Annotated in this window: 49 protein-coding genes (2 of these 49 running past the window's edge); 9 read left to right on the top strand and 40 right to left on the bottom strand. The window is 45.2% G+C overall.

The genetic code is table 11. The features are described from left to right. A protein-coding gene (locus tag MKX75_RS17280; protein ID WP_339166176.1) for a TetR/AcrR family transcriptional regulator crosses the window boundary here: on the bottom strand, positions 1–228 show its 5' end (the start). Its footprint begins 354 nt before the window's first position; the window shows 228 of its 582 coding nt (coding positions 1–228); it begins with the start codon at positions 226–228; the stop codon falls past the left edge of the window. 224 nt (positions 229–452) lie between these two features. Here MKX75_RS17280 and MKX75_RS17285 point away from each other — a divergent pair, with 224 nt between their 5' ends. The 3 genes from MKX75_RS17285 (at position 453) to MKX75_RS17295 (ending at position 3,572) form a co-directional block, all read left to right on the top strand. Further along, positions 453–1,568 (top strand): NADH:flavin oxidoreductase, encoded by a 1,116-nt coding sequence (locus MKX75_RS17285; protein ID WP_339166177.1) that lies wholly within the window; start codon positions 453–455, stop codon positions 1,566–1,568. Positions 1,569–1,794: 226 nt separating this feature from the next. Further along, positions 1,795–2,646: an AraC family transcriptional regulator gene (locus MKX75_RS17290; RefSeq protein ID WP_339166178.1), complete on the top strand. Its 852-nt coding sequence runs from the start codon at positions 1,795–1,797 to the stop codon at positions 2,644–2,646. Then, positions 2,643–3,572, top strand: coding sequence for a DMT family transporter (locus tag MKX75_RS17295; RefSeq protein WP_339166179.1), 930 nt, complete (start codon positions 2,643–2,645; stop codon positions 3,570–3,572). The genes MKX75_RS17290 and MKX75_RS17295 overlap by 4 nt, the downstream gene beginning before the upstream one ends. A 19-nt stretch (positions 3,573–3,591) precedes the next feature. Here MKX75_RS17295 and MKX75_RS17300 read toward each other — a convergent pair whose 3' ends face one another. Then, entirely contained in the window at positions 3,592–4,293 is a 702-nt protein-coding gene (locus MKX75_RS17300) for a pseudouridine synthase (RefSeq protein WP_339166181.1), read from the bottom strand. A 260-nt stretch (positions 4,294–4,553) separates the two neighbouring features. Here MKX75_RS17300 and MKX75_RS17305 point away from each other — a divergent pair, with 260 nt between their 5' ends. Next, positions 4,554–5,186 carry a DUF1963 domain-containing protein gene (locus tag MKX75_RS17305; protein ID WP_339166182.1) on the top strand — a complete coding sequence of 211 codons (633 nt, stop codon included), beginning with the start codon at positions 4,554–4,556 and terminating at the stop codon, positions 5,184–5,186. Between the two features lie 115 nt (positions 5,187–5,301). Here the strand turns inward: MKX75_RS17305 and MKX75_RS17310 are convergent, their stop codons facing one another. The 3 genes from MKX75_RS17310 to MKX75_RS17320 form a co-directional block, all read right to left on the bottom strand. After that, on the bottom strand, positions 5,302–5,484 hold the full coding sequence (locus tag MKX75_RS17310; RefSeq protein WP_062835025.1) for a YjfB family protein: 183 nt from the start codon (positions 5,482–5,484) through the stop codon (positions 5,302–5,304). Between the two features lie 508 nt (positions 5,485–5,992). Beyond that, positions 5,993–6,853, bottom strand: coding sequence for a Cof-type HAD-IIB family hydrolase (locus tag MKX75_RS17315; protein WP_062835027.1), 861 nt, complete (start codon positions 6,851–6,853; stop codon positions 5,993–5,995). 217 nt (positions 6,854–7,070) lie between these two features. After that, positions 7,071–7,592, bottom strand: a complete 522-nt coding sequence (locus MKX75_RS17320; RefSeq protein WP_339166183.1) for a GNAT family N-acetyltransferase — start codon at positions 7,590–7,592, stop codon at positions 7,071–7,073. A gap of 219 nt (positions 7,593–7,811) precedes the next feature. Between MKX75_RS17320 and MKX75_RS17325 the strand changes: the two genes are divergently transcribed. Beyond that, on the top strand, positions 7,812–8,972 hold the full coding sequence (locus tag MKX75_RS17325; protein ID WP_339166184.1) for a S8 family peptidase: 1,161 nt from the start codon (positions 7,812–7,814) through the stop codon (positions 8,970–8,972). 116 nt (positions 8,973–9,088) lie between these two features. Here the strand turns inward: MKX75_RS17325 and MKX75_RS17330 are convergent, their stop codons facing one another. From MKX75_RS17330 to MKX75_RS17385, 12 genes are all read right to left on the bottom strand, one after another. Beyond that, positions 9,089–9,487: a RidA family protein gene (locus tag MKX75_RS17330; RefSeq protein ID WP_145148613.1), complete on the bottom strand. Its 399-nt coding sequence runs from the start codon at positions 9,485–9,487 to the stop codon at positions 9,089–9,091. 313 nt (positions 9,488–9,800) lie between these two features. Beyond that, positions 9,801–11,243 (bottom strand): 6-phospho-beta-glucosidase, encoded by a 1,443-nt coding sequence (locus MKX75_RS17335; protein WP_076331513.1) that lies wholly within the window; start codon positions 11,241–11,243, stop codon positions 9,801–9,803. 34 nt (positions 11,244–11,277) lie between these two features. Next, complete coding sequence (locus MKX75_RS17340) at positions 11,278–13,191, bottom strand: beta-glucoside-specific PTS transporter subunit IIABC (protein WP_145148615.1); 1,914 nt, start codon at positions 13,189–13,191, stop codon at positions 11,278–11,280. Between the two features lie 440 nt (positions 13,192–13,631). Continuing rightward, positions 13,632–15,572 carry a beta-glucoside-specific PTS transporter subunit IIABC gene (locus MKX75_RS17345; RefSeq protein WP_339166188.1) on the bottom strand — a complete coding sequence of 647 codons (1,941 nt, stop codon included), beginning with the start codon at positions 15,570–15,572 and terminating at the stop codon, positions 13,632–13,634. A 169-nt stretch (positions 15,573–15,741) separates the two neighbouring features. Then, positions 15,742–16,584, bottom strand: coding sequence for a PRD domain-containing protein (locus MKX75_RS17350; RefSeq protein WP_017687870.1), 843 nt, complete (start codon positions 16,582–16,584; stop codon positions 15,742–15,744). Between the two features lie 224 nt (positions 16,585–16,808). Further along, entirely contained in the window at positions 16,809–17,114 is a 306-nt protein-coding gene (locus tag MKX75_RS17355; RefSeq protein ID WP_076331510.1) for a hypothetical protein, read from the bottom strand. 56 nt (positions 17,115–17,170) lie between these two features. Further along, on the bottom strand, positions 17,171–17,731 hold the full coding sequence (locus tag MKX75_RS17360) for an AAA family ATPase (protein ID WP_339166189.1): 561 nt from the start codon (positions 17,729–17,731) through the stop codon (positions 17,171–17,173). Next, a complete protein-coding gene (locus tag MKX75_RS17365) occupies positions 17,728–18,405 on the bottom strand; it encodes a hypothetical protein (RefSeq protein ID WP_339166190.1) in 678 nt (225 codons plus the stop codon). Before MKX75_RS17365 ends, MKX75_RS17360 begins: the two co-directional genes overlap by 4 nt. Positions 18,406–18,562: 157 nt before the next feature. Continuing rightward, positions 18,563–19,651 carry an acyltransferase gene (locus MKX75_RS17370; RefSeq protein WP_339166191.1) on the bottom strand — a complete coding sequence of 363 codons (1,089 nt, stop codon included), beginning with the start codon at positions 19,649–19,651 and terminating at the stop codon, positions 18,563–18,565. Positions 19,652–19,790: 139 nt separating this feature from the next. After that, the gene (locus MKX75_RS17375) at positions 19,791–20,330 is read right to left on the bottom strand and encodes a GNAT family N-acetyltransferase (protein WP_339166193.1); all 540 of its coding nucleotides are present in this window, start codon (positions 20,328–20,330) and stop codon (positions 19,791–19,793) included. Beyond that, complete coding sequence (locus tag MKX75_RS17380) at positions 20,305–20,784, bottom strand: putative immunity protein (RefSeq protein WP_339166194.1); 480 nt, start codon at positions 20,782–20,784, stop codon at positions 20,305–20,307. Before MKX75_RS17380 ends, MKX75_RS17375 begins: the two co-directional genes overlap by 26 nt. A 109-nt stretch (positions 20,785–20,893) precedes the next feature. Next, complete coding sequence (locus tag MKX75_RS17385) at positions 20,894–23,626, bottom strand: family 78 glycoside hydrolase catalytic domain (RefSeq protein ID WP_339166195.1); 2,733 nt, start codon at positions 23,624–23,626, stop codon at positions 20,894–20,896. A 134-nt stretch (positions 23,627–23,760) separates the two neighbouring features. On the opposite strand from MKX75_RS17385, the gene MKX75_RS17390 reads away from it, so the two are divergent. Further along, positions 23,761–24,645, top strand: coding sequence for an AraC family transcriptional regulator (locus MKX75_RS17390; RefSeq protein WP_339166196.1), 885 nt, complete (start codon positions 23,761–23,763; stop codon positions 24,643–24,645). A gap of 9 nt (positions 24,646–24,654) precedes the next feature. On the opposite strand, the gene MKX75_RS17395 is transcribed toward MKX75_RS17390, so the two are convergent. From MKX75_RS17395 to zwf, 8 genes are all read right to left on the bottom strand, one after another. Continuing rightward, positions 24,655–25,221 (bottom strand): hypothetical protein, encoded by a 567-nt coding sequence (locus MKX75_RS17395; RefSeq protein ID WP_339170507.1) that lies wholly within the window; start codon positions 25,219–25,221, stop codon positions 24,655–24,657. Positions 25,222–25,386: 165 nt separating this feature from the next. Next, positions 25,387–26,850, bottom strand: coding sequence for a 6-phospho-beta-glucosidase (gene ascB / locus MKX75_RS17400; protein ID WP_339166197.1), 1,464 nt, complete (start codon positions 26,848–26,850; stop codon positions 25,387–25,389). 49 nt (positions 26,851–26,899) lie between these two features. Then, on the bottom strand, positions 26,900–28,819 hold the full coding sequence (locus tag MKX75_RS17405; protein WP_076331502.1) for a beta-glucoside-specific PTS transporter subunit IIABC: 1,920 nt from the start codon (positions 28,817–28,819) through the stop codon (positions 26,900–26,902). Between the two features lie 146 nt (positions 28,820–28,965). Beyond that, positions 28,966–29,808, bottom strand: coding sequence for a PRD domain-containing protein (locus MKX75_RS17410; RefSeq protein WP_076331501.1), 843 nt, complete (start codon positions 29,806–29,808; stop codon positions 28,966–28,968). Positions 29,809–30,134: 326 nt separating this feature from the next. Then, positions 30,135–31,238, bottom strand: a complete 1,104-nt coding sequence (locus MKX75_RS17415) for a metallophosphoesterase (RefSeq protein ID WP_076331500.1) — start codon at positions 31,236–31,238, stop codon at positions 30,135–30,137. A gap of 243 nt (positions 31,239–31,481) precedes the next feature. Then, entirely contained in the window at positions 31,482–32,900 is a 1,419-nt protein-coding gene (gene gndA, locus MKX75_RS17420; RefSeq protein ID WP_062835042.1) for an NADP-dependent phosphogluconate dehydrogenase, read from the bottom strand. A gap of 68 nt (positions 32,901–32,968) precedes the next feature. Beyond that, the gene (gene fsa, locus MKX75_RS17425; protein WP_062835043.1) at positions 32,969–33,634 is read right to left on the bottom strand and encodes a fructose-6-phosphate aldolase; all 666 of its coding nucleotides are present in this window, start codon (positions 33,632–33,634) and stop codon (positions 32,969–32,971) included. 33 nt (positions 33,635–33,667) lie between these two features. Further along, the gene (zwf, locus tag MKX75_RS17430) at positions 33,668–35,191 is read right to left on the bottom strand and encodes a glucose-6-phosphate dehydrogenase (protein ID WP_339166200.1); all 1,524 of its coding nucleotides are present in this window, start codon (positions 35,189–35,191) and stop codon (positions 33,668–33,670) included. Positions 35,192–35,303: 112 nt separating this feature from the next. On the opposite strand from zwf, the gene MKX75_RS17435 reads away from it, so the two are divergent. Then, positions 35,304–36,188: a LysR family transcriptional regulator gene (locus MKX75_RS17435; RefSeq protein WP_062835045.1), complete on the top strand. Its 885-nt coding sequence runs from the start codon at positions 35,304–35,306 to the stop codon at positions 36,186–36,188. A 92-nt stretch (positions 36,189–36,280) separates the two neighbouring features. Here MKX75_RS17435 and MKX75_RS17440 read toward each other — a convergent pair whose 3' ends face one another. From MKX75_RS17440 to MKX75_RS17460, 5 genes are all read right to left on the bottom strand, one after another. Next, complete coding sequence (locus MKX75_RS17440) at positions 36,281–38,296, bottom strand: chemotaxis protein CheA (RefSeq protein WP_339166203.1); 2,016 nt, start codon at positions 38,294–38,296, stop codon at positions 36,281–36,283. 14 nt (positions 38,297–38,310) lie between these two features. Next, positions 38,311–38,736: a chemotaxis protein CheW gene (locus MKX75_RS17445; protein WP_169481112.1), complete on the bottom strand. Its 426-nt coding sequence runs from the start codon at positions 38,734–38,736 to the stop codon at positions 38,311–38,313. 24 nt (positions 38,737–38,760) lie between these two features. After that, a complete protein-coding gene (locus MKX75_RS17450) occupies positions 38,761–40,350 on the bottom strand; it encodes a methyl-accepting chemotaxis protein (protein WP_339166205.1) in 1,590 nt (529 codons plus the stop codon). Positions 40,351–40,890: 540 nt separating this feature from the next. Continuing rightward, a complete protein-coding gene (locus MKX75_RS17455; protein ID WP_339166206.1) occupies positions 40,891–41,571 on the bottom strand; it encodes a hypothetical protein in 681 nt (226 codons plus the stop codon). Positions 41,572–41,712: 141 nt separating this feature from the next. Continuing rightward, positions 41,713–42,306, bottom strand: a complete 594-nt coding sequence (locus MKX75_RS17460) for a cupin domain-containing protein (protein WP_062835050.1) — start codon at positions 42,304–42,306, stop codon at positions 41,713–41,715. A gap of 269 nt (positions 42,307–42,575) precedes the next feature. Here MKX75_RS17460 and MKX75_RS17465 point away from each other — a divergent pair, with 269 nt between their 5' ends. Beyond that, positions 42,576–44,072 carry a hypothetical protein gene (locus tag MKX75_RS17465; protein WP_339166208.1) on the top strand — a complete coding sequence of 499 codons (1,497 nt, stop codon included), beginning with the start codon at positions 42,576–42,578 and terminating at the stop codon, positions 44,070–44,072. Between the two features lie 87 nt (positions 44,073–44,159). On the opposite strand, the gene MKX75_RS17470 is transcribed toward MKX75_RS17465, so the two are convergent. From MKX75_RS17470 to MKX75_RS17490, 5 genes are read right to left on the bottom strand one after another with little or no spacing between them, the layout of a single operon-like run. After that, positions 44,160–44,882 (bottom strand): GntR family transcriptional regulator, encoded by a 723-nt coding sequence (locus tag MKX75_RS17470; protein ID WP_076331493.1) that lies wholly within the window; start codon positions 44,880–44,882, stop codon positions 44,160–44,162. 10 nt (positions 44,883–44,892) lie between these two features. Further along, positions 44,893–45,906 carry a sugar kinase gene (locus tag MKX75_RS17475; RefSeq protein ID WP_076331492.1) on the bottom strand — a complete coding sequence of 338 codons (1,014 nt, stop codon included), beginning with the start codon at positions 45,904–45,906 and terminating at the stop codon, positions 44,893–44,895. Continuing rightward, positions 45,899–46,654, bottom strand: coding sequence for a KDGP aldolase (locus MKX75_RS17480; RefSeq protein WP_076331491.1), 756 nt, complete (start codon positions 46,652–46,654; stop codon positions 45,899–45,901). Before MKX75_RS17480 ends, MKX75_RS17475 begins: the two co-directional genes overlap by 8 nt. Then, positions 46,651–47,760 carry a DgaE family pyridoxal phosphate-dependent ammonia lyase gene (locus MKX75_RS17485; RefSeq protein WP_076331490.1) on the bottom strand — a complete coding sequence of 370 codons (1,110 nt, stop codon included), beginning with the start codon at positions 47,758–47,760 and terminating at the stop codon, positions 46,651–46,653. The genes MKX75_RS17480 and MKX75_RS17485 overlap by 4 nt, the downstream gene beginning before the upstream one ends. Beyond that, positions 47,738–48,787, bottom strand: a complete 1,050-nt coding sequence (locus MKX75_RS17490; RefSeq protein WP_076331771.1) for an amidohydrolase/deacetylase family metallohydrolase — start codon at positions 48,785–48,787, stop codon at positions 47,738–47,740. Before MKX75_RS17490 ends, MKX75_RS17485 begins: the two co-directional genes overlap by 23 nt. A 280-nt stretch (positions 48,788–49,067) precedes the next feature. Between MKX75_RS17490 and MKX75_RS17495 the strand changes: the two genes are divergently transcribed. Then, positions 49,068–51,398 (top strand): helix-turn-helix domain-containing protein, encoded by a 2,331-nt coding sequence (locus MKX75_RS17495; protein ID WP_339166209.1) that lies wholly within the window; start codon positions 49,068–49,070, stop codon positions 51,396–51,398. Between the two features lie 60 nt (positions 51,399–51,458). Here MKX75_RS17495 and MKX75_RS17500 read toward each other — a convergent pair whose 3' ends face one another. The 5 genes from MKX75_RS17500 to MKX75_RS17520 all read right to left on the bottom strand — a co-directional run. Further along, positions 51,459–52,490 carry a glycosidase gene (locus tag MKX75_RS17500; RefSeq protein WP_339166210.1) on the bottom strand — a complete coding sequence of 344 codons (1,032 nt, stop codon included), beginning with the start codon at positions 52,488–52,490 and terminating at the stop codon, positions 51,459–51,461. An 85-nt stretch (positions 52,491–52,575) separates the two neighbouring features. Next, the gene (locus tag MKX75_RS17505) at positions 52,576–54,186 is read right to left on the bottom strand and encodes an extracellular solute-binding protein (RefSeq protein ID WP_339166211.1); all 1,611 of its coding nucleotides are present in this window, start codon (positions 54,184–54,186) and stop codon (positions 52,576–52,578) included. Positions 54,187–54,224: 38 nt separating this feature from the next. Beyond that, positions 54,225–55,136 carry a carbohydrate ABC transporter permease gene (locus MKX75_RS17510; protein ID WP_062835059.1) on the bottom strand — a complete coding sequence of 304 codons (912 nt, stop codon included), beginning with the start codon at positions 55,134–55,136 and terminating at the stop codon, positions 54,225–54,227. A 16-nt stretch (positions 55,137–55,152) separates the two neighbouring features. Then, the gene (locus MKX75_RS17515) at positions 55,153–56,103 is read right to left on the bottom strand and encodes an ABC transporter permease subunit (RefSeq protein WP_339166212.1); all 951 of its coding nucleotides are present in this window, start codon (positions 56,101–56,103) and stop codon (positions 55,153–55,155) included. A gap of 385 nt (positions 56,104–56,488) precedes the next feature. Further along, positions 56,489–57,671, bottom strand: the 3' portion of a protein-coding gene (locus MKX75_RS17520; RefSeq protein WP_339166213.1) for a glucoamylase family protein. 101 nt of this gene lie beyond the right edge of the window; 1,183 of the gene's 1,284 nt are visible here — the last part of the coding sequence; its start codon lies off the right edge, out of view — the gene reads right to left on this strand; its stop codon occupies positions 56,489–56,491.

A 57,671-nucleotide genomic window follows, 5' to 3' on the forward strand; every position in this document is an offset into this window, starting at 1 on the left:
TACATATTCCATAAAAGCATCCGATAACAAGGCTTCAAGCAGTGCATATTTATCCTGAAAATGGGCGTAGAAAGTAGCTCTGTTAATTGTGGCTTGTTCCGTAATGTTTTGAATCGTAATGCTGTTGAAATTTTTAAGATTCAATTGGTTTAAAAACGCATCAAGAATTAATTGACGCGTGCGAATCACACGCGGATCATTCGAGTTTGGAGACAATACACCAGACATGTACCAATCCTCCTTAGTATACAAAAATATTTGGTTAGACTTCTTCATTATAGATAAGTGTTATTTGTTCAACAAGTGAAAGTAAGTACAAAGACACCATACAATAATCAGCGTCTTTCGCTTAAGCAACAAAATGCTCCGATTGTTGGTTGAGCATGCCTATAGACCTTGTTAAGATTGCACTCGTACCCGCTTGAAGGTGCATAATAATGGAGGTGCTTAGTTTGAATAATCAACAACATAACGTTATTTCTACGGAGTTTCTGTTTCAACCATACACTGTTAAAAAATTAACCCTGTCCTCGCGCATCATCATGTCCCCCATGGCTCGTGCCTTCTCCCCGGATGGTGTCCCAGGCCCCGATGTAGCTGCATACTATCGTCGGCGTGCCGAGCATGGTGTTGGACTCATTATTACCGAAGGTGCGACCATTGAGCATCCATCTGCATCAAGTGAGCCTAAAATCCCTCATATGTATGGGGAAGCAGCTCTTCAAGGGTGGGCTGAAGTGGTCAAACAAGTCCACGAAGCTGGCGGAAAAATTTTCCCGCAAATTCTACATATGGGAATCGTTCGTCCTTCCGGATCTCAACCTCACCCGGAAGCCGCTTCGCTTAGTCCATCAGGAATTGATATGGAAGGTACTCAAGTAGGTGCGCCTATGACGGAGGCAGAGATCGCAACAGTGATTCAAGCTTATGCCGATGCAGCGGCCAATGCGCAAAGCATTGGTTTTGACGGGATTGAGCTTCACGGTGCGCACGGTTTTCTGATCGATCAGTTTTTCTGGAAAACAACGAATAACAGAACAGACCGCTACGGTGGCGACCTTGAGAAACGAACTCAATTCGCGGTTGAACTTGTTAAGGCAGTCCGTGCGGCGGTAGGCCCTGATTTCCCTATTGCCATGCGAATTTCTCAATGGAAGATGAATGATTATCAAGCCAGACTGTTCGACACACCCGAACAACTGGAACAATTCCTTCGTTTACTGGTTGACGCTGGTGTAGACATCTTCCACTGCTCCACACGACGCTTCTGGGAGCCCGAGTTCGAAGGATCTGAGCTTGGATTTGCAGGTTGGGTGCGGAAGCTGAGTGGTCAAACCACCATTACCGTCGGTTCTGTGGGGATGCCCGATGAGCCTGAAGCAGGAGCAGATAAAGCAACACATCCAGGTATGAGCGAACTTATGAAGCGATATGAGCAACAGGAATTTGATCTGGTGGCTGTGGGACGTGCGCTTCTCGGTGACCCGGCATGGGCTGCCAAAATGCGCGAAGGACGCGTATCTGAGATTAAGCCTTTTACACCTGAAGCACTGGCTACATTAAATTAAGAACAATTAATTATTGTTCCGGACATTTTTTTGCCCCATATATATAGGTTTGAACTCATGAATCAACTATACTAAGCAAAGGGCTCGCTTTCTCTTCGGGATTGCGGGTATTTTGTTTTGGAGTAACCCTGTCCGATCAGACACTTCGAGCAATAGCAATATCGTTCAAGAAAAAGCCTTCTTTACATCCTATACTGACGTTAACATACAAGAAAGAAGGTGCATCATGACTCGGGAAGTTCGGACTGTGGTATTTGATACCGATCTACAGCTAGAAGCTTATCAATTTGAAGGCATCATGCAGAAATTCCCCAATCATTTTCATGACTATTATGTCATTGGATTTATTGAGCAAGGCAAGCGACACCTCGTCTGCAACAACGAAGAATATATTTTGAATAGTGGAGATATTATAGTCTTTAATCCACAAGACCCTCATGCCTGCGAACAGATCGACGGAAGCACCTTCGACTATCGCTGTATTAACGTCCAGCCTGATGTTATGCGAGAGTATGTGAGAGAAATTACCGGACAAGCTTACTTGCCCCGGTTTACATCCCCTGTTCTCTACCAGAGTGAACTTGTTGGTTCCCTGCATGAGCTGCATCAGATGATTCTAGAGGAGCAATCGGATTTCTATAAGGAAGAATTATTACTGTTTTTGCTGGATCAATTACTGCGAGATTATTCGGATGTGGAACCACCTGTTTCCACACAGGACGTCACTACAGAGATCAGGCGCATATGTGATTACATAGAATCTCATTATATGGAGAGCATCTCGTTGAACGAGTTAGCCAACTTGACGGAGATGAGCAAGTATCACCTGCTGCGTTTATTCACTCGCCAAAAAGGGATATCCCCCTACCGTTATCTGGAGACGATTCGCATTAATCAAGCCAAACGACTGTTGGAACAAGGCCAGCTTCCGATTGAAGTGGCAGCACAGACAGGGTTTAGCGATCAAAGCCACTTTACGAATTTTTTCAAAAAACTGATTGGCCTGACGCCCAAGCAATACCGACGTATCTTCAATCATGATGCAGAGCCGAAACGAACCACCAATCATATCGTATGACAAGTCATCATAATACCAAGGTTTCTACCGGACATTTGCTCGCCCTGTTTACCATCTTGATCTGGGGAACTACTTTTGTCTCGACGAAGGTTCTGTTGATTGACTTTACTCCAGTGGAAATTCTATTTTTCCGCTTTCTGATCGGGTATTTGATACTGTTGCTGATCTATCCACGTTCACTGCGGATCGCCTCATTCAGGGAAGAATGGCTATTTATCGGAGCAGGTCTATGTGGGGTGACTCTATATTTTCTCATTGAAAATGTAGCACTGGTCTACACAACGGCTTCCAATGTGGGTGTTATTGTCTCCATTGCCCCATTCTTCACTGCCGTGCTCGCACATTTCTTCCTGGATGGTGAGAAGTTAACGCGCCGCTTTATCATCGGATTCGGGATTGCCTTGAGCGGTATCATACTCATCGCCCTGAACGGCAGTTTCGTTCTGCAACTGAATCCGGTAGGTGATCTGCTTGCTTGCATCGCACCTGCGGTATGGGCGATATACTCTGTATTGATGCGAAAAATTGGCGAGCTTCCCTATCACACCATCGGTGCTACACGCAAAGTGTTCTTTTATGGCTTAGTCTTGATGCTACCAGCTCTGCTCCTGTCTGACTTTCATTTGGAGCTTGGCCGTTTTAAGAACATGACTAATCTCTCCAATTTCCTCTACCTCGGACTGGGTGCCTCTGCGTTGTGTTTCGTAACCTGGAACCGGACCGTGAGTCTTCTTGGAGCTATTAAAGCAAGTGTGTATATCTATCTGGTACCTGTCATTACTGTTGTGTCATCTGCGATCATTCTTCGGGAACAGATAACCTGGGTCATCCTGCTCGGGGCGTTCTTAACCTTATTCGGTTCTTACATTTCAGAGCGAACAGCAAATAAGCTCAACAACAAAAACACTATTCCGCGTAGCGGTTAGTGTTTGCTTCATTTCTTATTCATTTAATCTCATTTAATTGAGACAGCAGCATCCCCAACTCCTCTTGCTCCAGATGACGCCATTGCCCACGCTCTAGTTGATCCAGCGTAATATTCATAATCCGCACGCGCTCCAGCTTTAACACTCGGTACCCCAAGGCTTTGCACATTCTGCGAATCTGCAGGTTGAGACCTTGTGTCAAAATAATACGAAATACGTCTTCACTTTGCCTATACACTTCGCAGGGCTTGGTCACCACGTCCAGAATTTCAACCCCTTCGGACATCGACTTTATAAATTCGTCTGTTAAGGGTTTGTCTACGGTCACTACATATTCTTTATCATGGTTGTGCTCCGAACGCATCATCTTGTTCACAATTCCCCCGTCATTCGTAAGCAAAATCAACCCTTCAGATGCCTTATCCAGCCTGCCTATCGCAAATATGCGAGAAGGATAATTTATATATTGAATGATGTTCCTCTCCACATTTGGTGCTGCTGTGCAGACAATACCGATGGGTTTATTCAGAGCAATATAGACAGGTTCGCTGTCATCACGAGGTATCTCCTTGCCATCAATGAGGACCACGTCGTGAGGCTCAACTTCGGCCCCTTTTTCACATACCCTGCCATTGATCGTTATGTGTCCAGCTGCAATTAATCGGCTCGTTTCCCTGCGGGAGCAGAATCCCGTTTCACTTATGTATTTGTTAATTAACATGTGTCACCGCTTCTCATCTATAGTATTGCCACTAGTTCTTTGAGTGCTGGTACGTTCATTCACTTCGTCTAGTGAGTTAGTACCTTGTACTGATTTTCATTCCACATCATCTCACTTATAATGTAACGAAGCAATGGATTGTTATCCAAAAGTACATCCATAAGCCAAAAAGATATTGAGCAACCCCAAAAAAGTACGTTCTACACTCTATTGTTACTATGACACGAAGCGCGACATTACGAGAAAAGAAGGAGTTTTCCATGTACAACGTGACTCAAATTACAGTGGATCCTGATCATCCGAACCAAAACGCTGGTATGTGGATTGGCGGAGAACAGGCATACATTCAAGAATGGCCCCTCAATCCGGAAGGAGAGCCCTTGTTACATCTATTCTCCATTGATTGCAAGAAACTCTTGCAGCATGTTCATATCCCTTCTTTGCCAGCAGACATGTTCATCTCGGTCTTCTCTACGTATTCGGCTACAGAATACTTTCTGGATCAGGTGACATACACAGGAGATGAGCTGGAATGGAACGAAAATATACTGGCCGGATGTACCTCTGTATCGGTAACTTCACAACCGCACACTACTGTAGGTCCCGCAGAGTGCATCCCTTTAAGTGGAGTGCGTTTCTCTGAAACGTCATTAGCGGAGCAGGATTTCCCTGCCTTTTCGTTCTTCACCTCGACTTTACCCAACGGAATCAATGGAATCGATCATCTATTAGCTCATTATCAACTAGTATGCCAGGTTTATTCCGCAGATTTTCCCGAGCCCTACCAGGACATATTGGGACTCTCTGATGCCAACGGTTATTTATTTTTGCGAAAAGGTCCTGCCTCTGCTGAAGCACCATTAGATGGACTATTTTTCGTACAGGCTACTTAGGATCTGCTCCGAATTGAAAAATAAACAACCCAAACGGGCTCAATTCGTTAGAATTGGAGCTGTTTGGGCTTTGCTTGCTGCAATGTTTTCACAAGAATGCATCCTTCTAATCTGCCTATACTGAAATATCCAGACTGCTACCCAGATTAGGGTGAGGAGCAGGTACTGACTTCAACATTTCCGCCATCTGCTGACCTTGCTGTTGCGCCATGTCTTTCGTAATCGACATCACTTGCAAGCTTGCCGATTGTACTGCTGAAGCTTGGCTCATTGCCATTGATAATGCTGCAATATCCATGTTCTGCACTCCTTTCGCTGTCTGATCACATAGATGTACTTATTATATATCGGATAGTGAGGAGTAAATGTTGAAGGAATTACACAACTCTGCTAATTTGTACGCAAACTTCATTGATTCAAGTTGATATGTTAAAATCATTTGGGAGAGATGATCATGAACAGACAACTTTCCATCTGGAAGTTGCCTGTTTCATTTCACTTTATATATAAGTCTCAACCCAGATATTCCAGTACGCCATTCGATTCCTTGGCTCTCAGAGTCACTTTGGCTAATAACTGCTCCGGTTGCTCAAAATCTTTTTTGACCTCCGTCATCATATCTTTCACCAATTCTTCGATCTACTCCAATGTTGTCTCTTTGGGTAATGTGCGAGTTCTTACTATCTCGTGTCTACGAAACGAATCATTATATGCTTGAACTGTTTCTTGACCTAATGCACTAACTTCCAATTCTACTTTAATTCCTTCAGACATATGAGCACCTCTCTTCCTACTGTTTGAGTATACTACCCCTCAATCAACCCATACTTCACAAAACTGTGATACAATCCATCTTCCTCAACTGTTCCAGTAATATCATCTGCAATGACTTTCAGACCCGGCTTCGCATTGCCCATGGCAATTCCGACATTACAAAATTCCAGCATCTCAGCATCATTCATGCCATCGCCGATGGCGAATGTATCTTGCTGTGACATGCCCAGATGCTCCAGCAGATCAGCGATCGCAATTGCTTTGTGAATACCAGGGATCATCAGCTCACCACTTCCTTCACCAAAGATTGGCACGGTGCACTGAATGACTTCGAATTTGCCTTCAAACTCCTGCTTGATTCGTTCAAACGGGATCACCGAGCTCTCCAGAAAACACACCTTGTTCACGTCGTCTTTATACAGATCCGCTTCTCCATACGTCAATCCGGCAATAAACGGGTGCGGTTTCAGCTCCTTCTTCTCTCTGGCTACTGGGTCGTTCTCCACATCACCATAGATACGGCGTTCCAGGTGAGGTTGAAGATTGCTACTTGCATAGAGAGCCGAATTCGATTCAAGGTAGAAGTCAATGCCGTGTTCATTGAAGAAATCGACCATGTGTCGAACATCTTCCGCTGTCACCCTTTTGTGATAAAGCACGTCCTTGCCAAATTCCACATAGCCCCCACCTGCACCAATCAGACCGTCGAATCCAACATCCCAGATGGAATCATAGATTTCCGCTTTGGATCGGCCAGTACATAAATAGAGCAGATGCCCATTCTCACGAGCCTGTTTGCAAGCCTTCTGGGCTGACAACGGAATACTTCCGTCATCGTCAACCAATGTGCCATCAATATCAATAAAAACAATTTTTCGCTTCGTTTCGTTCATCTGTGTAGCCCCCATCTTGTGTGTTGTCTATGTCTAATCGAGCGAGTGTCGACAGGCATTTTCCTTATACAAAATTACCTATTCCGTGGTGTTCGCTGATCAATCAATTTCTCCAAAAATCCTGCAAAAGAATCCGCGTATCAAAGTAGTAATATTCATCCTCGTCGGGTATAAACAGTTCCATTACAATGTTATTTTCCTTCAATCATACCCATGGTCACCTACCTACCAACTTGTCCATATGTACGGTTTGCCAGTCATCCTCCTGTTCAACAATAACCGTAAACCCTTGACGTTTCCAGAAATCTACGGCTCCTGGCAAGAAGCGATGTGTATGCAGATACAGTGTCGTATAGTGCATATCCTTTACTGCATTCTCCAGTTCCTTTACCAGCATCGAACCAATGCCATATCTGCGATATGCAGGGTCCACATAACATTTCACAATTTCGGTTGCGGACTGAGCTGCATATCTACCTTTCACGGCTTCAATACGTCCATCATATGGCAAAATTCCAATAGTGCCGACGATGTTCCCATCCCCCATCTTCGCAACCAGAAAGATCGCATCATCTGAGTCCAGATAGTGTTCTCTGAACTGCTCGAAGTCCACAGGCAATCTTGTATGATCCATCATGGGAAACACTTCTCTGCGTACACGCATGGCAAAATCAATGGCATCCTCAATCTGGTGTGCCTGAACTGGTGTTACTGTCGGTATATTCTGAAGTTGTGTCAATAAATCCACATTCCTTATCCTCTGTATTAGGAGCTACCTCTGGCCCTTCCTTGAATCTTATTCATGCCAGATCCGCTCTCTTCATTTCATCTTACCGAATTTATCCCGCCCTATCAATCTATCTACACTACTAACCAAATTGAAAAAGTGCCCACGCAGTCTGATAGAGTTCGCATACGATAAGGCGTGTCACAATCCATATTGGAGGGAGAAACGCTCATGTGGTTATGGTTAGGTGTTTTTGGTTTCATTTTGCTAGCAATAATCGTGTTCGTGTATCGTTATCTGGACCAACGTGCCGAGAGCAAGTTTCATCCTCATGCTCCCAAGCAGCTCTTAGTTAAATTCAAGGAAGGTACGACACCAGATGACATGCACACCCTTCACCAAAAAAGAAAATGTAAGGTCGCCGAAACTTATGAGGATTTAGGATGGTACCGTCTGGAATCTCGCAAAAAAATGCACCGGATGATTAAACATTACAAAGATCATGAGCTGATTGAACATGCTGAGCCGAATTACCTTGTTGAGGCATCCTTCACCCCTAACGATCCGTTCTTTCCTTACCAGTATAACTTGCCAAAAATCAATGCACCCGCTGCATGGGATACTACTCAGAGCAACAGCTCTGTCAAAATCGCCATTATCGATACCGGTGTACAGCTGAATCACCCAGAATTGGCCTCCAAGCTTCTCCCCGGTTATGATTATGTTGATTATGATAACATCCCTGAGGACGGGAACGGTCACGGCACCCATGTAGCCGGGATCGCTGCCTCCGTTACCAACAATGGTGTGGGTATCGCAGGCGCTGCACCACTCGCATCCATCGTTCCGCTCCGGGTACTGGATAACAACGGACAAGGAACGGTAGGTAATGTCGGTAACGGGCTTGTCTATGCGGCCAATAACGGTGTACAGGTTGTTAACCTGAGCCTCGGTGGTCCGATGGGGGATGCTTTCCTTCAAGCTGCGGTACAGTATGCTTGGGATCGGGGAGCTGTGATTATTGCTGCAGCCGGTAACGACAACACTTCATTCCCGATTGTACCTGCATCGTACCCCAACGTGATTGCTGTCGCTTCAACCAACCCCTCTGATCTCAAATCCAATTTCTCCAACTATGGTTCCTGGGTTGATATGGCTGCCCCGGGTGATACCATTTTATCCACATACCTGGGTGGTTCCTATGCCTATCTTAGCGGAACATCCATGGCTGCTCCTCATGTGGCTGGAGTGGCTGCCCTTCTTGCTGCACGTGGGAAAACAAATGCCCAGATCCGTGATGCGCTGTGTTTCGCTTCCGATCCGGTATCAGGTTCCGGGATCTATTGGACGTATGGTCGACTGAATGCCTATCAGAGCTTGCAGGTGCCATAATACACCTACTATCGCTCATGATTGCTCAAGGCATTTCCTTTCCATTTTCACCAATAAAAAAAGAAGGGGCATCTGTAAGTGAGATGCTCCTTCTTTTGGTTAGAAAGTATTCCTTGTTAAACTTTTGCTGCCCAAAGCTCTATTTCAATTTTAATTTCTGGTAGACCTAACTCCGTAATATATCCAATCGTCATTGCAGGATAATCCGTACTAAATAATTGTCCCCACTCGGCATATAAGAAATCCCAATCGATTTTCTCGGTTGCCCATACGTTCACTTTGATAATATGTTCAGCATCTAAATGCTCCGATTCGAGCACTGTTTTAATATTATTAAATGTATTAGTGACTTGCTCATTCAGACTCTCTGGAAAAAGTCCACTACGATCTGCTCCAATTTGACCCGAAGTCACAAATAACTCTGCATTCTTCGGGATTCTTGTAATATGCGTGTACTGACCTACAGGAGCTGGCATATTGGCTGGATTTTTTCTGGTGATTTTGTCAATATTCATTTGGATTACCTCGTCATTCCTAAGATTTTTCTGCATTATCTCCTAGTTTTCTTCCGATTTTGGGCAGACCTCACCCTTGGAATAGATTCTAGAAAAAGACAGCAGTGGAGTATCCATATCCCGAAGATATAAACGCAAGTGATTTTTTCTTCATGAGTGGATGCTCCTCCCTTCTTAAGTGACAAGATTCTCTTGATATTTTTATTATATCTAAAGGTCATATCATGGGTCAAATTCATCCCTCATAAACAAAGAGCAATCCCGTAATAACGAGACTGCTCTTTGTTTATTCTATAGCGTCGAACACCTTGTATCAGAAATATTGTGCACCATTACTCGCAATAACATCTTTGTACCAGTGAAAACTCTTCTTCTTCACTCTGCGAAGTGTGCCCGTGCCATCATTATTTCTATCTACATAGATATAGCCATAACGTTTCTTCATCTCTCCGGTACCCGCACTGACCAGGTCGATCGGTCCCCAGCTCGTGTAACCCAGAAGTTCTACCCCATCTTGAATCGCTTCAGCCATCTCGGCAAAATGACTATTCAAATACTCGATGCGATAGTCATCTTCAACAGAGTCATTGTCTAGCAGCACATCGGTTGCCCCAAGTCCATTTTCTACGATAAACAAAGGTTTGCCATAGCGATCATGTAGCTGATTACATGTAATTCGGAGGCCCTTAGGATCAATGGTCCATCCCCACTCGGATGCTTGCAGATACGGGTTTTTCACCGAACCAAATACATTGCCCTCTGTCGAATCTTTCAAAATCTCAGGGTCCGTACTTGTACACCGGCTCGCATAGTAGCTAAAACCGATATAGTCGACCGTATTCTGCATTAAAATATCTGCATCTTCCGGTTGCATTTCAATCCGAATATCATTTTCCCTGAAAAATCTTTTCGTATATCCCGGATATGCTCCCTTCGACTGCACGTCGATGAAGAAGAATGACTCTCGATCCTTCTCCATGGCTTTCCACACGTCATCCGGGTTGGAGCTGTATGGATAGACCATTCCAGCGGCTAACATACACCCGATCTGCGCACTAGGAATAATCTCATGACAAGCCTTAACAGCAAGTGCACTCGCTACCAATTCATGATGTGCTGCCTGATACAGAACCTGTTCTTTGTCTTCACCATCCTGCAGAACAATTCCCGCTCCGATGTAAGGAAGATGCAGCAACATATTAATTTCATTAAACGTCATCCAATACTTCACTTTATCCTTGTAACGATTGAATAACGTCGTCGCATACTTCTCAAAGAAACCGATCATCTTGCGATTCTTCCACCCGCCGTATGTCTCGACCAGATGCACAGGTACATCGAAATGACAGATCGTCACCACAGGTTCAATGTTGTATTTCAATAACTCATCGAAGACATCATCATAAAATTGCAAGCCCGCTTCGTTCGGCTCCGCTTCATCGCCATTAGGGAAAATCCGTGCCCAGGCAATGGAAAGCCTGAGACACTTGAATCCCATTTCTGCAAATAACGCAATATCCTCCTTATAGCGATGATAGAAGTCAATGGCTTCATGGGAAGGATAGAATTCTCCTGCTTTGGGTTCATACGAATCCAGGTTACCCAGAGCAATATTCCATCGATTGGCACCAATCGGAATCAGATCTACGGTTGTTAAACCTTTGCCACCTTCCAGATAAGCGCCTTCCAATTGATTCGCTGCGGTTGCTCCTCCCCAGAGAAAATTCTCCGGGAAGGCTGTAAACTTTTCATTCATTGAGGAGTTCCTCCTAAGCCATCTGTAATTTTAATTAGCTTAATACCGTGATCAATTTATCTTTCTCATGAACGGATGCATCTTTGGTTCCTACAACGTCCAGATATTTTGAAGTATTAGTAACAATGATCGGTGTAACCGTTTCATACCCTGCATCCTTAATCGCTTGCAGATCAAACTCAACAATCAGGTCACCTGCGTTAACGCGGTCTCCGTCTTTCACATGTGTTGTAAAATGTTGACCTTTCAGTTTTACCGTATCCTGTCCAATATGGATCAGCATCTCTACTCCATCATCGCTTACAAGACCAATGGCATGTTTAGTGCGATATACGGTTTGAACGACACCTGTGATTGGAGATACCACTCTGCCGCTGGTTGGACGAATCGCAATCCCTTTACCCATGTGCTCTCCTGCAAATGTTACGTCATTAATTTCTTTCAGTGCAACGACTTCACCAGCCATTGGGCTTACGATTTCGTATCTGCTGTTCGGATTTGGATCAAGTACAGGTGCTGGAGCTGGTGTAGCTTCTACTTTGTCTTTAAATCCAAACACGTACGTCAAGACAAAACCAACGATGAATGCTACCAATACTGCAACGATGGACATATAGAATCCGGAATCAGGACCTGCTTCTTTGTTGATAAAGCTTGGAATACCGAAGATACCCAGTCCACCAAAGACGTAAAGCTTTGAGCCTGCCCATCCTAAAATACCACCACCGACAGCACCACCAATACAACTCATGATAAACGGCTTTTTCAACGGAAGAGTTACACCATAGATTGCCGGCTCAGTTACACCGAATATACCGGAAATAAACGCTGGAATGCTTAATGATTTCAACTTGGAATTTTTTGTTTTGAGCAACACTGCAAGTACTGCACCTGTTTGAGCAAAGGAAGCGCCGAAGGACATTGCAAGAACTGGATCAGCCCCCGATGTACTTAGGTTAAGAAGCATAACCGGTACAAGTCCCCAGTGAAGTCCAAACAGTACTAGCACTTGCCAGAATCCGCCGAGAACCAAACCTGTAATAATTGGACTCAATTCATAGATACTTGTTGTACCTGCACCAACCAATTGACCAGCCCAAGTGGCAATTGGACCAATTACAATGAAAGTTACCGGAACAATCACGAGCAATGTAAAGAATGGAACCAAGAATGTGCTAACCACTTTAGGAATGATGTTTTTGAAGAATTTTTCAATCTTCACAGCGAAGAACGTAGCAATAATGATCGGAATAACCGATGTTGAATACGTCATCAATATAACCGGGATACCTAAGAACGTAATGTGAATTGGTGATTCAAACAATGTACCTGTGAACAAAGTGTATAGTGGATCTCCTGCAGTCAAACCGGACAGCGTAGGATACACTAACGAAGCACCTATCGCCATACCCAGGAACGGTGAACCCCCAAATTTCTTGATTGCCGTGTATCCAAGGAAGATCGGGAAGAAGTAGAACAGTGAATCACCAAGTGCATTCAGCAAATGGTACGTCCCTGATGTATTTTCGATCCATCCAAATGCTACAAACATGGCTGTGAAACCTTTGATCATACCTGTTGCAGCAAGCAAACCGAGCAGTGGTGTGAACACACCAGAGATCATGTCGATAAATCGACTGAACAATCCAACTTTCTTGCCTGAGTTGTCTGCTTCCTCTTCAAACTGACCTTCGCTCGGGAAATTACCCGCTTTAACGACTGCTTTATATACATCCGGCACTTCATTGCCGATAACGACTTGATATTGTCCACCACTTTGCATAACGGTAATAACACCTGGCAGATTTTTAAGTTCTTCTGTTTTGGCTACGCTTTCATTTTTCAGTTTAAACCGCAGTCTTGTTACACAATGGAATACACTGTTTACATTCTCACGACCACCTACACGTGTCAGAATATCCTTAGCCAATTGATCGTAGTTGCTCATTGTAATTCTCCCTCTCTAAGTAAACTCCCCATGCTTTTGAAACAAAGAAAACCTGAACTACTGAACATACACAACGTACCGGAACATCCGGAAATCAGTCGTGTTATTCAGCAATTCAGGTTTTGCCCTTAACGGTTGCAACCCTGTAAGGCTGTACACATTGGTATTCAGTTACTTCATTAACTAAAGTAAGTTGCAATCAATCTTGAGACCATGGTGGTCGGAATTGCCTGATTGAACAGTTACAACCCGATTGATGTATGCGCTTACTTCTTGAACTCATCATAGTACATCTGAACTACATTTGCAACACTTATTTTTATGATATTACAAAATAAATTCAAGCTGTCGAAAACGAGAAAAAGGACAACTTCAAAAGCATCGAAGTTGTCCCTGTATTACATTCTATTCTCATATATAACTACGCACTGAAAGTAGAATTAACCGATAACCGTAATCAATTTATCCTTCTCTTGCACAGTACGATCTGTCGTACCAACCACGTCCAAATAATCAGCCGTGTTCGTTACAATAATCGGTGTTACCGTCTCATATCCCGCGTCAATAATGGCCTGCAGATCGAATTCAACGATCAGATCGCCAACATTCACACGATCCCCGTCCTTCACATGTGCAGTGAAATGCTGACCTTTAAGCTGTACCGTATCCTGACCGATATGGATCAGAATCTCTACACCTTGATCATCTACAAGACCAATCGCATGCTTGGTACGGTAAATCGTCTGTACAACACCATTAATCGGGGATACAACTCTCCCACTGGTTGGGCGAATAGCAATACCTTTACCCATATGTTCACCAGCGAATGTAGCATCATTAATTTCTTGCAAAGGAACCACATCACCCGTCATCGGACTGGAAATTTCATAACGATTATTTGGATTAGGCTCAAATGCAGCCTTTTCTTCTTTTACTGGCTCCGGAGTCTGTTTGGCAGTTTCCGGATTAGCAGGATCTTTGAATCCTACGAAATAAACGAGAACAAAACTGAGTACAAAAGCAATAACTGTGGCAATCATAGCCATCCAGAATTCATAGTTAATGCCTGCTGTCGGACTAATCAGCGCTGGAACACCGAAGATGCCTGAAGCGAAAACAAACATTTTGGAACCTGCGAATCCAATAATACCACCAGCTACTGCAGAAGAAATACAACTCATAATAAATGGTTTTTTCAGTGGCAAAGTAAGACCATAGATAGCAGGCTCAGTTACACCGAAAATCCCGGACACAAAGGCAGGAACACCCAGTGATTTGAGTTTGGTATTTTTCGTTTTAAGCATGACACCAAGAACAGCACCAATCTGAGCAAAGGAAGCAGCAAACATCATCGCCAGAATCGGATCTGCTTTCAGTGTGGACAGATTGAGCAGCATGATTGGTACGATACCCCAGTGTAACCCGAAGATAACCAATACTTGCCACAATCCACCAACAACAATACCTGTTACCAACGGACTCAAGTCATAGATGCCGGATACGCCCGCACCGATCAGCTGACTTGCCCATGTTGCGATTGGACCAATCAAGAGGAATGTTACAGGAACAACAATTAGAATCGTAAAGAATGGCGTGAGGAACGTTCTTACAACAGATGGAATGATCTTTTTGAAGAACGCTTCTACTTTTGCTCCAAAATAAGCAGCAATAATAATCGGAATTACAGATGAGGAATAACTCATCAAGATAACGGGAATGCCCAGGAACGTGATATGAATCGGTGATTCAAACAATGTGCCTGTAAATAGCGTATACAACGGTTCTCCACCGCTAAGACCGGATAAGGTCGGATATACAAGTGATGCTCCGATGGCCATCCCGAGGAATGGAGATCCACCGAATTTTTTCATTGCTGTGTAACCCAGGAAGATTGGGAAGAAGTAGAACAGACAGTCACCTGCCGCATTCAACAATTGATATGTTCCTGAAGCCGGGTCCAGCCATTCGAGAGAAGTAAACATGGACAGGAAACCTTTGATCATCCCTGTTGCAGCTAGCAAGCCGAGAATTGGTGTAAATACACCTGAGATCAAGTCGATAAATCGACCTAGGAGACTTTCTTTTTTACCGGAAGATTCAGCATCATCGTCACTTGAGATCGGTTCATCCGCATTCATATTACCAACCTGTAGCAAGGCTTTATACACATCAGACACTTCGTTACCTACAACAACCTGATATTGCCCCCCGCTTTGCATTACCGTTATGACTCCAGGCAGATTTTTGAGATCATCTGTTTTGGCATTACCGTCATTTTTTAATTTGAAACGAAGTCTGGTCGCACAGTGCACCACACTGTTAATGTTCTGTTTGCCACCAACGCCAGACAGAATGTCTTTAGCTAATTGTTCGTGTTTCATGAAGTTGTTTTCTTCCTTTCTGATTAAACACGGATTCGAAGCCTATTGGAGAGAATAAAAAAAACCTGAACATCTGAATGGAAGAAACATCCGGTTAACGGTATGTTCTATCATTCAATCGTTCAGGTTTTGCCCTAGTGGTTGCAACCCTGCAAGCTGATCTATGGGATTATTCAGAAGTTGCATTCACAACTCTCTCAATATGAATCGTTAAGTACATCATTTCTTCGTCAGTTAGTTGATACGTGTAGTTGCTTTCAATGAATTTCTTGATTTTCTCCGAGCACTTGTGCGCTGCCGGATATTTCTTCTGAATCATCAGGAACAATTCATCATCGTTGTTGCTCTTGTAATGTTTTCCCTTCACCAAACGTTGAGCGAAAAACTTCAAATGCGTCACAAAGCGATAGAATGTCAGTGAGTTCTCATCAAAATCAATCTTGAAATGATACTTGATGATCGTCAAGATTTCCTGCATGACCTGCGTCATACTCTTGATGTTGGGCATTTCCTCGTTCAAAGCTGCATTTACAAAGTGAAGTGCCATAAAACCGGCTTCGTCCTCAGGCAAGATCACACCAAACTGATCACAGATCATATTGAGCGCTTCCATTCCGACTTCGTATTCCTCTTTGTATAACTGCTTTGTCTCCCAGATTAGACCATTACGTATGGGCAGATTCTTGCGATACCGCTCAATGGCAAAGTGAATATGATCTGTGAGATGCAAGTAGATGCTCTCATTCAGTTTTTTGCCAAGTTTTAATTTGGCGTAAGCGATGATTTCCTCAGATACTTTCATGTATTCCAGCGGAATGCTTGAGATTAATGCCTTGAAGTTTTCCTGAATATCTTCATTCTGTAAAGTAAATATCTTGTCGATATGCTGCTCGGAAACCATATCACCCGCCCGCTTCTGATAAGCAATCCCCCGGCCAATGATAATAACTTCCTGTTGTTCGTCATTCATTGCAACTACAGCATTATTGTTCAGCACCTTCTCGATTTTCACTTTATCACTCCAATATACAGAAAAAGACAAACCAATCCCTTTTCTCAAGGTATACGGCTTTGCCTGATTCAACAGTTACAACCCGATATGTTGTACGCGCTTCCCTCATAATATTACAAAATTCTACACAGTGCAACAAAAAGTTAATATCGAATTAGCATGACTCCCGATCTAGGTAAATATACTCACAGGAGTGATCAAAACAAGAATTATTTTACAGATATTCACGTTTTATTGTTTTTGCTGTCTTTTTCCAGTTCTGCTTCAACTCTTCGATTAATCATGTCCATTTGTTCTGAATCCAAACGATCGACATCTTTAAATTGCTTATCCATCTCGTACTCATTCGCCTCACCTTTGTTCATTAACCCCAGATGATGCTTGATGTCTCGGATATCTTCACGCATATGCATCGTCTGACGGTAATGATCTATCACAAGTGCGAAAACAATGCCCCCAGCCAAAATCGGACCGAATGGGATCAGATAACATAGAACAAGTCCTATGAGCAAAAATATAATAAAATACATGTGCAGTGCCCCTTTCATATAAAGTAACTAATCTGCTAAGTTAGACTTTTCTCCAATTATAAATTAAAGCGTTCCTTGATTAACTGTGCCACTTCATCCGGGCTCTTGTGCGTGTTATCAATCCTTATGTAGTGCTCATGCGTGATTTCTCCTGGTTCCGAGTTCAATCGATATTTCTTCATCGTATCAAGTAAATCTCGCTCAGACCACGCGATGTCACGCTTGGTTGGCTTATGTAACAGGCGATGCGGACTTTTATTGCGCTCTAGTCTTTCTGATGCATCAGCCTCCAGTTCCACATAACAGACCTGACCTCCATGAGATGCAAACAATTCGCTGATTTGACGAATGTACTCTCCGTCTTGCTTCAGGTCAAAAGCCCATACAAATGTGAAAATCAGACCCGGCAGGTCACTCTTCGCGACTTCTTCAAAAATCTCCTGACGGAACAGATTCACCAGTCTTTTGCCTTGTGGTGTACCATAACTGAAATAAGGAGTCACCAGTTCAATGGTCATATGGTTATGAAATAATTTTAGCTTCGTTATCTTCTCCAGTTCTTGCCCAACCGTCATTTTGCCCACAGCCTGCGGACCAAAAATAATCACAAATTTCATTCGATCACTCCTGACTTCGCCATTATTTGTTCAGGAAGCATATCCACTGCAAACCATGGGCCTACATTGTAATCAGTTGACTCACCCCAAGCCACATTAAAATGGATCTGTAGCTGCTCTCCCACTTGTATCCTCGGAATTTCAACTTGTAAACCATCCTCAAGATATTGAATTAAATGAAAAGCTTCTAGATCGGCTATGCTTTTTGTCATCCAATGATTCTGTTTTGCTCTGCGGACCAGGGTCTCCCCATCTTCCGTACCTACCGTGAGGACATAAGAATCATCGTAGAAACTAATGGCGTCGAGGTTCTCCCCACTATCGGGTGCGCTTTGAGTCCAATTGAAAGGTATTTCCCATTTTAGCATAAAGAGGATTTGCTCCAAAGATTTCTTAGCCTGGCACCGCCACATCAACGAACGACAATCGTCAATTGTAGCTCCATCCGGCAGGTTTGGCTCAGGTTTTGTAACCAGTAGCTCTGCTGTGATATCCCGTGTCTCGTACAGGATAATATATGAATCGGTCTTCAACAATCTTGTATTTACAGCAAATTCCTGGATATTCTCTTGCCTCCATTGAATGTTTGTTATTAACTGACCAAGTGGTGTCTGGATTTTCGGAACGACAGACTCACTTAATTTATGACTATTAACTGTTCGAAATAAGTGCATCCGATGCCTCCTTTATTACATTCCATTAATTCAATTTTATGGACATTAAACTCTATGATACCTTCTTTAGGGCAAATAAAAAAGAGATTTCAAGTGATTCCCTCAACGCGTGAGGGCTTGAAATCTCTTATCTTAAATTACATATGCTTATTTATACTTACCGTCCGATCAGTACCCATCCCCACTTCATCCGGCGCAATCCCATCGCGCAGATCCATGAGATCAGAAGCGCCACAACATAAGATAGAATGATGCCCACGCTGAAGTGCCGAGCCAGGTCATCTGTGAATTCACGTCTCCAGAAGAGCAGTACGAGTGGATGCATTAAAAATACACCGAACGCCACTGTACCCAAAGAGTCCAGAACACGTGTAGCTTTACGAACCTCGGTATGTTGTCCAGTGCCGATTCGTTCACTAAAGATCAGCAGGAGCAAGCAGGCAGACAGCGTAAACAGATTTCGGAACAGGAACAGCACGGTATAGGTAACCACCGGGTATGCAGCGAAAGCGGTCTTGATATAAGCATTACCATAGATAAAAATGGCACCTCCGCTCAACAATGCAGCTATAAGCACATAACGGTGTGTATACAGTTTCTTCAATGCCCACTCAAAGTTCAACCCAATCCATGCACCAAATCCGATCACGATTAGATAACTCGTTAGCAAACTGCCTGTTCGTTCGAAGTGAAACTGTAAATGCAACGCATAGAATATGGCCTGGGCAGCAATAAAGAATAATGGCAAGTACCGTTTAAACAGACGATGGCGTGCAAGCGACAGAAGCCATGGAAACACGATATAGAACTGAAGAATAATCAGAAAAAAGTACAAGTGCGTATGAGCAGTTCCCATTACTAATTGTTTGGCAAATTGAACACCATGAGTCAAAGGTTCTTTGCCCGCAAGCAGCTGTTTAATGGCAAAATAGATGAGGGACCATACTACATAGGGTACAAATACATTAAATAAACGCTTCTTATAAAAAGCGAGCATCCAACCCTTCTCATTCATCTTGGAACTGTAGTTGTAGAATAAGACCAGGGATGACAGAAAGAGAAACGCTGGAACAGCAAATTGTAAAAACGTGTTCCAGAAGTAATACACATCATGATCTAGTGTATGCTTGGGGTAATGCGCAACTGCTGTTGAAGTAGCGTGGATAGCTACAACCGCCATGATCGCAAAAGCACGATAGAGATCCAGATACTCAATACGCCGGGGCCGATTAACCGGTTGATTCATAAAGATAACCTCACTTGTGCCTGATATGGGATGATAGTTTCCGGCCGCAATCCAGATTCTAGCTTCATTTTAATCAGCACGCGAGGGTAATACAATCATAATCTATATTATTTTCGTTAAATTACATCATTATTCTGCATTATTCGACATTCTCTATCCAGAATCGTTCAACAACGTTACCATTGGACTCGACATAGTCTTCATCCTGGATGCCACCATTACGAAGGATAACCCTTCTGGAAGGCTCATTAATCGCGTCGCATACGACTAATACTTTGGTGATTCCGAGTTCTCTCGTTTTCTCCAAAGACAACCTGAGAATTTCAGAACCATAGCCATTATGCCGCTCCCCCGGACGAATACCGTAACCGATATGCCCTCCGCTGTTCAATAATTTGTCGTTAAGCTCATGCCTTATATTCACGGCGCCCACGATTTGTTGACTCTCCGTAACCAGCCAGTATGTACTGTCTTTGACCCAGCCTTCCGGGATGTCGACGCCTTGTTCATTACGCTCCAAAAATGCCAACATCTCGTCAAACGCATAGGGTTCTTTGGAAATGACCCAAGGTACCATCAATTCTCCACTTCTGACCCAGTCTTCATAAAATGCCAAATACGCATCCTTATATGTTCGTGATGGTTTAATTAATCTAACGTGTTCTTTCCCCATGATCATTACAACCTCCCAACAGATATTGATATTGCCACGTTCTCTCTTCTAGGACACGACGTTCTTGCTCTTCCATTAGAGTGTCATAAAAGATAGCTTTCACTGCATACGTTGCGGCATGCACCGCATGGTCTTTCACATGGGCCGTTGCAGCTGCGTGTCCCGCCGCACGAGATGCAGCAGAAGCAGCGGCATGATCGGCTTCCCGTGCAGCAGCATGAGCTACAAAAGCCGCCTTTCGAGCATCAACCATGGCAATCTCTCCACGGATCCAACCTCTCCCTGCATCAATGGCATCACGGGCGCGGAGATCCCCCGTCTTCTTCTCAAATATATACAAGACACGTGCCGCACACTCCGCAGCCCAACAGGCCAATGCATGGTGATCCTGTTGCTTAGCCATTTCCTCTATTTCACTACGTAAAGGTGCATCTTTGAATGCAGGTTTTGCCATGGTCATGCTCCTTTCATCGTTCAAGTACTACAAATTCACTCTCAGACAAGTTCGAAAAAGGATCTGCGTGTGTGCAGATCCTCTTTAAGTGTACCTTTTACCGCTTATTCTATCATTATACGGACTCTGTCAATGCAGTCTCCTGAACATCCCGATCCTTTTTCGCATCCTTGTCTTTGTACGTAAATTGGTAACTTCCAGATCCAAGTGTGACTTCAACATCGTCTCCAATGTTTTGAATATCTTGAACTCCACTTATCTGATCCAGCTGATCCAACGGTTTCCCTTGCTCCAGAACGATCTGTGCACCTGCTCCAGGAAGACGTACCGTACCTCTCGTGTTGGCGGGAATATGCACCCGAATCTCCATTTCACCCTCCACCAGCCGATGCCAGCTTGAAGCAACTTGACCATACATCGTCTCCAAACTCGCTTCTACCCAGTCCAGTCCTGGTCCAGGTTGCGGCTCGATATGCACCAATCGGAATCCTGGCTGATGTTCATCGGACCGAATGCCAGCAACATAACGATACAGCCATTCCCCAATCGCCCCGTACGCATAGTGGTTAAATGAGTTCATATCCGCACTCCAGAGACTGCCATCCTCTTTGATCCCATCCCAATGTTCCCAAACAGTCGTTGCCCCTTGAGTCACCTGATACAGCCAGGACGGGTAATCCTCTTGAAAAAGTAATGTATATGCCAGGTCGTGAAGACCTGCATCACTCAGCACCGGATTCAGATAAGGTGTGCCCACGAAACCTGTAGTAAGATGATTGCCCGCCTCTTTCACGAGTTTTGCCAACTGTTCGACAGCACGAGTTCGGGCAGTCGCGTCCAGCAGGTCAAATTGGAGCGCAAGAACATGCGCTGTTTGCGTAGGAACAGCAATTTTGCCGGCTGGCGTCACGAATTCATTTCGAAACGCATGAACAATGTTTGTATGCAGCTGCTTGTAATATTCAGCATCGTCTGTCTTTCCAAGTGCCTCAGCTGCCTTTTGAGTTAACGAAACCGAATAGGCATAGAATGTAGTCGCCACATAGTCCGTGTCCGTTGCGCCGACATAACTATCGGGCTTGGAATCCAGTCCCAGCCAATCGCCAAAGTGGAATCCCGTGTTCCACAGATACGGGTTGTCACCCTGCATGTGAATGTACTCAATCCAACGTTGCATGCTCCCATATTGCTCAGCCAGCAATCTCGCATCCCCATACATCTCATAGATGGTCCATGGACAGATAACTGCTGCATCACCCCAAGCGGCGGAGGAATGACTCGTGTCACCCCATCCTTCCGACGTGGAACTTCTCAGATCCGGAACGAAGAACGGAATACCGCCATCTTCTCCCTGATCCGCTTCCAGATCCCGTAGCCATTTGGTGAAGAAGGGAGCCGTATTCATCAGGTAGGAAGATGTGCGGACAAACATCTGTGCATCACCCGTCCATCCAAGCCGTTCATCCCTCTGTGGACAGTCTGTCGGCACATCCAGGAAATTCCCCTTTTGCCCCCACAATATATTGTGATGCAGTTGGTTCACCAGTGGACTGGAGCATAAGAATTGACCTGTTTGCTCCATATTCGAGTGAAGTACGATTCCGGTAAATTCTTCCAGACGAACGTGTTCCGGGAAGCCAACCAGCTTTACATAGCGAAACCCTTGGAATGTAAAATGCGGTTCAAACGTTTCTACTCCATCCCCCTTGCAAGTGTAGCGAATACACTGCTCGGCGGCGCGAAGATTATCGGTATAGAAGTTGCCTTCATGATCCAAGATCTCAGCATGGTGCAGCTCAACCGTCTGATCCTCCTTACCTTGAATGCTGAACTTCACCCATCCCACCATATTCTGCCCCATGTCTATTACACGATCTCCCTGTGGAGTTGTCAGCAAGTCAATTGGCTGTAGCTGTTCAACTTGGGTGACGGGTACGTTCTCCTGTGCAACGATGATATCTTTCGGATGTTCCAGTACGTTCACGGGTAACCAACTCGCCTGAGATGAATCCGCCCAATCGGACTCCATTCGTGCATCATACGTCTCGCCCATATAAATGTCCGACATGCGAATGGCACTTGGAGCTGCCGTCCAATCCCCGTTAGATAAAATAGATTCCTCCGAACCATCTGCGTATTTTATCTGCAATTCCAGCAGCAATGCGGATGTTGAACCGAATACTTCTCGTTCTTTGTTCCAGCCAAGATACCCTCGGTACCAGCCATCTCCCAGATAAGCACCTAAAGTATTCTGTCCATGTTGGAGCATGTGAGTAACATCATAGGTTTGATATTGTAATCGCTTACGATAAGAGGTCCAGCCGGGTGTAAAATAATCTTCTCCTACTCTTGTGTTGTTTATATGCAACTCGTATAATCCAAGTGCTGTTACATATATTCTGGCAGACGTAATCGATTGTTTCACATTAAACTGCTTGCGCATACGCGGACATGACGTATCTCCATCATCATCTGATGGTTGAGCTGTGATCCATTCTGCTTGCCACTTGTTATGACTGTCCATAAGTCCCATCTCGAAATAAGCCGTTTCGGACCAGCCCGAATCACTTCCTGCATCATCCCATGCCCGAATCCGGTAGTAATATCGCGTTCGCGGAGCAGGCTGAAAATGGTTTAATTCCACATGTATGGATTGATCCGTGATTATCTTGCCAGAATCCCATGCAATCCCATCAAAATCTTCTGACATGGACAGCTGGATCTGGTATGCGTATTGCATGCAGTTCCGACGATCAGACTGTAACTGCCAGCTTAATCTCGGTGATTTTACATCGAGGCCTATCGGATTAATTTTATACTCACAGCGAAGGTGACTAACGTTGAACATTAGCAAATCGTCCTTTCCATCTTGGCTTCCCATTCGGGGTTACGATATAATTATATCGAGCCTGTTGCCGTAAATACCCGGTAATCAGGACTATTTCATCCGGTAATTTAGCCATCTGTGCGAGGAGGTTGCTTGTGAATTCATCTGTACAACTCATGAAAAGTGAGTACTTTCTGCATAATCATCTGCAGCTTTTCGTCAATCGATGCTCTGAAGATTTTGTGCTTCCTTTTCACGCACATGATTTTATTGAGTATAGCTATGTTGCCGAAGGAAAGGGCTTTCATCATATCGGTGAAGATGTCATTCCGGTGACGAAGGGCATGCTGTTTGTCATTCCCGTCGGCGTTCCTCATGTTTTCCGTCCTGTGAGCACCAACGTATCCGAGCATCCGTTAATTATATATAATTGCCTCTTTAATGCTGGATTGATCAACACGCTGACTGCCATCATTCAGGAAAATGAAATCATTCAACATCTAATGGACCTGGCACAAAATCAGGTTCCTTATATATCCGTTGTGGATCACAACGACCGGATTGAAGAACTACTGGTGAAGTTATACCGTGAATCTTCCGTTCCCGGAATCGGTTCGTCTACCATGTTATACACCCTGGTGAGCCAGTTGGTATTGATGACCTACAGACAACTTTATCAAGAGGTTCAGGATGAAGCGATTCATTCCACTGATTTTGAGTACATCCTTCACTATCTCAAACAACACGTGAGCGACCGGATCCGAATATCTGATCTGGTCCGTGTATCAGGCTGGAGCGAAAAGCACATTGGACGAATGTTTCTTCGGCATACCGGACAGACCTTTAGCGCCCACCTGCAACATCTCCGTATACAAAAAAGCTGTGAACTGCTTAAGAGTTCACTGCACAAAGTCAGCCTGATTGCCGAGCTAGTCGGATATCGGGACATGGATTCATTCTATGCTGCATTCAAAAAAATAACAGGCGAAACACCTCTCGCCTATCGCAAAAAATCCAGAGCACAGCACTCTGGACAATAAGATTTACTTTCAGACACCAACAACCTGTAATACTTCATCTATGTAGGCCCTGGCCTCTTTCCATGAAGACATCAACGGAAAGTTGTATCGTTCACGCTCCTGTATATTCCATGGATGCGGGATACATATGACTTTCTTGCCATCCTCATGCGCCGGAATCAAATTATGTGCTCCATCATCAATGAGCAGATCGAAACCGAGCAGATTTTTTCTTTTGCATGTAATAAACTGTTCTGCGGTTATAAAAGGCATATGCTGCTGAAGCCAGTTCCACTTCTCAACGACTGTTCTTGGTTCTGCTGCCGTAACGACAATGACATCATAAGCATCGTTCAGCTTTCGCATCTCATCTACAACATATTCGTCGTATAATTCCAATTCCTCGAACAGACCCGGCCGACCATAAAATACATCATGTGTGCTCTCCGGATGACGCAAATGGGATGTATCCCAATGAATCATATCCTCATAGCGCAACGGATGGGTCGGGAAGCTCAGGTTGTTGTGATAAATAGCCCGCTTGACCAGATGACATATCGTGTCATCCATATCTACAGCAATAATAGGCTTCTTAATGGTTATCCCTCCCCCAATACGATCACAGTATACCATCCAGAATGTTATGAAGTCATCCTTTTTACATTACAGCGCAATAGTGTTGATGAATTCCTGCGAAATTATAGTAAAAAGGCGCCCCGGCGCCTCAATACCAGCTGCGCCCGGGGTGCCTATATAGTTGATCTATTCCAAGTTTTCGCCATTGGAGGCAATGACTTTTTGGTACCAGCCAAAGCTTTTTTTCTTATACCGATTCAATGTGCCTTGTCCGTTGTCATCCTGATCCACGTAGATTACGCCATAACGCTTGGACATTTCCGAAGTGGATGCACTGATGATATCAATTGCGCCCCAGTTGGTATATCCCATCAGGTCCACACCATCCATAACGGCTTCTTTCATTTGTGTGATATGTTTTCTCAGATAATCAATACGGTAATCATCGTTGATGGAACCGTCTGCTTCAACGGTATCTTTGGCACCAAGGCCGTTCTCCACCACAAACAATGGCAGTTGATAACGGTCATACAGCTCTCTCAATGCAACGCGCAGACCGATCGGATCAAGCTGCCAGCCCCATTCCGTACGCTCCAGATTCGGGTTCTTAATCGTACTGTACAGGTTACCTCCAGTTACTCCATATTCCTCTGGGTTCACTGCGGACACCAAGGATGTATAATAACTGAACGAGATGAAATCAACCGTATGCTCACGCAGGATCTGCTCGTCCCCCGGTTCCATGGCAATGGTAATTCCGTTCTCTGCCCAGTACCGAGCCATAAACGTTGGATAACTACCACGAACTTGTACATCCGTATGCAGCAGGTTCAACTGGTTATCGATCTGTGCTTGCAGCACATCCTCTGGCTTCGACGTCGCCGGGTAGTGAATCATACGCGCAAGCATACATCCGATCTGGAAGTTCGGGTTAATCTGACGCGCTTTTTCAGTTACCAAACTGCTGGCTACAAATTGATGATGAAGTGCCTGATAAGAAGCCTGCATCGTGTTCTCAACTCGGTCTTCAATAATACCGCCACCTGTGAACGGTTCAATAATCGTTGTGTTAATCTCATTAAACGTCAACCAGTATTTTACTTTGTCCTTGTATCGGTTCATCACTGTCTCGGCATATCTTACAAAATGTCCAATCACTTCGCGGCCAGCCCAGCCGTTATATTTCAGGACAAGCGCCATAGGCATCTCATAATGTGAGAGTGTTACAAGCGGTTCAATATCGTATTTACGGAGTTCATCGAACACTTCGTCATAGAAACGCAATCCTTCTTCATTCGGCTCGGCATCATAACCATTCGGGAAAATACGCGGCCAGTTGATGGACAGACGGAATGTCTTGAAGCCCAGCTCAGCGAACAGCGCAATATCCTCTTTGAAACGGTGGTAAAAATCAATCCCGTAACGTTTCGGATAACCTTCTGCACTGTGATGTGCCATGGCTTTCTCAACCGTTGCACTGGTAACATGCATCAGTTCTCTAAGGTTGGTGTAATCCTTTTTCTCAAAATAAGGAACCATGTCGGCTGTCGACCATCCTTTGCCGCCAGCGTCAAATCCACCTTCAGCCTGGTTAGCGGCAATAGCGCCGCCCCATAGAAAACCTTCCGGAAACCCTTGTCGATTAATCATTCGAATCTCTCCTTCTTTTGTTGATATTGTTAGTCCTAAGACAGACCGTTTAGATTTCAGCTTTCAATACGTCTTCACCCATCGTGATTTCGCCCAATTTCACAGGTACAACTTCTTTATAATCAGCCGTATTGGTAACAACCATAGCCGTTGTAATGTCGTATTCTTTTGCAATCTCGGCCAGTTCAAAAGTAAGTAACTTGTCTCCAGCCTGTACACGTGCTCCTGTAGCAACATGTGCATCGAAATACTGTCCACGCAGCTTCACCGTGTTAATTCCAACATGAATCAGCAATTCCATTCCGTTATCACTGCGGACAACGATCGCATGTTTCGTTTTGAACACATTCATGATGGTACCTGTCACTGGAGAAACCAATTCGCCTACCGTTGGAACAAATGCTACACCTTTACCCATCAATTCATCACCGAATGTCGGATCATTGACTTCTTTGAGCGGGATCGACTTACCTGTCATCGGTGCAACGGCTACTGCATCACTCGTTGGTTCTGGAGCGCCCATGTCGTCCACGTTCACGCTTGCAGCATCGCTGGAAGCTACTTTCGCTGGTGCCGAAGAAGCGCCTGGTGAGAATTGAGCCAATGCCTCAGCGTCTCCTTCTTCTTCTTTGATACCAAATATCGTAGACATGATCGCACCCACAATAAAGGCCAAAATCATACCCACAAAGGAATACCAGAAGGTCTGTCCGATCAGGGAAGGAAGTCCTGGGAGACCACCGTTACCCGCAAGCACATACGCTTTCGCGCCAAAAGCAAGGGCGAATCCGCCACCCACTGCACTACCAATCATGGCTGCGGCAAATGGTTTTTTGTATTTCATGTTTACGCCGTACATCGCTGGCTCCGTTACACCCATAAGTGCGGTGAAGCTCGTTGACAATGCCACGGTTTTGAGTTTTTTATCTTTTGCCCGGAAGAATACGCCGAGTGTTGCACCAGCCTGACCCATATTGGAGATAAAGGTCAATGGCAAGAATTTATCAAAGCCCAGTGTAGCGATATTACTCAGGATGATCGGCACAAGTGCATAGTGCATTCCTGTCATAATAATGAGCGCCATCGCACCGCCAAGAACAATACCTGCAATCAATCCGCCTTCATTCAGCAGCCAGTTGATGCCGCCGGACAATCCGCTACCAACAAATGTACCCAATGGACCGATCGCAATCAGCGTTACCGGAACCATCACAAGCAAGGTAATCAGTGGCACAAGCAATAGCTTGAGTGCAGCAGGGATAACGCGGTCAACCCATTTCTCAACATAGGACATCAACCATACTGCAAGAAGAATTGGGATAACCGATGAAGCATAACTTACAGCCGTAACCGGGATTCCCAAAAATCCAACCGATTCACCGCTAGATAGCAATGCTGTCATGTCTGGATACATCAGTGCCGTACCTAGTGCAATCGCAACAAACGGGTTACTGCCGAATTTACGAGCAGCGCTGACTGCAATCAGTAAAGGCAGGTAGTGGAATACACCGTCACCGATGGCTGAAAGAATACGATACGTATCCGTTCCAGCAGACATCCAACCTAAGGATACGAACAGTGCAAGTAATCCTTTGAGCATACCTGCCGCGGTAATCGCTGGAAGCATCGGAGCAAAGACACCTGCGATTGTTTCAAAAATTTTCAGCACGACATTTTGTTTTTTATCTGACTTTGGCTCTTTATTTTCTGTAGTTTGCTGGATTGCCGGATGTTCCTTCACCATAGCATCGAATACTTTTGCCACGTCATTACCGATAATGACTTGGAATTGATCGCCGGAAATATTTGTTCCCATGACCTTATCCAATTTCTTGAGTGAGCCATTATCGACTTTATCGTTATTCTTCAAATCAAAGCGTAGTCGAGTAACACAGTGATACACCGAGTTAATATTGTTTGTTCCCCCAACGGCTTTAATGATTTCCTGCGCCGTTTCCTGATGTTTCATGATGTTTTCCTCCTCATTTTTCCAATAAAAAATACCCGAACGAATATAGCGCACATTGATGGCGCCATCTCATTCGGGTATTGCCTGATTGAACAGTAACAAGCCCATAGGATATCCAGTTGTGATTTCATTCTATTGCGCGAACTTTATATGTCCCGCTTGGTTTTCATCAGACGTTCCAGATGGAGCGTTAGATATAACTGCTCAGAGTGAGTCATGTCATACTGATAGTTCTTATGGATAAAAGTCTCGATCTTGCCAATACATTTAAATGTCTCCGGATAGTTTTTCCGAACCACTTCATATAAATACTCCTCGGCATCATCATGTGAAGAATGGGTAATGACACGCTGACAGAAATATTTCAAATGGGTAATGAAGCGGAAATAGTTGACGCTATCTTCATCCAATTCGACGTTGAAGTGATATTTAATGATATTCATAATCTCCTGCAACAGCTGCATCAGATGAGTGACATCGTTCATGGAATCATTGACTTCCGCATTGATGAAATGCAAAGCAATATTACAGATTTCATCTTTGGGGAACTCAATATCCAGTCTTTCCTTCAGCAAGGTCAGTGCTTCTCTGGCCACATCGTACTCCGCTTTATAGAAGTGCTGAACTTCCCAGGAAAGTGGATTACGAGTAATCATTCCTTTTTCCAAGCGTTGAACTGCAAAGTGAATGTGATCAGATAGCGAGACATAGATCCCGTCACTGATGGTTTTGTTCAGTTGCGTTCGTGCCAGTGTCACAATATCATCTGTTGCCTGCAGAATCTCAATAGGCACTTCAGCTACGATGGATTTAAATTTCTCATAGATCGATGCATCCTGAAGACGGAATACCTTCTCAATCCGCTCTTCATCAATCTCATCGCCTGCTTTGAACTTAAATCCGATACCCCGGCCGAGGATCAGTAGTTCCTGATTTTTATCATCCACGGTACTGACAATATTGTTATTAAATATCTGTTTAATAATCATTCTGGACCCACCTGGTTTTTTTTGAGGATTAAAAAAGGGCAAAACCAAAACAGAAATAATAAAATCATTTCCATAGTGGTTTTGCCCGCATTACCGGTAACAAGCCTCGGATCTAATTTATCATAACCTGAAAACGGTGTCAACCAAAATTACTGCTACTGCTATTCCACTTCATTCCCTTACATGCGTCATTTTCCTAAGCTTCCACGTTTCAGGGCACATATGTTTTAATATTCACATGTTGATGCAATTTCAAACGGCTTCATCAAACAACTCATCACTTGCTTTGAACAAAAAAAGACCCTTCTCTCGAAGGGCCCTCTCTATTATTGTTGGAACGTCACATTAATCTGTACAATCTCCGAACGACTGCTTGTGCGAATCGGAGGTCCCCAGAAGCCAAATCCCGACGTTACGATGGAGTGCATGGAGCCTTTTTGCAAATAACCCCAATCATTCTCGTAAATAGCCTGTGTGATGAACTGAGCCGGTGCGATCTGACCACGGTGGGTGTGACCAGATACGACTAGATCTACATTGTTTTGCTCGGCAATATCCAGATCATATGGCTGGTGATCCATCATAAGTACTGGTTGACTCAAGTCCGTATCTTGCATTAATGTGGCTACTTCTGCACGATCCTTCTCTGTCCGGTCTTTCCGTCCAATTAGGGTGATCTTGTCATCCAAGACGATCTTGTCATCGTACAAAACTTGCATGTTGCTCTTCTCCAGCGCAGCAATCAGATCTTCAATCGGACCATCGAATTTGTCGTGATTCCCGAGAGAAGCATAAACGCCGTACGGAGCCTGAATATCACTGATAATGTCGGCAATTCCGCTATTGAGGTACATATCCAGATTGTCATCAATGATATCTCCCGGATACAGCACCAGATCCGGCTTCAGAGCATTAATTTCCTCCACCATTCGTTTGGCATGTGCAGGGCCAGATAGAAGTCCGAAGTGCATATCGGCAGCCATGACAATATTAAGCTTGTCCACACCTTCTACTTTTTTATCAATCTGAATGTTATACGTTCTCACTACCGGGCTATAGGCGTTGAAGATTCCATAACCCATTGTGGACACCAACAGCACCAGTGTAACGACTCCTGCCCATTTCTGTGTGTGATGTCTAGGAATGCGGGTTAATCTCAGTAGCCACATCGTCAAGTGAATGACTGGCAAGATCAGCAATAACAACGAGAAGATCGCCAGCCAGTAGGAACCGATGATACTAAGAAACGAAATGCTTCCAAATACTCGTGCCAAAATGAAGGAAACGGCAAGGAATACAAGCGCTATGATATAAAACCACCGGAATCTGGCGGACACGACAGGTTTCATCCAACTCCACCCGCTCCAGCCTATGTAGAACACTAATAAACCGTATACGACCAAAAACAATATACCCGCTAATACAAACATGCCCGGTCTAACCTCCACGTCAATAAGTTTTATTCTGAATTTTCATCACGGATGTAGGTCCGTCTGAACAAGTATAACGTAGTTGAAGGGTCAGATCATCTGTTTGCCAAACCCAGATTCGTACATTTTATTACAATTTGATAATATCAAATTCGAACCATTAACGAGAAAAAGCACCCTTGCAGGTACCATGAAGTTAAATTCATGAATGACTGCAAGAATGCTATATATTCGGAACGGATATTACTCGTTAGTGTCCATCCACTGGAAGTGGAATGAACCTTCTTTGTCCACACGTTTGAATGTGTGCGCACCGAAGTAGTCACGTTGTGCTTGCAGCAAGTTCGCTGGCAAACGCTCCGTACGGTAGCTGTCGTAGTAAGACAGTGCGCTGGAGAATCCAGGTACCGGAATACCTTGTTTTACAGCAGCCGCTACAACTTCACGCCATGCACCTTGATAAGACTCAACGATGTTTTGGAAGTATGGATCCAAGAGCAGGTTTTTCAGTGCTGCATCTTTGTCATACGCTTCTTTGATGTTTTGCAGGAACTGCGAACGGATGATGCAGCCGCCGCGGAAGATCATGGCAATGTTGCCATATTTCAGATCCCAACCATACTCATCGGAAGCTGCACGCATTTGTGCAAATCCTTGAGCGTAGGATACGATTTTACTTGCAAACAGCGCTTTACGAACGTTCTCGATGAACGCTTTTTTGTCGCCAGAGAATGCTTCAGTTGCTGGTCCATTAAGGATTTTGCTAGCTGCTACACGCTCGTCCTTCATGGCAGAAAGGAAACGGGAGAATACGGATTCCGTGATCATGGACAATGGTACGCCGAGATCCAGCGCGCTTTGGCTTGTCCATTTACCTGTTCCTTTTTGTCCAGCCGCGTCCAGAATAACGTCAACCATTGGTTTACCCGTCTCAGGATCGTATTTGGAGAAGATATCTGCCGTGATTTCGATCAGGTAGCTGTCCAGCTCCCCTTGATTCCACTCGGTGAAGATCTCATGCAACTCTTCAACGGAAACGTTCAATACGGATTTGAGCAGGTGGTAAGCCTCACCAATCAACTGCATGTCTCCGTACTCGATACCGTTATGCACCATTTTTACATAGTGTCCGGCGCCGTCTGGTCCGATATAAGTGCTGCAAGCGTCATCGCCAACTTTGGCGGAGATCGCTGTCAGGATCGGTTCTACCAACTGATAAGCACTTTCCTGACCGCCTGGCATGATAGCCGGGCCTTTCAGTGCGCCTTCTTCACCACCGGATACACCTGCGCCGATGAAGCGGAAACCTTTTTCTTCCAGCTCTTTACTGCGACGTTGTGTGTCAGGGAAGTAAGCATTACCTCCGTCGATAATGATGTCCCCTTGATCCAGATGAGGAAGCAGTTGCTCAATGGTTGCATCTGTCGCTTTACCTGCTTGCACCATAATCAGAATTTTACGCGGAGACTCCAGGGACTCTACGAATTCTTCAATGGTGAACGCGCCTGTCAGGTTTTTACCTTCTGCTTCTTTCAGAAGATCGTTCGTTTTCTCCGGGGAACGGTTAAATACCGCTACCGAGAAACCTTTGCTTTCAATATTCAAAGCCAGGTTTTTACCCATTACTGCCAATCCAATAACACCAATCTGTTGTTTACTCATTATGTCCTCCCAATGCTCCATTATTTATATAGGTTTATAGTAAGTTGAAACGAATAAATATTCAGTGATTATTGTACTGTTTTTTTCCAGTCAGCTGCAAATTTGTCCATACCTTGATCTGTCAGCGGGTGTTTGGAGATTTGTTCAATGACGGAGAATGGAACAGTAGCGATATGTGCTCCCGCCATTGCTACACGTGTAACGTGATCCGGATGTCTTACGGAAGCCGCAATAATCTGTGCATCCAGGTTATGTGTACGGAACAATTCAGCAATTTTGGTAACCAATTGTACGCCATCTTCGGAGATATCATCAAGACGTCCCAGGAATGGAGATACATATGTTGCACCAGCACGAGCAGCCAGAAGCGCCTGGTTCACAGTGAAGATCAACGTTACATTGGTTTTCACGCCTTTTTTGGTCAAGTAACGGCAAGCTTCAAGTCCTGCAAGTGTCATTGGCAATTTGATCGTGATGTTTTTGTCACTGTTGTTAATTTTGATCAATTCTTCTGCTTGCGCGATCATTTCTTCAGCAGTAAGGGCATCTGGTGTTACTTCCGCAGAAACGGACTCAACTTCAGGTACCAAACGCAGGATTTCTTCGATACGATCTTCGAATTTCACACCTTCTTTGGCTACCAAAGAAGGGTTCGTCGTTACGCCAGACAATACGCCGATTTTGTATGCTTTTTGGATATCTTCCACGTTAGCTGTATCGATAAAAAATTTCATGATTGAATTACCTCCAGATATTTTTATTATGGTTTAGAGATTGGCATTAACCGCCAAGGGTGTGCTACTTGCAACAACAGAATGCTGATCCGCCGGCTCATCAAACCACCAGTGGTGGCCTTCTGCTTCAAGCATAGCATCCGATTCAGCAGGTCCATAGCTGCCCGCAGGATACAGGTGAAGTGGCAACAGATTTTCCTGGAATGCGTCCAGAATTGGTTGCACCCAAGCCCAGGACAATTCTACTTCATCCCAGTGAGCAAAGAATGTTGGATCACCCAGCAAAGCATCACGAATCAGATTCTCGTAAGCTTCCGCGAGGTCACCTTTATCCGGAGAAAGATCGATATGAACCGGTTTGAATTCACCTTTATTCTCAGGATCACTTGCATTCAGTTGCAATGTCATGCTCTGATCCGGACTCATCTCTATGACGAGCAGGTTTGGCTTGGAACCTTTGTTTTTCAGGACATTCGTCTGGCCTGAAGGTTCTTTGAATTCAATCACGATACGTGTTGATTTCTCCTTCATTCTTTTACCCGTGCGAATGTAAAACGGAACACCACGCCAGAAGAAATCATCAATTTGCAATTTGGCAGCAATGAACGTGTCATTCATCGTATTCTCCGCTACACCCGGTTCAGCAGCATAAGCATTAACCGGTTGGCCTTGAATGTTGCCTGCTGCATACTGTCCGCGGATGATGTTTGCACCTACAGTCTGCTTTTGCAATGGCTGGATCGATTCCATGATGTGCTTTTTCTTCAATCCAACCTTTTCGGAAGAACTGTTGTATGGAAGCTGAATCGCCATCATCATGAGCAATTGCAGCATATGATTCTGGAACATGTCTCGCACTGCACCTACATGATCATAATAGGATGCACGTTCTTCGACACCTACAGTCTCATTCGCCGTAATTTGCACGTTGGAGATGTAACGGTTGTTCCATAACGCCTTCATGATTGGGTTACTCTGGTGCAACGTCTCCAGACGTTGTACCATCGGTTTGCCCAAGTAATGGTCAATCCGATAAATCTCTTCTTCCGTGAAGGATTCGCTTAATTTGCGATTGAGGTCTCTTGCGGACTGTAGATCGTGACCAAATGGCTTCTCGATAACAAGACGTTTCCAGCCCTCTGTGGAACCCAGCCCACTTTCTTGAATATTCTCGGCAATCGGTTCGAAGAATTCCGGACCAACCGAGAGATAGAACAAGCGATTGGACGGAATGCCAAGCTCAGCTTCTCTTTGTTCAACTAATCCCAACAGCTTTATATAATCTTCCTTATGACTTATATTCAATACACTGTAGCGGAAAGCTTTCACAAATGACTTCACAACTTCAGGATCAGCTTGGCGTCTGGAAAATTCATTTAATGATTTTTCCACTTGTGCCTGAAAGAATTCATCAGACCACTCTCTACGCCCCAAACCAATCAATGAGAAGGTTTCAGGAAGCTTCTGCTCAAGATATAAGTTATATAAGGCAGGATATATTTTTCTTTTGGCTAAATCGCCAGTAGCACCAAATAAAACAATGGTAGTTGGTTCCATCTCACCGTTCTCCTTCCAAGTAACTCTGGTTTCTTTGTTGTAGTTACACTATAATACGTTTTATAGCCATACAAGTAATTAATATATTTCACAGGAGCTATAGACCATATCTATGACTACAAATTACGAACTATATAAAGTCTTTTATTGGGCCGCCAAAACGGGCAGTTTGACACAGGCTGCGAAAGCACTGTATATCACTCAACCCAGCGTCAGTCATGCCATCAAGCAATTGGAAGAGAGCTTTGGTCTTACTTTGTTTTATCGAAATTCCAAGGGTGTAGCGTTGACACAGGAAGGTGTCAGTCTATACTCCTATATTGAACAATCCCAGATTCTGATCTCGCTTGCGGAAGAAAAAATGGCCGCACTGAAGAACCTCGACAATGGTGAATTGAGGATCGGTGGCAGTGACTCCTTATTTAAGCATTACATGTTGGCGTATCTGGAGGAATTCCATACCTTATACCCTAACATCAAGCTGCATCTGAGCCACGGAACCACGCCCGAAGTCATTACGTTTCTAAAAGAAGGCAAGATTGATCTTGGCGTTGTTCGCATGCCCATTGTTGATCCACAGCTGGAAGTCAGAGAAAGCATTCAGTTGAAAGACTGCTTTGTAGCTGGGGAACGTTATGCTCAGTTAAAAGGTAAGGTCATGACGCTTGAGATGCTTCTTGAGCATCAACTGATTCTCTTCTCCCGGAACAGCCGGGTTCGGATGGCTATAACGGAGTTGTTTAACAGTTATAATTACACGTTGAAGCCTGAGATTGAGGTCGGTAGCGTTGATCTGCTGATTGAATTTGCACGTCGGGGACTGGGTATTTCCTATGTTACACGTGAATTTATCTCCAAAGAGCTGGAGGAAGGTTCTCTCTTCGAGATTCAGCTTGATGTCCCACTTCCCCCTTCCCATGTGGGGATTATGACCAAACGCAATATGCCGATTTCTCTGGCAGCCAACCGTTTTATGGATCTCATTTTTAAAGCCTAAGTTGGCCACCATGTCAAAAGGTATAACGAAGAGCCCCACCATCCAGTTATGGATGATGAGGCTCTTCGGCCTGCATAATAACTATCTAACGATTAATGACTGACCAGATAGGACGCGTCCAATATCAGGGCAACCTTACCATTACCAAGAATCGTTGCACCAGAAAGATGATTCATCGCACCCAGATACGTACCCAGCGTTTTAATCACAACTTCCTGATTCCCAATGATCTCATCTACTGCGTATGCTGCAATTTTGTCCACGGAACGCACGATCACGAGTGGAATGGTTTTGGATTTGCGGTCCGTTCGTGGATAATTCAATTTATCGCACAGTCTGTGAAAGGGTACAATACGACCATGATTCAGAATCGCTTGTTGCCCTTGGATCATCTGAATATCCTCAGGTGAAATTCGAACAATCTCTGCAACGTTGTACATCGGCAAGATCAATACACGACCCGATACTTTGACTAACAGACCTTTAATAATTGCCAATGTAAGGGGTAGACGGATCGTAAACGTGGTGCCCACACCAACCTCTGTATCAATATCAATGATACCGTTGAGTCGTCCGATCTGACTACGCACGATGTCCATTCCAACGCCGCGTCCTGATACTTCACTGACAGAAGAAGCTGTTGAGAAACCAGGCTCAAATATGAGATGCACTGCTTCCTGTGTTGTTAGTCGCGCAGCCTGTTCCTCACTAATAATACCTTTGCCCAAAGCGGAAGCCTTGATCTTCTCACCATCGATGCCTTTGCCATCATCTGAATAACGAATGACGACATGATTTTCTTCATGAAATGAAGTTAAGGTAATTCGTCCTTTGGACGGCTTGCCGTGCTCTGCTCGAACCTCTACACTTTCAATGCCATGATCCGCACTGTTGCGGATGAGATGGATCAGCGGGTCACTCAATTCTTCAATAATCATCCGGTCAAGCTCCGTCTCTCCACCTTGAATGACCAGTTCCAGATCTTTACCCAGTTTCTGCGAAAGGTCACGAACCAATCTCGGGAAACGGCTGAATAGTTGATCAATGGGTAACATACGTGTCTTCATGACACCTTCTTGAAGTTCTTTGATCACCCTGCCCATATGATCGGAAACACCACTTATGCTCTGAATGAGTGAGGAAGGTTCCTTGCGTGCACCCGATCCACTAAGATCTGCGAGGGATGTCTGATCAATTAAAAGCTCTCCAACCAGGTTCATCAAATGGTCCAGACGTTCAACACTCACACGAACCGTAGGTTGAGCCGTTTTTACTTTCTCTTCCGGACCAGATGTAGCTGCGGTAGTCACGCTTGCTTTCGTTTGCTCTTTTTCAGAGATTAATTCAACTGGCGCAGAAGTCGCAGCAATCTCATTGGATTCCAGCATATAGGGATCAATCTCCAGCACATGAATATCCGAGTCTGAAGACAGCTCTGCATTAAGCTGCTGTGGGTCCTTTGAAGTAGCCGTGATGATGATGAACTGACTATAATGATCGTCTTCATTCTCCGCGTCCGATTGTTTCTCCATGAGTGAAGTAGCGACAACCGTACCACAGATGTCCTCAATGCGTTGCCGCAAAATGTGATACCTGGCTGCTTTCATCATACACTTCTGCTCCAGCACAATGTGAATGGACAATAACTGCTTGCCTGACACGACAGCCACCTGTGCCACAATCGATTCTGCTGGTTGCAATTGAGGAACTTTAAGTTTCCCGACTACTGCCGGGTTCTGAATTAAATCCTTTATTTCTCGTACTACCGCCCTAAAATCTGCATAGGCTTCCCCACGGATATACTGATCCCGAAGCACCTTCATGACGTCCAAAGAGCGGAACAATGTATCAATTAGCTTCGAAGTCATCTCCGGTTTTTTCTCCCGGACCCATTCAAGAGCATACTCCACTTCATGCGTGAGGTCGCTTAATTCACGGAAATCCATTGTGGATGCCGATCCCTTGATGGTATGGGCTGCCCGAAACAGCGTCTGAACCAGCTCTACAGAAGGCGAAAGCTCCAATGCCAGCAAAGACTGATCCATACGTTCCAGTTGATCATTCAGTTCTTCGATAAAGATGTCACGGTAGGCAGACAAATCCATCATTCGTGTATACCTCCCTAACCGCCCAATATTTCGTCCAGTTTCAAAATGCCCACAAGCTTATCTTCCTGTTGACCCACGCCATGGAAAAATCCCTCACGGTTACGACCATAACCTCCGGTTGGCGGATGTATTTCCGAATATGTGGTTACCTTGTTCACGCGATCCACGATCAAACCAATATATTCATCCTGATGTCGAACTACGATAATACGAGTCGCTCTGGTGTCCGGTTCATCCGACATACCCAGCAGATTCCGCAGGCTCATCACACATACAACCTTGCCGCGCAGATTAACTACCCCTTTGATCTCTGGGCGGCTAAATGGGATATCTGTGATGCTCAGCATTTTAATAATTTCATGAATTTCTTCGATTCGAATGGCGCAAGTCTCTGCACCTACAGACAGTTCAATATATTGTTCCTTCTGAAGTGAAGACATCGATTCACCCTCAATTCGATTTAATTAATTGGTTTTGAAGGCAGCTGCCGAATTCGCCAGCTCTTCCGCCAGATGTGCCAGAGACTGGCATGTTGCCGCTGTCTCTTCTGACGCTGCTGCGGATTCTTCACTGGAAGCCGAGATGGATTCAACAGAACTCATGACTTCTGCGGCTTGAGCAGCTTCTTCTTCACATGCAGCTGCAATTTCGTTTACTTTCTGAGAGGAGTTATTGACCATATCAATGATCTGATCAAATGCCTGTCCAGTCATGGAAGACTGTTCAACACTGGCGGCTACCGCCTGTACGCTTTGTCTCGTGTTTTCCTGCATCGCTTTGATGATGGCTGTAATTTCTTTGGTCGCCTCACCGCTGCGCTCTGCAAGCTTCCGGACTTCATCTGCGACTACGGCGAATCCTCGCCCTTGCTCTCCGGCACGTGCCGCTTCAATTGCAGCATTCAGCGCAAGCAGATTGGTCTGTTCAGCGATATCGTCAATCACTTCAATGATGTCACCGATTTTACGGGAATCATCTTCAAGCTTGGTCATTTTGGTATTAACAGCTTGCATACCTTCCAATGATGTCTGTACAACAAGTCCACCTTCACGAGCAGTCTTCACGGTATCATTGGACAGTTCGGCAGCTTCTTCCGCACTTGCAGCAACGGAGTTAATAGCCAGTGAAAGCTCCTTGAACAATTCGGAGATGTTTCCTGCCTCGCTGGATTGGCTTGTGCTGGTACTTGCAATCTCCTGTGTGCTGGCTGAGATCTGTTCCGAAGAAGCGGCAACACTTTGGGAGTTCATCACGATATTGTTGATTAAGTCTTTCAGGTTGTCGACCATACGATTCAGTGCCGCGGCCAGTTGACCCACTTCATCTTTGCTGGAGATGTCTGACTTGAGGGTCAGATTTCCGCCGGCAACTTCCGTAGCCAGACCCAGCATGGCCATGAGTGGCTTAGAAATGGAGCGAGATATAATGTAACCGATGAGGATACTGAAGAGTACGGATGCAATCACCATGATTATAGTAACGATGAATGCTTTTGAGTACGCAGCTTCTGACTTCGAGTTAGCCTGTTCTGCAAGCGTTACATTGAGGTTCACTAGATCTGTCAACGCTTGTACAACCTCATCACCTGAAGGTTTCAAGGTCTCTTTCAAAAATAAAATAAAACCGGCATCATCATTTGTTTGCGCTAAGTTGATACCCTGATCATACAGTTTCATATAACTGGTGTATTGGGTATCTAATTTACGAAGCAATTCCGTTTCTTCCGGGGTAGTCGCAAGAGGGCGGTACGTAGCAAGTCGCTCCTCCAAGGATTGACGATTCGTAGCAATACTTTCGTTAACTCTGTTCTTTTCTGCAGTTTCAGTTTCGTAGTTCAAATCACGCACATTAACTCGCATTCTCTGATAAAAGACCTGAGCAGAAGAGAGCTCTCGAACCGAGATCAGATTGTTGTTGTACATCTCTTGCATCCGTTCGTTCGTACTTCTTAATGTAACCACTGAGTAGATTCCAAGGGCCGCAAGGATCATCGACACAATTAAAAATGCTGAGATAATCTTTGTTGCTGTTTTCAAATTTCCAAACCACTTCATGTAATCTCCTCCTAGGCATCGTAGTGTCCAGTTATGTATATAACGCTTGGTAAACCCTTCTCTAGGTCGCGCTCCAGACAACTTACGATTTATTTCGACAGAAATATATCAAAACTGAATAGGGAATTTTTAATTCTATAAATTTGCACTATTACGAATTTTTATTTTAGATATTAAGTTTCTACTATTTAATTAAGTAACTAACTAATTGCCTGTTTATTAAAATCAATAATTTCATATATACGAAATTCATATATTTTTCAAACATATTACATATGATTTATTAGACATAACGCTAGCAAAATGTACGACTTCATTTTCATGATTTGGTAAGATACAATCTTGTAGTTCTTCAGACTAACGAAGATTATAATTCGTTAAAAATTGATGCCTTATTTTCACATATTCACAGTTCAACCCATGACTTAAGTCTAATAATTTGCAACTTTAACTAATGCCTTTGACATACAAAAAAATCAAACCCACCTAAGGTGAATTTGATTAAATACGTATCAATTCTATGGATTAGCATGAATAAAGCTACGTGCCGTACAACTGCTCCAGTTCGATTAAGCGATCCTTAATCCGCTGCGGAATAATGTCAAACAACTGGTCCCAGGTCATGAACATCTCCGGTTTCAACAGATACTCTTCGAACTCCATGGAAGGCACGAACGCCTTGGTCTGCAGATAAGTCATTACTTGTGCATCAATCTGCTCATTCGTTTCAAAATACCCACGGAATAAATCATTCACGAGTAACCCATCACATCCGGCTTTGGTACCGGCAGCACTATATAAGTCTGGCAATAATTCAAACACAACTGGCAGCGGTGAGAAAGCATGCTTGCCAGGCTGTGAATACAGACATACATGACGTCCAACCACATTAACTCGATCCTTCAGCAACCCCCGCAGCACTTTACCATGAAAGCTGGCTTCACAGTCCACAACTTCACCGTCATGACCCACATATATCCACACATGTTCCATCTCATACAGATGACCAATCTCATAATCCCACCAGATCGCAAACTCAATTACATATTGAACTGCTTCAGCCGGGAATTGAATATCCCTCTTGAACGAAGGCGATGGTCCTGAACGATCCAACACAGAAACGCCAACAAAATCAGGATAAAAGGGTTCGTTCCGGTCAAACATCAATACAGGTGCAAAACTCATTGCAGTTTCAAGCATTTCTGTTTCGGACATTGCCATGGTCGGTATCCCCCATTTTCATCGATGTTACAACTATATTAACAGAGAATTGTATAGGTGTTAACGCATAGAATAAGCCCACAACCGAATAAGTTCCAGTTGCAGGCTTGAATGGTTCTAGTTTATTAGAGAGGAATTGCCCTAGTCTTTAGATCCTTTGGTTGGTTTGGACGCATTGGATGGTTGGGTTGACAGGTCAGAAACAGCAGTATCACACCCTATTGGAGGGCCCAGAATGGCATCATTTTTAATGGATGCAACGGCTCTGGCATATGCCTCTTCATCCAAACAGTACGCGCGGTGAGCCACCTCCGGCGGTGTAGCTGCCAAGAAATCCGCTCCAAACACAATATCAGGCGTTGGTTGATCAAAGATAGTTAATACATATACATCATCTGTCTCAGCGACAAACCAGTGAAACCAGCCTTTCGGAAATACAACAACCTGACCTGGTTTCAGACGGTATGTCAATCGTTCACGCGTAAACGGGTTGAATACTGACGCTGTAATTTCACCGGTGATGACCACAACCATCTCCGTGACATTGGTGTGCCAGTGCGGCTGCACAATAATTCCTTTGCTTAAGTAGACGTTGAAGAAACCATTTGCAATGGTCGGCAGCTGTTCTCCAAACAACTGGGTTATATAGTTGCGTGAATCCCTCTGATAATTGACAACCGCATTAGAATCGGCAGCTAACGGAACATTCGGAGCTTGCAAAATCGGATCAATCATACGGTTATTTCTCCTCCTTGGCATACATCTCATTGTTGTACTGTATGCGGAGGAAATGCGACTCATACCTGTGTCCGTAGACATCGTTCCTTTTATAAAAGTATTCAAGCAAGTCAGACTCTATCTCAAAATGGAAGTCTCTAAATGACTTTGATATAATTCATCTATTATTAGTTATACAGGATACTTGCTGCAATAGTAGCTTAGCTTCCATTGGTACAGAACGAAAGGAGCATACCATGATCCCTACTGTTGGAGATATATACTGCGTGTACGTCGAAAAATTACAACAATATGCCGCCTGCCAGGTAACTGGACTCAAAGAAACGGAGGGTAAATCGTCCGACACGCTTGCCTCAGTTCTTCAATTGGATTGGACTGGTGACCAACTGCCTAATGAAATGCAGCTTCATCAGATGAAGCCATTGATCTGTAATTTCTATTTCTGGAATGACAGAGTTGATCATAGTTTCGTGAGTGCTATTGTTCCTTCACAGTATGTGCTTGCAGGCAACCTCCCTCCACTCTACACCGAGAAAATGAATACGTATGGGGGAGGCTGGCCGATGGGAGAAAAGCTCTATCTCCAGCGTGAATGGGAAGGTATCGATGCGATCCGAAGAGCAGAGTTCAAACAAGCTGTGCATGATGACGAAGAAGTCATGATTGGCGATCGTGTAATGCGGCGCAGTACGAGTACACTCCGCGATTTCAGCCCTAAGTCTGAGGAAGATGTAACCGAGCTCGCACAGCTACATTGTCTAACACATATTGAGATGAATGGATATACGGAATCGATCTTTCCATTTATAGAGGACAACCCGTTTATTAATGAACTTCATATCATAGATCATGGTCAAACGATTCTGGATATCAGCAAGAGCCACCTGACCAAACTTATTGTGGATGTCAGCGGGTTGAGGGAGTTAATTTTGAACACGAAAATGACGAGTCTGAATTTCACAGGTGAGCTGTCTCCAGATCTGCGTATCGTGGCTCTCAAAGACGGTAAATGCATCACTCTCAATGTTCCATCGGACCTGCCACAGGTTACGGGTATCTCACGACTTGAAGGTCTGCATATCAGAGATATCACGGAGCTCAATCTGGAGCCACTTGTGCAGTATTATCCTGAGCTTTCAGAGTTGCGATTGTGGGGTAAACCCGGCAATGTATCCAATATAGAAACGATTCAGCAGTGGGCAAATTTGCAAACCTTCACTACATATGACCTGTTCGGCTTCAATGGTGAACAATTCCCTGATCCAGAGCAACTTCCGGAATTGACTACGCTGTGGCTAACCAGCCTGCCTGCCGATGCAGCCAAGTCGATCAAAACAAAATATAAAAAATCCGCTGCTGCCGGATTTGATGTGGAGATCACCAAAGCACGCAAACCGGAATGGCTTGCGGAGAACCTGAACAATCCATTTCGGGATTGGGATGGGAGGGACCACATCAAGGAGGCACACGCAAAAAAAGCAACGCAATTGTTCAAGCAGTGCTTGAAGGAAATCCGTCAATTAAGTCAAGGTCCCATGGATCAGGAGTCTATACACAAGCAACTCGTCTCCATGGTTGAAAACTACACCCAGACCTTCAACAAGATGGATGCTAAGACCGGCTTTATTGAAACCGTTGAGCGGGAAGAGATTTATGTTGTTCTAACGGAGCTACTGGATCAGTTGAATGAGCAATTGGAACTGCGTCAAGATGATTCAGTTAAGGTTAATCACGAGGGATTATTTGAGGTATTGATCGTTTGAGGGATTTCTAGTTCACCAATAAACCGTTGTTTACGCAAAAAGGGTCCTGTTATGAACATGGCAGGACCCTTTTTTGCACCCCCGACCTCAAGTGTCGTAGCTCACCAGATAATGATGAAGTTCCGTGTTGTAACAGCCGATACTGTGCTCAATTAATCTGCCTTCTCCATCGAAGGAGTTACGCAGGCGCTTGAGCACATGTGTCCCCGGGGGAATCTTCAACAGTTGGCATACCTCAGGAGCTGCAGGTTCTACAAAGAAACGGTCTTTGAAGTTCTCCAGCAAAATGTCGTTCTCCTCCAGTGAGTCATACAGGGATTGGATATCTCCATTCATTTCTTCTTTGCCTCCGCCGGGCAATGCAGCTGCTGCCAAGAAGTGTATCAGATGAATATAAGGTTGTCCGTTAAGAATGTAGAGCCTTTCAATACGCTGGCAATGCGGCCCATAGAGACCATATTCCTCCGTTCCAGTATCATTGGTGAGTAAACGGGAATTCAGAACTTTCTTTTCCAGCTTTTGACCCTCTTCTACGAGCAGCTCCGTAAACCGTTTGCCCTTTGAGAGCTTCTGATGAGAGGTATTGCGCATCACAATTGTGCCAACACCGCTTTTCTTCTGCACGTAACCTTCCTGCGACAGCTCTTGGACCGCACCGCGGACTGTCATTTTACTGACGCCAAATTCTTTCTCCAGCTGTGGTTCAGAGGGGATGATGCTTCCAAGAGGATATACTCCATGTAGAATCCGATCTTTAAGAATTTTTTGGATTTGCTGATATAAAGGACCTTGCTTGCGCTTCAGAGACACTCACTGTTCACTACCTTTCAACATCTGAGGGATGGTCCGACAGCGCGCGGAGCACCTCATTCTCGGTAAAAAGCGCTGTATCGCCTTGAGTGGTATGGGCCAGCATCGCTGCCGCCACTGCCAAATTAACCGTGTACTCGTGTGGGTATTCCTGCAATTCTCCATGGATGATGGTGCTAGCAAATACATCGCCGGCACCGATCCGGTCGTACACCGGGAAAGTCATCTTGCGGGAAAATACGAACGTACCTTGATGATAGATATATCCTGTCAAGGAATGCGTATGGTCCGCGTTAATCTCTCGATGGGTTCCTGCTACCGTTCCGATTCCGAAGCGCTTTGCAACTTCAGGGATCGCTTGTTTCATCTGTGTTATTCTATCATATTCTCCGGTTCCGATGCCAAGAATACACTTCGCATCCCTCTCATTCATTAGCACCAAATCTGCCAGCCCCAGCAGTTCCTCATAATGCGGGCGGGCCTTGACATAACCATCTGTCCCCCATAACGCGGGACGGTAATTACAATCAAATACAACCTTCCTCCCAGCATTCCTCACTTCCTCAGCAAGCCGTTTCATCTGCTTGCGCACGCCATCATTCATAGCCAGCGTAATACCACATAAATGAAGAACATCGATCCGGGATGCAAGATCCTTCATATCATAATTGGCCGCGTCCGCGGTATTGAAACTGCTGCCCAGCCGGTCTGTGTAAGTGACTCTGCCAGGGCGGGCTCCAAAACCATTCTCCAGAAAGTACATCCCAAGGTGTTTACCACCCAGGCTAATAAGAGAGGTATCTACCCCCAGCTTGCGCAGATAAGCGAGAGCCGCTTCACCCACCGGAGTTTCCGGTAAAGTTGTAATAAGAGCACCGTTATGGCCGTATCTCGCTAGTGCCGCCGTTACATTCACCCCGCTGCCGGAAAAAGAATACTCCAGCCTGCTGCTCTGGACCAGTGTTTCGTAGCCCGGAACCTGCAGCCGCATCATCACTTCACCAAATGCAGCAACCCTAGGCATATCGGTCCACCAGTGATTTCATTGTTTCGAGCAGTCTGCGGACATCCTGTACGTTTGTATTCCCGGTCTGCGTCTCAATTATTGAAGAATAGACATGTGGTATAACCTGAGGTACGCCTGCCTGTAGTGCAATCTCTAGAATGGGTCCAAAGCTGTCCAGATCGATTCCGCCTGTAGGCTCCAGAGCAAAAGACGCTTCTCCACAAGCCTTGGCAACAGCACGGTACTCCTCTTCCAGTTTCAACCCCTGCATCGGATAATATTTGAGCGCGTTCCCTCCCATGTCACGAACCAGTGCAATGGCGGCATGAACCGGAACAATGGCCTGCGGAGTGGTTGCTGAACTGATGGGGCCAGTGGATATATTTACATAGCCTGGCTGTCCGCACGGAGATACCAGGCAATTAATCCAACTATCTTTAGGTCCCAGGTTGGCACGGGTTGCCCCCACCGCCGGGAATACCTGATTGATATGGCTTCCCGGATAACTCGCTGCAATCTCCGCCACAACTGCAGCCTGACGGCTGTCTCCAGCCCCGAGTCCGATAGATACGGCATCTTGAATCGCCTGACCATATTCAGCCATGGCGACTACAGCTTCCTCCGACGTAGCATAATTTTTGGAGAGCACACCAACAAGTACATATCCTTCCGCAGCCTCGTACACATCCTTGGCGTTCCCGATACTGCCGGCCAGTACATTAATTGCGGCCCTGTTCTTATACAGACACTGCTGAATATGACTCATTCCGGTTTGCCTCCCACGATTTCATGTATTCTGCTGACGATGACCTGCATATCATCCCCTTGCAGCGACCTTGGATCAATATCAAAATAACCCTGCTTGACGCCATAGTCTCGGGTATATACCGCAATTAATCCTTCACGTAACTGGTCATTTACTTTCTTCGCATCCACCCCAACAAGAGAGGAATCAATTTGGACACGCCCCCGAAAAATCGATCTGCCGGCTTCATCCTGCACGATGCGGACCGAAACACCAGGAAGTCTATCCAGTGGCTGAAGACCCTCCAGCATCTGCTTCTCTCGTTCGCTATTATCCGCTTTGTCCTGGTATTCCTCTAGCGCTTGAAGTAACCCAAAAATAGTCTCTTTGCCAACCTTCATGCTGCGGCCAATCCCGTGTAGCTGTACTTTAAGCCACTCCACATATTTCTTTTTGCCAGCGACAATGCCGGAACTAGGGCCTTCAATAGCTTTCGACCCGCTGTAAATGGCCAGATCCGAAAGTTGGATATATTTGTGTAGATCCTCTTCCGCTGCCGCATCAACAATCAGCGGCACCCCTCTATGCTGTGCAACCTCCCAGGCCTCTTCCAAAGAAATCATGTTCTTCTGAACAGCGTGATGGGATTTAACATAAAGAATGGCTGCAGTACGTTCACCAATTGCCTGATCGATATGCTCCTTACGGCCTTCATTGGCGTATCCGACCTCCACTACCCGGCCGCCGCCAAGGAATATCATGGTTTCAACCGGCGCTCCATAGTGCACATTATGACCCTTTAGCATAATAATTTCATTTTTCAATACCGGTTCCTGGTGCAGACGAAGGCTGAGACGTGGATCTCCGCCAGTCACCATGGCTGCTACCGACAGCGCAATACCACTGGATGCGGAGTTCGCCACAACCGCGCTTTCCGACCCAAGTAACTGTGCAATATATTCTCCGGATTTGTCCACAAGATCCGCAATCTCCACGTAACGCTGTCCGCCCTGTTTCATCGCATCCATGACGGAATCCGTTGGTGCGGAAACGCCAAGGATGCTCATTCTCCCACTGGCATTAATAACACGCTTCAATCCATATTTAGCTTGTAATGAGTGACCCATTAGCAAAGACTCCTTTAGCCTCAATATAGTGTTGCGTAACCCGGACATCACCTTCCGAGTCCTCAAGTTGCTTTTCGCCTGCTTCCAGGGAAAACAAAGTCAGGTTCGCCTGCTGTCCCACCCTAATCAGCCCGAGCTCCGGCTTACCAAGCCACTCCGCCGGACTTCTTGTAACCGCGCGGATGACTTCTTCCAAACTGTAGCCGAGGTATAGAAATTTCGTCAGCACATTCGACATACTGTATACCGGACCATTCATACGATTGCCTCGGTAAATGTCCGTACTGATTGTATTTAGCGCAATGCCTGCAGCCCTGGCCTGTTCTGCGATGCGGAAGGAGAAGCTCGCTGTGCCATGCCCCACATCCAGATGAACTCCCCGAGCAGCAGCATCCAGTAATTCTTGCATCGGTGTGCCATCCGGATGAAACAGATTGTTGGACTTGCCGTTAAGGTAATGGGTGATTACATCGCCCGACTGTAGCAGCTCCAGCACATCAGAGATAGCGGGCGGGGCAGAACCGATGTGAACCATAAGCGGAAGCTTCGTTTCTTCCGAGAGTGTGCGTGCCAACTTGAGCGGAAGTATGCCGCTGCCTTTGACGACACTTTGGCTGATACGGGCTTTCAGACCAACAATGAAATCAGGATAAGCCGCTGCTGCCTCCAGGACCTTGCGCCGGTCAATCCATTCCAGCTGCGACAATTCATCCGTCCGTTCGAGCCCGATGCTTGAAATGTTCAACAGAGCAAATACTTGTGTAGCAGCCTGTAGTCTTGCGGCATAAAAAGCTCCAATTCGATCTGCACCGCAGCTCCCAGCATCTACAAGCGTTGTCACCCCCTGCTTCACACCAATTTTGTCGATATCATCGCCATAGGGATCAAGCTCCTGGACGGCATGCACATGCAGATCAATCCACCCACTGGACACATATAACCCTGAACAATCTAGCTCATTTTCTCCTTCAGCCTGTCCTGGCGGTGTAATGGCGGTGATGATCCCGTCCTGAATGGCGATATCCATAATCCGCCCGTCAACAAGCTGCAAATTACGCAGCACATTCTCTGTGCCCACTCATCCATCTCCTTTGTCAACCCCGGTTTACAGGCAAAATTCAAAAAAAATGATTCATGACATGAAATCTGTACTTCTAATTAGTTGAAAATAAGCCTGATGATCTACTTTATTCTAAAGATTATAATGTTATAATGTTTATACTAGCACAAGAGTAATCCAGAAGAGAACACTGATTTCTAATTCAAAAGTTTTAATCCGAATATCTTAACACGGGAGGGACTGCTTCATGGCAAATTCGGCACTCAAGCCATCCTTGCTCAACAGATTCAGACTCAGCTGGAATCATTTCAAATCAAGGCTTCTGCTGAAATATGCCTTTTCTTACATTCTCATATTTCTGATCCCTCTGACTGGTGTAACTATTTTTGTATATGAAAACGCTGTCAAAGGATTGCGTGTAGAGATTGAACAATCAAATGTCAATCAGCTTAACCAGGTGAAGAGCACTATAGATAACCGTATGAATGAGCTTCAGGAAATAGCGGGAAGAATCGCCTATGACAAACACCTTACCCCTTATATGGTAAAGCATCCCTATTACAGCTTGGAGGCGATTCAGGCGCTGGCCAATTACAAAGCTAGCAGCAGTATTGCAGAGGATCTGCTTCTCTATTTCCATAACGATGCCAACATCTATTCATACCGTGGTCTGGCTAATCTTAATGTCACCTTTAATAGTCTCTATCAGTTCGAGCATTGGAATCCGGAAGAATTGCGGCAGGACTTGAATGAAACTAGGCAGCCCCTGGTCCGTCCCGCTGAGAGCGTGAAGGTTAATTCCCGAATGGAGTCTATGCTTGTCATGCTTGTGCCCGTTAAACCGAATGACCCGTTTCCATATGGGACCGTTGTTTATTTAATGAAAGAATCCAAGCTTACTGGGGTCATGGATTCGATTTTGAGTGATTTCTCAGGAAGCAGTTATATTTTCAATCCCTCCGGAGAGGTGTTGACCGCAAATAGCCATGGCATCAGCCTTCCCCAGGACGAAATTGAGAATTTAGCTACACTTGAGCCCGGTATTCATAATTTGAAGATGGACGGAGAACAATACTCCGTTGTTTCTGTTCAATCTGAAGAAAATGGCTGGACCTATGTGACCACGATGCCAAGCTTCCAATTCTTCAGCCGTGTCGCCCATGTCCAGACCCTGATCCTAATCGTTTTCTGTATTACGGTCATTACCGGCATAGTGGCTGCGATGCTGTTAGCCAAACGGCAGTACCATCCGATCAGGGATTTGGTGGACAAGATGAGAGGCAGTGACGATGATGCTTCCAAGCTCCGCAATGAATGGGAATGGATACACCAGACCCTCCACAATTACAGTGTTAAAATTGATTTTCAGGAGCCCTTCGTCCGCAATCAGTGCATGCTGCTGCTACTCAAGCACGGCAAGCCGGATGATCCAGAGATCGAACAAATGATTCTTAGCGCAGGATTCAGGCATCCTCAAGGACAGGGGCTCTATTTCTCGGCTATTCTGTCCTGGGATGATACTGTGCCCGGTGGCAAGTCCTGGCAGGAACGCCATCAGCTGCAGGATATACTCAGCAATGTATGTCTTCCAGGTACCAGTGCTCAGATCTTCGGTGTAGAATTCTCGGTCAAGGACCAGTTTGCTCTGATTATTTCACTTCCCAGTGATGCGGACAAGCCGATTCAAAGTCAATTGGAACAGGTCATTGAAGCCATTCTAACGTTAATCCGCGAGCACTCGCAGCTATCTCTAAGTATCGGTGTCGGCATGGCCTACAGGGACTTGGCCCGTCTTAACCAATCCTTCATTGAAGCAGCTGCAGCTCTGGAGCACCGGATCATCCGGCGAAGTGGTCAGGTAACTTACTTCGAGCAGCTTGCAGAGCTGAACCCTTCTGCTGCCGAGAGCTTCTGGATTCCGCGCAAATCCATGCTGAAACTGGAGCAGAGTCTAAAGCAGGGCAACGAATCAGTAGCCGTCCAAATGATTGCCGATACCATTCATACGATCAAAGACGAGCCGTTGCAAGTTCATCTACTACGTTGCATCTGTTTCGATCTGCTGAACGCTTTTCTACGCACCGCCTCCGAACTTGGGATGAACGAAGTGTTCGCCAATATGCCGGAATTGACCTCCTTCGAAACACTTGAAGAACTCGAGAGCCGTTTGATCTGTCTGGCCGCTGACATTTGCGCGCAAGTGGAGCTGAATACGAAGACAAGCGAGTCTACATTAATGGATGACATTCTGGCTTACGTGGATCAGCAGTTTGCAGACTACACACTCAGTCTAGAACATGTGGCGCTTAAGTTTGCCATTTCAACTTCTTATCTAAGCCGAAGCTTCAAAGAGAAGACCGGCAGCAATTTCTCACAATATATCTGGCAGCGGCGTGTGGATGAGGTCATGCGGCTGCTGGAGAACACTAGCGCACCGCTCAAAGAAATTATTGAGCAAGTCGGTTATATGGATGCGCCAAATTTCATCCGCAAGTTCAAAAAAGAAATCGGTCTGACACCAGGGCAGTATCGCAAGGAACATGCCTTGAGAGGGGTTACTACGAAAAGACCTGTTTAAGTTGGTGGAGCTTCCACCCTTTCTGTTCTACATTCTTATATTTGAAGATTCAACTTCATTTTATGGTTTATTTTGCTGCTGTCCTTCCTGGAGGATGTGCTCTACCAGCTCATCCAGAGGAACTGTTGCAAGGGCAATCGCCGTATCTGTTACCCCGTAATAGATATAGAGCAGTCCATCTTTGACCACATTTCCGGTCGGGAAGATGACATTGGGGATCTGGAACCCAAATTTCTCATAATACGTCTCTGGCTCCATAATAAAATGATGCGTCCGGGCAATGATTTTCTCCGGATGCTCCAAATCTAGCAGCATGGCCCCCACACGGTAGACAACATCCTCATCGACGCCATGATAGAGCACCAGCCAGCCCTTGTCCGTACGTATCGGGGGTGTAGAGCCACCAATCTTCCGCGATTCCCAGGAGAGGTTCTGGGCGGTAGCTAGCAGCTTGGGCTCTTCCCAGTTCACGAGATCCTCGGAGTAGGTAATCCACATGGCCGCCTTTTCCGTACCGTAGGCTTCTCCCACATATTCCTCGGGGCGGCGCAACAGTACAAATTTGCCACCTATTTTCTCGGGGAACAGAATGTTGTCCCGGTCATTAATATCAAGAGGTGTCGTGTCCGCCACATACTCCCAATCCAGCAGATTATCTGATTTCAAAATAGAGGACCGGGTTAGCCAATGTCCCTCCTCGCCCCCCCACCCGTCCGGATATTCCGGAATAGAGCGAAGGGGGACGCCTGCCCCGGTAGGGTAATAACTCATGGCACAGGGGCGGAGGGCGTAGTTAAGATAGAAGGTCCCGTCAATTTTGACAATCCGCGGGTCCTGTACACTACCATAAGGGAATCCCAGCATGTCTGGCGTCACAATTGGCTCATCCTTCACGTGGGTAAAGTTTACCCCGTCTTCACTCTCTAGCAGCCCCAAGTAATTTTTGCATGGCGTTAGGGAACCAGCGGTGCGCTCAATCATATAAAATTTGCCGTTATCGATGATAACTGCAGGGTTGAAAACCGTAACCTTGCGCCATTCATAGTCGCCCGGGACGACAATGGGATTATTCGGATGTCTCGTGATTTGCATGTCTAATCCTCCTGCATTTAATGTTCAGGAACGCGTTTAATGCTTATATCTCATTTTTACAGCAAATTGATGCGCATAGACCTGGTTAGTTGGATTCCCAGCGATCATAGGCAGCCTGATTGATTTCAACCATACGCTCTCCGCCCATTTTTTTAACGGTCGCCACATAATTGTCCCAGCCTGTAAGCGGCTCGGCTCCGGTGATAAATTTCGCCTCCATCTGATTCACATATGTCTTCAAATCAGAATTCAGGCTACTGATTTCTGTCTGCTCTTCCACGGTAAGGAACAGAGTTGGAAACGGAATCCGTGCGCCTTTATCGAGAAGCTTTTGCTTGGTCTCCTGCTCTACCCAGAGGTCAAAGTCTGTCTTCAGCCCCTTATTAATATCATCCATGGACAGGGTTGGAGCGGGTATGCCGTAGTTAGGTGTCAGCGTTGCCCGGTAATCTTCCATTTCCTTGCCGTCTGGTACCGGCAAGTACTGTTTGACACGGTTCTCTTTATCGGTGTACTCCCAGAGAATTCCCTCTGGACCTTTATTAAAGAACATGGCACCCTCATAGGAATAGAGATAATCCACCCAGCGTAGAGAGGCTTCCGGAGCAGGATTACTCTGCGTGATCGCAAAAGCGCCACTTGTAATCCCCCTGTTCTTTGCAATCGCTGGAGCAGCAACGGATTCACTGTGGACAGGTGCAAACATCGGATCTGCCGTCGAAGGCTCTCCACCTTTGCTCATGTAGGCATGCCAGTCCGAAAAGAGGGCAATTTGATTGTTCTGTGCTTTGGCCTTCTTTTGCTCCGCTGTTTGTGAGAAGCTCTCATGATCCAACAAGTCTTCAGACCACAGGCGGTTCATATAGGTCAAATATTCCTTGTAGCCTTCTTCAAGTGGTGTATAATGCACCTTGTCCGCATCGTCCACATAAATTTCTTCTTCATAAATGCCGAAGGCACCAAGCAGCCATGTACGGATATCGCGAAGGTTTGCAGCAGGTGTTGTCACCGAGGAAATCGGAATTTCATCGGCTATGCCATTGCCGTTGGGATCTTCCTCTTTCACACGTTTCAGATAGGTATACAACTCCTCTGTCGTTTCGGGAAGTTTATCGATATTTAGTGCCTTCAGGAAATCCCCGTTATACCACATCGGATTGCGGTACCAGTGCTGGCTAAGTTCTACTACGGGCAAGGAATAGATATGCCCGTCCGGTGCAGTAATCGATTTGCGGACATCCGGATTCTCTTCCAGCAGCGCCTTGAAATTCGGAGCATACTCTTCGATCAGATCCTCCAGTGGGATGAGGATACCCTGCTCTCCGTAATTCATTTGCTCTGCAGTTGTCAAACCGGCAGCATAGAGGATATCCGGGTAATCCCCACTGGCGAGCACCAGATTTTTCTTGGTTTCGAAGCTGTCCTTCGGTGCATTCTTGTATTCCAGCGTAATACCGGTCTTCTCCTGCATCTGCTGAAGCACCGCCATGTTCTCCCAGTTCTGAATCCCTACATCTGGCGCCATAAGCGACAGAGTAACGGGTTCATTAACAATCGGGAAACCTTCATTGTTCACAGCGACTTTTCCGAGATTGTTGTTCGCTTCATCTTCGTTTGAATTGCTGCAGCCTGCCAGTAGTGTAAGAACTAAAGCCGAAGATAACAGAAGCTTCCATGGTTTGCGTGTGGTCGGCATTCATAATTCCTCCCTTGTTATCATCACATTTTAACGGTCTAGCCTTTAACAGAGCCGATCATGACTCCTTGGACAAAGTAACGCTGTAGGAACGGATAGATTGCCACGATGGGCAGTGTGGAGACCACAATGACTCCATATTTAATCAGCGATGCCGTTTCTGCCTTATTATTCATGGCGGTTGCCACTTCGCCGTTGATTGATGAGCCCGTAGTTTCCGCCGTCATTTCTTGAAGGACAAGGATTTGACGCAGAACCATCTGCAGCGGATACTTCGCTTCATCATTTAAATAGATGAGGGACGGGAAGTAGCTGTTCCAGTGGCTCACCCCATAGAACAGGGCCATAACAGCTACAATTGGTGCCGACAGCGGTAGAACAATGCGAATGAACAGCTTCAGATTTGTACAGCCGTCAATGTGCGCAGCTTCCTGAAGTTCTTTTGGGATAGTCGTCTGAAAAAAGGTGCGGGCCACAACGATATTCCAGACCGAAGCAGCCACCGGTAGAATCAATGCCCACATGCTGTTCATGAGTCCAAGGTTCTTGACCAGCAGATACGTCGGTACAATTCCGCCGCTGAAGAACATCGTGAACAGAATGAGGCCCATGAACAACTGGCGCCCGACAAAATCAGATCTGCTGAGCGCATACGAGGCAGGCAGAGTGACGACGAGATTGAGTAGAGTCCCCACCACCGTGTAAATAATGGTGTTCCAGTAACCACTCCATATCTTCGGGTTCTCAAATACAAGCTTGTAGCCGTCCAATGTTACATTCTTCGGAAACAACCACATTGCTCCCGAATTGACGTCCTGCGGTGAACTAATTGAAGCGCTGAGAATGTAGATGAGCGGATAGAGAACAACCAGCAGTGAAAGACCTAAATAAATATAAGTGCTGATCAGAAATAGCTTGTCCCCCCTGGATTCTTTCATCGCAGTAACCAAAGACTTCAACTCCTTTCTACCAGAGGCTGTTCTCACTGGTTCGTTTGGCGATCTGGTTAACCGTAACAAGCAAAATAACGTTGACTACCGAGTTGAATAATCCCACAGCCGTTGAGAAGCTATATTGGGCGTTCACCAGACCGGCGCGGTATACATAGGTGGATATTACATCAGAAGCTTCCATATTAAGTGAATTCTGCAGCAGCAAAATCTTCTCAAAGCCAAGGCCCAGTATATTACCCATATTTAAGATCAGCATGATCGTAATTGTGGGTAATATCGTCGGCAGATTGATATGCAGTACCCGTTTCATTCGACTTGCTCCATCCATAATAGCCGCTTCATGAAGCTGGGGATCTACGCCTGACAGAGCAGCGAGATAAATAATGGTTCCCCACCCGGTGCTCTGCCAGACGCCAGAGAATACATACACCGTCTTAAACCATGCGGGATCAGTCAGAAATTGTGCTGGTTCAAGACCAATCAACTCGATGAACCGAACAATCATTCCGCTGGAAGGTGATAAAAAGGTAATGATCATACCTGCCATGACAACTACAGAAATGAAATGAGGTGCATAGGTCACCGTCTGGACCGATTTCTTGAATGGGCCGTTGCGGACTTCATTGAAGGCCAATGCCAGAATGATAGGCAGGGGAAATCCGATGGCAAGTTCATAGAAGCTGATACTGAATGTGTTCCAGAGCAGATCCCAGAAAAAATAAGAATTGAAGAACCGTTCAAAATGGTCAAAACCAACCCATTCGCTTCCTGTAATTCCTTTCGAAGGTACGAAATTCTTAAAAGCAATCTGAATGCCGTACATCGGACCATAATGAAAAACAAGGAAATACAACAACGCGGGAAGCATGAACAGATAGAGCTCCCAGTTTTTCCAAATCCTTTTGCCAAGGGAGTTCTTCTTCAATAAAGGGCTTACGGATACTACGATATGACTCTCCTTCATTCTCCCACTCCTTTCTATGTCTTTTCCATTAGATAGGAATATGTTGCTATCTTGCATTCTTGCTAACTCCCTTTTTGGTAACGCTTACAATTTGGAGTATAGTGAAATTAGGCTGACACCGTAAATATGTAGGTTCTGGATTGTCATGTATAGGTCATGTAAAACCGCGCTACTGCGGTACTTTCCGTTCAACCCTGATGTGGATGGTTCCACATGGACAAGGCTGTAAATATGTGAATTACGAACCTCTCTTTACCTGCAAAGGATACACATTGTGATCACCGAGCGTACCTAAGATACGGTTCAACATACGCAAATGGAACGAAGCAGAAAACACGCTGCTTCGTTCCGTTTAAACAATCAAGATGGCAATTTTTTCTCCCCTTCATTGAATAAAAAACACTTCTTTTTTCAATAATTCTTCTGGCTTCTGCCCTATCACATCACTGTGAAAATAATCGCGGATAACGTCATCTTGAAGATAGTTGGCGATCGATACCATAATCATCCCTTGATCCAGTGCCAGATAAGCTTTTGCAAGTTCTCCCGTTTCAACATTAACTGAGTCATAGAACCCATATTTGCCAAGCATTTTAAAGTTCTTTAAAGCTTTAATGTTCTTTCGAACAGCTTCAGGGGCATAATCCAGGGCCAGGAATGTCGCGTGTGCTGTTACCGTTGCTCCATCTTTATAACCTGAGGTACCTAATGGCGTTGCTGCAAACTCACTGTAACCTGTCGGCGTTGCAGAAGGTGAAAAGCCCCAAGCGGCGTACCCTTTTTCTTTGGCATATTCGATCTGCAATTCGACATGACGCTGGTTGTTCAATCCCAAAGCTTGAGTACCCAGCTCTTTTTCCTTTATGACCATACCCGGCATAAGAGCTTCAAACATACTGCCTCCCCAGCTTGGCACGAACTTTATATCCTTGTATACATAACTTCCTTCAAACACATCCACTCCATCGTACTTAACGGATTTGCCTTGAGGAATCTGAGCTTGCCAATCCCACTCTTGAGGTAATGTGCGATACATCTTCCACCAATGATCTTGGGGAACGTCACCTTTCCCAATGGCAATATAGCTGCCAACACGTGGTTCCGTGTAAAACATTCCATAATGGTGGTCCGTCAGCGCGCCTTTAGCCACATCATAACCTCCGCGGAATTGACCGACTTCAGGATCATATAGCGGAGTATAATTCATATTTTCAACCAACTTGCTTGTTTCCCGATGAAGTTCTTCATAGGCTTGCCCAACAACAATTAATCCAGCGGATAACCATCCATTATCGACTTGGGGAATAAATTGTCCCCAATCTTTCTTCACTGAACCGTCATCCGTGTTATACCAGTTATAAAATAGGCCGTTCCACTTTTCTAACTTTTCGAGGGAATGTATAGTCGTTTGCAGGCGCTGTACAGCTTCTTTCTTTGAAATAATACCCAATTGTTGCGCTGAAACGGTACTCATCATATACATGGCGATGTTCGTGGGCGAAGTACGTTTAGCTTCTTCTGTCCCGTTTTCAGTGTGCCGTACTTCATCGTAAGTCAAGCCAGTATTC

This window comes from Paenibacillus sp. FSL R5-0341 (assembly GCF_037975235.1).
GTDB classification, from domain to species: Bacteria; Bacillota; Bacilli; order Paenibacillales; family Paenibacillaceae; genus Paenibacillus; species Paenibacillus amylolyticus_A.

Coding starts and splice junctions, on each gene's coding strand:
- MKX75_RS17290 (WP_339166178.1), top strand. CDS start 1,795: ATGACTCGGGAAGTTCGGACTGTGGTATTTGATACCGATCTACAGCTA.
- MKX75_RS17295 (WP_339166179.1), top strand. CDS start 2,643: ATGACAAGTCATCATAATACCAAGGTTTCTACCGGACATTTGCTCGCC.
- MKX75_RS17300 (WP_339166181.1), bottom strand. CDS start 4,293: ATGTTAATTAACAAATACATAAGTGAAACGGGATTCTGCTCCCGCAGG.
- MKX75_RS17305 (WP_339166182.1), top strand. CDS start 4,554: ATGTACAACGTGACTCAAATTACAGTGGATCCTGATCATCCGAACCAA.
- MKX75_RS17310 (WP_062835025.1), bottom strand. CDS start 5,484: ATGGATATTGCAGCATTATCAATGGCAATGAGCCAAGCTTCAGCAGTA.
- MKX75_RS17315 (WP_062835027.1), bottom strand. CDS start 6,853: ATGAACGAAACGAAGCGAAAAATTGTTTTTATTGATATTGATGGCACA.
- MKX75_RS17325 (WP_339166184.1), top strand. CDS start 7,812: ATGTGGTTATGGTTAGGTGTTTTTGGTTTCATTTTGCTAGCAATAATC.
- MKX75_RS17330 (WP_145148613.1), bottom strand. CDS start 9,487: ATGAATATTGACAAAATCACCAGAAAAAATCCAGCCAATATGCCAGCT.
- MKX75_RS17335 (WP_076331513.1), bottom strand. CDS start 11,243: ATGAATGAAAAGTTTACAGCCTTCCCGGAGAATTTTCTCTGGGGAGGA.
- MKX75_RS17340 (WP_145148615.1), bottom strand. CDS start 13,191: ATGAGCAACTACGATCAATTGGCTAAGGATATTCTGACACGTGTAGGT.
- MKX75_RS17345 (WP_339166188.1), bottom strand. CDS start 15,572: ATGAAACACGAACAATTAGCTAAAGACATTCTGTCTGGCGTTGGTGGC.
- MKX75_RS17355 (WP_076331510.1), bottom strand. CDS start 17,114: ATGTATTTTATTATATTTTTGCTCATAGGACTTGTTCTATGTTATCTG.
- MKX75_RS17360 (WP_339166189.1), bottom strand. CDS start 17,731: ATGAAATTTGTGATTATTTTTGGTCCGCAGGCTGTGGGCAAAATGACG.
- MKX75_RS17365 (WP_339166190.1), bottom strand. CDS start 18,405: ATGCACTTATTTCGAACAGTTAATAGTCATAAATTAAGTGAGTCTGTC.
- MKX75_RS17370 (WP_339166191.1), bottom strand. CDS start 19,651: ATGAATCAACCGGTTAATCGGCCCCGGCGTATTGAGTATCTGGATCTC.
- MKX75_RS17375 (WP_339166193.1), bottom strand. CDS start 20,330: ATGATCATGGGGAAAGAACACGTTAGATTAATTAAACCATCACGAACA.
- MKX75_RS17380 (WP_339166194.1), bottom strand. CDS start 20,784: ATGACCATGGCAAAACCTGCATTCAAAGATGCACCTTTACGTAGTGAA.
- MKX75_RS17385 (WP_339166195.1), bottom strand. CDS start 23,626: ATGTTCAACGTTAGTCACCTTCGCTGTGAGTATAAAATTAATCCGATA.
- ascB (WP_339166197.1), bottom strand. CDS start 26,850: ATGATTAATCGACAAGGGTTTCCGGAAGGTTTTCTATGGGGCGGCGCT.
- MKX75_RS17405 (WP_076331502.1), bottom strand. CDS start 28,819: ATGAAACATCAGGAAACGGCGCAGGAAATCATTAAAGCCGTTGGGGGA.
- MKX75_RS17410 (WP_076331501.1), bottom strand. CDS start 29,808: ATGATTATTAAACAGATATTTAATAACAATATTGTCAGTACCGTGGAT.
- MKX75_RS17415 (WP_076331500.1), bottom strand. CDS start 31,238: ATGTTTGTATTAGCGGGTATATTGTTTTTGGTCGTATACGGTTTATTA.
- gndA (WP_062835042.1), bottom strand. CDS start 32,900: ATGAGTAAACAACAGATTGGTGTTATTGGATTGGCAGTAATGGGTAAA.
- fsa (WP_062835043.1), bottom strand. CDS start 33,634: ATGAAATTTTTTATCGATACAGCTAACGTGGAAGATATCCAAAAAGCA.
- zwf (WP_339166200.1), bottom strand. CDS start 35,191: ATGGAACCAACTACCATTGTTTTATTTGGTGCTACTGGCGATTTAGCC.
- MKX75_RS17435 (WP_062835045.1), top strand. CDS start 35,304: ATGACTACAAATTACGAACTATATAAAGTCTTTTATTGGGCCGCCAAA.
- MKX75_RS17440 (WP_339166203.1), bottom strand. CDS start 38,296: ATGATGGATTTGTCTGCCTACCGTGACATCTTTATCGAAGAACTGAAT.
- MKX75_RS17445 (WP_169481112.1), bottom strand. CDS start 38,736: ATGTCTTCACTTCAGAAGGAACAATATATTGAACTGTCTGTAGGTGCA.
- MKX75_RS17450 (WP_339166205.1), bottom strand. CDS start 40,350: ATGAAGTGGTTTGGAAATTTGAAAACAGCAACAAAGATTATCTCAGCA.
- MKX75_RS17455 (WP_339166206.1), bottom strand. CDS start 41,571: ATGGCAATGTCCGAAACAGAAATGCTTGAAACTGCAATGAGTTTTGCA.
- MKX75_RS17460 (WP_062835050.1), bottom strand. CDS start 42,306: ATGATTGATCCGATTTTGCAAGCTCCGAATGTTCCGTTAGCTGCCGAT.
- MKX75_RS17475 (WP_076331492.1), bottom strand. CDS start 45,906: ATGCCTAGGGTTGCTGCATTTGGTGAAGTGATGATGCGGCTGCAGGTT.
- MKX75_RS17480 (WP_076331491.1), bottom strand. CDS start 46,654: ATGAGTCATATTCAGCAGTGTCTGTATAAGAACAGGGCCGCAATTAAT.
- MKX75_RS17485 (WP_076331490.1), bottom strand. CDS start 47,760: ATGGGTCACTCATTACAAGCTAAATATGGATTGAAGCGTGTTATTAAT.
- MKX75_RS17490 (WP_076331771.1), bottom strand. CDS start 48,787: ATGGATATCGCCATTCAGGACGGGATCATCACCGCCATTACACCGCCA.
- MKX75_RS17495 (WP_339166209.1), top strand. CDS start 49,068: ATGGCAAATTCGGCACTCAAGCCATCCTTGCTCAACAGATTCAGACTC.
- MKX75_RS17500 (WP_339166210.1), bottom strand. CDS start 52,490: ATGCAAATCACGAGACATCCGAATAATCCCATTGTCGTCCCGGGCGAC.
- MKX75_RS17505 (WP_339166211.1), bottom strand. CDS start 54,186: ATGCCGACCACACGCAAACCATGGAAGCTTCTGTTATCTTCGGCTTTA.
- MKX75_RS17515 (WP_339166212.1), bottom strand. CDS start 56,103: ATGAAGGAGAGTCATATCGTAGTATCCGTAAGCCCTTTATTGAAGAAG.